We start from the raw sequence: 57671 nt of genomic DNA on the forward strand, positions 1-57671 counted from the left end.
CATCCTTCCAGGCGAGGCCGAAGCCTCACAGGTGAGGTGTCAACCAAACCCTGAGCAGACCCCCCCGCCACCAACCTCCGACAATCGACGACAGCCACTTGCCCCGCCGCGCGCACCGGTCAGCAACCGCACATATCGAGTACAACACTGCGAGCACGACACGGTAAGGTGCGGATCATGACATCGCCGGAGGCCAGCAGACGATAGCCGCCCAGCCACGAGCTGGGCGGCGGAGCGACGGGTGCCGGGTTCACTCCCGGGCTGGGCTGACCGGCGGACCTTCACCGCGGGTGCCATGTGGTTGAGCTGTGCCCTAAGCAGGTCCTCGAGCACGTTCAGGGTGCGGTTCTCACCGGCTTGAGCACGCACGACAGGTAGTCAATCGGGCCACTGCGCGCGAGCGACTGGGCCGACGGCAAGCCTGCGCACGACGGCCAAGTCGTGGTGAAGTGTGACGCCGCCGGGTTGGGCGACCGTTCGTAGACGGGTCCGGGGAAGCGCACTCGCTGCCGTGGTGCCGCTGCGCCAAACGTGTCCGGTCACAGCAATACTGCTGGCAAAGCAACCTTGGCAACGCCGCATCCGGACAAGCCCTGCCCGCCATGGCGGCGCGAATGGCTAAGCAGTGCCCGGAGAAATCCGCCTGTCACCACGGCACCTGGGGCAAGCAAGCTCGGCGAACACCGTGCGTGGGCGAGGCCTGCCCGCCACCCGGAACGGTTGGCATGCAGCGCCCGGCAGCACAGTGGCCCGACAAAGGCTGCCGCAAAGCATCCAAAGCCGCGGCGAAGGCCCTGTCCGCAGCACGCGAAGCCGCGGCGAAGCTTCGTCCCGACGCTGCCAGGCACGCGAAGCCCACTCGCGGCACGCCAGCCCCGCTCCGCCGAACGAACCGTCCTCATCCCTCCGGCGTTCCTGACGCCGACAGTCATTCGGAGTCGATTCGTTTTGCCTCCCGTACTTTTCCTCCTCGCCGGCGCGGTCTTCGCGCAAGGCACCTCCGAGTTCGTCCTCTCCGGGCTGCTGCCCCAGATCGCCGCGGGCACCGGTGTCTCCCTTGGCACCGCTGGGTTGCTCACGTCCCTCTTCGCGGCCGGGATGGTCATCGGCGCGCCAGTTCTCGCGATGCTCGGCAGCAAACTCCCCCGCAAGCTGGCGCTCCTCGCGTTCCTCTGCCTCTTCAGCGGCGTACACGTCGTCGGCGCCCTCACCACCAACTTTCCGCTCCTGCTCGTCACCCGGGCCCTCGCGGCGTTCGCCAACGCCGGGTTTCTCGCCGTAGCCCTCGCGGCGCTGCCCTCGCTCGTCCCGGCCGAAGCGGTTGGGCGGGCGACGTCTGTGTTGCTGTCCGGGGTGACGCTCGCGTGCATCGTCGGCGTTCCGGCCGGGACTATGCTCGGCCAGTACGCCGGGTGGCAGGCTGCGTTCTGGGCCATCGCGGCGATCACCGCGGCAGCGGCGACCGCATTGACCACAATCTCGCTCGACGATCCGCCGGCGACGAGCCCGGTGTATCGCGAGTGGCGAGCCCTGGCCCGGCGGCGGGTCGTGGTCATCGTGGGCAAAGGGGTTCTCGTCAACGGCGGGACGTTCGCGGCCTTCACTTACCTCGGCACGATGACCGCACCAACCGGCTGGGTGCCGGTCGTGCTGGCGATGTTCGGCGTGGGGTCGTTCGTCGGCGTCACGATCGCAGGCAAGGTGGGCCCGAAGATCCTCAAAACCGGCACCGCTGTGCTGACCATCGTGTGGGTGGCGGCGTTCTTCGCGGCGCAGAGCCTTCCGGGGCTGCTTGCCGCAGCGTTGGTCACCGGGGCGACCGCGTTCGGCGTCGGGTCCGCGTTGATCGCAGCGATCGTCACCACCGCCAGCACTGACGCGCCGCGGGTGGCCGGGGCGATCGCGACCACGGCGTTCAATCTCGGTGCGGTGATCGGGCCCGCGGTGGCAGGGGCCGTCGTCGTGGACGCGGCGCACGCGCGGGCGGCGTTCTGGGTGAGTGCGGCCTTCACCGCCGCGGCGATGCTCGGAAGGGCGAAGAAGTAGTAAAAAGGCGGCCCGGGCGAAAACCCGGGCCGCCGCAACAAAGACAAGCTCAGCGCAGCGTGTCCCAGCCCGCGTAGCGAGCCTCGGTGCCCAGCTCCTCTTCGATGCGGATCAGCTGGTTGTACTTCGCCGTCCGGTCCGATCGAGACAGCGAACCGGTCTTGATCTGGCCGCAGCCGGTCGCGACCGCGAGGTCGGCGATGGTGGTGTCCTCGGTTTCGCCCGAACGGTGCGACATGACCGCCGAGTAGCCCGCCTTGTGCGCGGTGTCGACCGCGGCCAGCGTCTCGGTCAGGGTGCCGATCTGGTTGACCTTGATGAGGATCGAGTTCGCGATGCCGCGCTTGATCCCGTCGCGCAGGATCTCGACATTGGTGCAGAACAGGTCGTCGCCGACCAGCTGCACGCGATCGCCGATGCCGTCGGTCAGCTGTTTCCAGCCGGCGTAGTCGTCCTGGGCCAGACCGTCCTCGATCGACACGATCGGGAAGCGTTCGGTCAGTTCGGTCAGGTACGCGACGTGCTCCTCGACGCTGCGCTTGCGGCCCTCGCCGGTGTAGTCGTAGACGCCGTCGCGGTAGAACTCCGACGCCGCCGGGTCCAGCAGCAGCGCGATGTCCTTGCCCGGCTCGTACCCGGTCTGCTCGATCGCGCGGACCACGAACTCGAGCGCCTCGTCGGCCGAGCCCAGCTGCGGCGCAAAGCCACCCTCGTCTCCGACATTCGTGTTGTGTCCCGCTTCGTGCAACGATTTCCGCAGCGTGTGGAACACCTCCGAGCCCATCCGCACGGCCTCGGCGAACGTCGACGCGCCCACCGGGCCGATCATGAACTCCTGGAAGTCGATCGGGTTGTCCGCGTGCGCGCCGCCGTTGACGATGTTCATCATCGGCATCGGCAGCAGGTGCGCGTAGACCCCGCCGACGTAGCGGTACAGCGGCAGCGTGTTCGCCGCGGCAGCCGCCTTCGCCACCGCCAGCGAGACCCCGAGCGTCGCGTTCGCGCCCAGCCGGGCCTTGTTCCCGGTGCCGTCGAGGGCGATCAGCGCGCGGTCGACGTCCGCCTGCGCCTCGGCCTCCATGCCGACCACGGCGTCGGCGATCTCGCCGTTCACCGCGTCGACCGCCTTGCGCACGCCCTTGCCGTGGAACCGCTTCGCGTCGCCGTCCCGCAGCTCGACCGCCTCGCGCGTGCCGGTGGAGGCCCCGGACGGCACCGCCGCCCGTCCCGCCGACCCGTCCGCCAGCACCACGTCGACCTCGACCGTCGGGTTGCCCCGGCTGTCGAGCACCTCACGGCCCCGGACCCGGACGATGCCTGTCATAACGCTCCTCGGAGGTTCGAGCCGAAGCACTCAGCGCACGCTCCGTGAAGCGCCCCGGCAGCAACGCGGCACCACGGCGAGCCGCACGTCACACCGGAGGCTAGCAGAACTCTTCTGAATCGATCCGGCCCGACCGGAAGATTCCATTGAGGACAGTCCGAAAGCCTTTTCCCGGCAAAGGGAACGAACCGGATTCCCTCCGCCGGACAACTTCACGCGCCGGACAACCCGCGTTCATCGCCGGGCCGCGCGGCGCGCATAGCTTCGGCTCCGCCTGGGAGCCGGAGGAGGCCGCCGTCATGTCCAACCCCGTCAGCCGTCGAGGAGCTTTGGGCCTCATGGGCGCAAGCGCTGCCGTACCACTGCTCGGCACTGGTACGGCCGCTCCGCTCGCGCCAGCGCCGGGCGGCGGCGCGACACCGGTGCAGGGTTTGCATCTCACGTTCGGCCGCGATCCCGCCCGGCAGATGGTGGTTTCGTGGCTCACCGACGGCCCGGTCCGCCGTCCCCGCGTCCTCTACGGCACGCTCGACGACGGCTTCGGCTCGTACGCGCCCGCCGTCACCCGCACCTACCTCGACGGCGCTTCCAACCGCACGGTCTGGGTGCACCACGCCGAGATCAACCGGCTCTCCCCGGACACCGAATACCTCTACGTCGCCCAGCACGACGGCGCGACGCCGGACGCGGGCACGTTCCGCACCGCACCCAGCGGCCGTTCCGCGTTCACGTTCACCAGCTTCGGCGACCAGTCGGCGCCGCAGGTCACCTGGGATCTCAAGGGAGCGCCCGCGCTCGACTTCTTCTCCACCCCGGCCACCAAGGACATCGTCACCGGCATCGAGACCGTCGCGCCGCTGTTCCACCTGCTCAACGGCGACCTCTGCTACGCCAACCTCGACGTCGACCGCGTGCGCACCTGGAACAACTTCTTCACCAACAACACCCGCTCGGCACGGTACCGGCCGTGGATGCCCGCCGCCGGCAACCACGAGATCGAGAAGAAGAACGGCGCGATCGGGATGGACGCCTACCAGGCCTACTTCCAGCTGCCCTCCACCGAAACCGACCCGGAGCTCGCCGGACTCTGGTACGGGTTCACCGTCGGCGCGGTCCGGGTGCTCGTGCTGCAGAACGACGACAACTGCTTGCAGGACGGCGGCGACGTCTACGTCAACGGCTACTCCGGCGGACGGCAGCTCGCCTGGCTGGAGAAGGAACTCGCCGCGGCGCGGGCGTCGCGCGACGTGGACTGGATCGTCGTCGCGATGCACCAGGTCATGGTCAGCACGTCCGACGCGAACGGTGCCGACCTGGGCCTGCGCGAGAAGTACGGCCCGCTGTTCGACCGCTACGGCGTGGACCTGGTGCTCTGCGGGCACGAGCACGACTACGAGCGCTCCCTCGCCGTGCACGGCGTCGTCGCGGAAAGCGAGACGCTCACGCCGAACCCGGTGTCCGACGCGACCGACAACATCGACGCCACGCACGGCACCGTGCACATGATCCTCGGCGGAGGCGGCGTTTCCGGGACCACCAACGGCAGTTTCTTCAAAGACGGCACCGGAAAGGTGCTGACCGCCGTCGCGGACCAGCGGGATCCGGCCACCGGCAAGCGCAAACCGACCTACGTGCGCGAAAAAGCGGTGTGGAGCGCGGTGCGCGACCTCGACCATCCATACGGGTTCGCCGCGTTCACGGTGGATCCTGGACGCCGTCCGGGCGGCACGACGACCATGCACGTGACCTACTACAACGTGAACAAACCGACCGGCGAGCTGTCTGTGTTCGAGCGGTTTTCGCTGCACCGCAAGCGCGCCGACGGCTGACGTCAACCCCTCCTCCGGCCTGGTCCGGACCACCCCTCAATCCCGGCGAAACGATCCTTGGCGTCGCTACGCTTGCCGTGGACCCGGCGGCCGCAACGGACTCCTCTCCCATCGTCCGTCCTTTGTGGACCCTGGGCCGCGAGGAGCGCCCATGGACCACGCCGTCACCCCCTTCGTGCTGGACCCGGCCGCGCCGGACGTGCACGGCGAGGGCGCCCGGCTTCGCGCCCGCGGACCGCTGACCGTGGTCGAACTGCCGGGCGGCGTGCTCGCCTGGTCGGTCACCAGCCTGCCGCTGCTGCGCGCCCTGCTCGCCGACCCGCGGGTGTCGAAGGACGCGCGGCGGCACTGGCCCGCCTACCGCGACGGCGCGATCTCCGCCGACTGGTCGCTGCACATCTGGGTTTCCGTGCAGAACATGTTCACCGCCTACGGAGACGAGCACCGGCGGCTGCGGTCGCTGGTGTCCAAGGCTTTCTCGCCCGGCCGCATCGCCGCGCTGCGCCCGGTGGTCCAGGAGATCGCCGACGGCCTGCTCGCCGAACTCGACGCCGGGCCGGCCGAAACCGACCTGCGCGAACAGTACTGCTACCGGCTGCCGATCGAGGTGATCTGCCGGCTGGTCGGGGTCCCCGAGCAAACGCGGCCGGGCCTGCGCACCGCGGTGGCCGGGATGTTCGCGACGTCGGCGACCGCGGAAGAGGCGACCGCGAATGTCGAGCTGCTGTACGGGATTCTCGCCGACCTCGTCGACCAGCGGCGCGCCGAACCCGGCGACGACCTCGCCACCGCGCTGATCGCCGCTCGAGACTGCGACGGTTCCCGGTTGAGCGAAGCGGAACTGGTGGACACGCTGATCCTGGTGATCACCGCCGGGCACGAGACGACGGTGAACCTGCTCGACCAGGCCGTGACCGCGCTGCTCACGCATCCCGCGCAGCTGCGGCAGGTCCTCGACGGAACGCGCACCTGGCCGGACGTGGTGGACGAGACGTTGCGCTGGCAGTCCCCGATCTCGCACCTGCCGTTGCGGTTCGCGCGCGAGGACATCGAGGTCGCGGGCACGACCATCCGCGCGGGCGACCCGATCCTCCCGTCCTTCGGCCCGGCCGGACGCGACGAGCACCGCCACGGTCCGGACGCGAACGAATTCGACTTGTCCCGCAAGGACAAATCAGCGCTCGCGTTCGGCTACGGCGTGCACTACTGCCTCGGCGCGCAGCTCGCCCGGATGGAGGCGGAGTACGGGCTGCCCGCGTTGTTCGAGCGGTTCCCGGAGTTGGCGCTGGCCGTGGCCGAGGAGGAGCTGAAACCGGTGCCGTCGTTCATCACCAACGGGCATGTGACGCTGCCGGTGCGGTTGCGGAGCCGGACCGGATGACCGGCCGGAGCCCGCGCGCTAGGCACCCCAGTCGGCGAGCACCTTCTCCGTGTCCGCGCCCGGGACCGGCGGCGAGGACGGCGTCTCCGGCGTGCTGCGCGAAAACCGCGGCGCCGGCGCGGGCTGCACGATCCCGTCCAGCTCGATCAGGCCGGACCGCGCCGCGATGTGCGGATGCCGGGGAGCCTCGTCGGGCGCGAGGACGGGCGTGACGCACGCGTCGGTGCCGTCGAAGACCTCGGCCCATTCGTCGCGGGTCCGGGTCAGGAACACGCGGGTGAACGCGGCGCGCAGCGCCGGCCAGCCGGCGCGGTCCAGCTGCGCCGGGAGGTCTTCGCCGGCGAGCCCGAGGCCGTCCAGGAGAGCCGCGTAGAACTGCGGCTCCAGGGAGCCGACAGCGACGTAACGGCCGTCCGCGCAGACGTAGGTGTCGTAGAAGGGCGCGCCGCCGTCCAGGAGGTTCGTGCCGCGTTCGTCGGACCAGGAACCCATGCCGCGCAAGGCCCACATCATCTGGGAGAGCACGTTCGCGCCGTCGACCATCGCCGCGTCCACGACCTGGCCGCGTCCGGTCCGGCCGCGTTCCCACAACGCCGCGAGCACGCCCGCGACCAGGAACATCGAGCCGCCGCCGAAGTCGCCGACCAGGTTGAGCGGCGGCACCGGACGTTCGCCGGCGCGGCCGATCGCGTGCAGGACCCCGGTGAGGCCGAGGTAGTTGATGTCGTGCCCGGCGCGCTGGGCGAGCGGGCCGTCCTGGCCCCAGCCGGTCATCCGGCCGTAGACCAGGCTGGGGTTGGCCGCGAAGCAGTCGTCCGGGCCGACGCCGAGCCGTTCGGTGACGCCCGGGCGCAGTCCTTCGATCAGCACGTCCGCTTTCGCCGCGAGCCGCAGGACCAGCTCGCGGCCTTCGGCGGTCTTGAGGTCCGCGGCGACCGAGCGGCGGCCGCGCAGCAACGGGTCCGGTTTGCCGCCGGTGAGGTCGAGCGATCCGGAAGGCCGTTCCACGCGGACGACGTCCGCGCCCAGGTCGGCGAGCACCATGCACGCGTGCGGCCCCGGGCCGATCCCGGCCAGCTCGACGACTTTCAGCCCGCTCAACGGTCCCGCCACACGTCCTCCTCGGCTCCGGCGCCCCTGCGGCGGCGACCCTACCGGCCAGTCGCCCGCGGTTCCGCGCGTGTGGGGTAACCCACCCGTGGCCCGACCCGGGCAGAACCGGCGCCTCGCCTCACCCGAACCGGGGACTGGCGTCTCGTCACCCGGTCGGCCGGGTACCCGGCTGGTATCCATGTGTCACGAATAGATCAAGGAGGATTTCGATGAGCTTTTTCGACCAGGCGAAGGACAAGATCCAGGAATTCGCGGGCAACAACCCGGACAAAATCGGCCAGGGCATCGACAAGGCCGCCGAATTCGCCGACGAGAAAACCGGCGGCCAGCACGGCGACCAGATCCGCCAGGGCGCGGACAAGCTGAAGGAAAACTTCGGCGGCGGCCACCAGGGCGGCCAGGAACAGGGCGGACAGCAGCAGGGCGGCTTCGGCCAAGGCGACCAGGGCGGCCAGGGCGGCTTCGAGCAGGGCGGCCAGCAGGGCGGTTTCCAGCAGGGCGGCCAAGGCGGCTTCGAACAGGGCGGCCAGGGCGGCGGCTTCCAGCAGGGCGGCCAAGGCGGCTTCGAGCAGGGCGGCCAGCAGGGCGGCTTCCAGGAAGGCGGCCAGGGCGGCGGCTTCGAACAGGGCGGCCAGCGGGGCGGCTACGGCGAGGGCGGCCAGGGCGGCTTCCAGGAAGGCGGCCAGCAGGGCGGCTTCGGCCAGGGCGAGCAGCGCGGCGGTTACGAGCAGGGCGGCCAGCAGGGCTTCGAGCAGGGCGGCCAGCAAGGCGGCTACGAGCAGCAGGGCGGCTACGACCAGGGCGGCCAGCAGGGCGAGTGGGGCAACCAGTAATACCGACGGTGGTTTTGGCCTGAGGTCTCGCGATTCGCCCGCTTCGGGAAGCCGCGCGAAGGTGCCGTGGCAACCGAGGTGCGGACTGCGAACCGGCCACGGCCAAGTGAATTGGGCACGACGGAGCCTCCGGAACCGGCGCGGCACACGAGTTGCGCGAGTCGCGAGGCTCGGCAACCAACCGCGGCGGCAAGCCACTCGAGTCGGACACCTACCGCGGCAGCAAGCCGTCCGAGGTGAGGGCACTGCCGCGGCAAGCAATCCGAGCCGCGGAGCCACTACCGCGGCAGGCAAACCGAGTCGGGCACTCACCGCGGCGGCAGGCGTCCCAGCCGGGCACCCACCGCCGCGGCAAGCAACCCGAGTCGGGGACCCACCGCCGCGGCAAGCAGTCCGAGTCGGGAACCCACTGCGGCGGCAGGCAGTCCGAGTCGGGAACCCACTGCGGCGGCAGGCAATCCGAGTCGGGAACCCACTGCCGCGGCAGGCAATCCGAGTCGGGAACCCACTGCCGCGGCAGGCAATCCGAGTCGGGCACTCACCGCGGCGGCAGGTGCCCCAGCCGGACACCCACCGCCGCGGCAGGCAATGCGAGTCGGCCCGCCGCTGCGGCCGCACACCGCCCGAGTCGGCAGCAACGTGCAGCAGCAAGCCGCCCGAGTCGGACCCCGGCAACACGCTGCCGCTCAGGGCTCGGCGAACCGAGCGAGACGGGAGTCGCGAGGATCGGCCGAGACGAGCCAAACGTGAGTCGGTCACCGCGGTCAGGCGCGGTGACCGACTCACGCCTCGGGCGGGCCGAGCGAACTGGCTTCCACGAGCGCCCGTACGAAACGGTGGCGGCGGGTAATCCGCGTAATCCCCCGGACGTGGCCAGGATTCATTCGGTCGCTTAGCCAACCAGGCACACCGAGTGACCCGGGGCGGCATTTTCCACGCAGTTTCCGACGTGTTCACCTTGAGCGCGCGAAAATGCCGCCCCGGTTTCCCTCAGCCCGCGAAGCGCCGAATTTCTTTCCCGACTCCGCGCGCTTCCCCGCCTGCTCAGCCGGGTTTGCGCGCCGAGATCAGCACGTGTTCCTCCGGCTCCGCACCCGGCTTGCCGGGCTCGAACCGCTCCGTCCGGGTTCCGGTCACCTCGAGCCCGGCCGCGCGCACCCGGTCGACCAGGGCGTCCGTCGGGAAGCTGGTCACCCGGATCGCGTGGCCGAGGAACTCGATCGGCAGGTCCTCGATGTCGGCGGGCACGGTCACCAGCGCGAACCTCCCGCCCGGCGCCAGCCAGCCCGCGATGCGGCGCAGGACTCGCTCCGTCTCGGCCCGCGACAGCTGCACGAACGAGAAGAACGCGCAGACCGCGTCCCAGGACCCCGGCGACGTCTCCCATTCCCGCACGTCAACCTGCACGAACTCGGCGCCGGGCACCTGTTCGCGGGCGATCCGCACCATCTCCGCGGACACGTCGATCCCGGTCACCCGATGTCCGGCAGCGGCGAGCTTCTCCGCGGCGGGACGACCGGTGCCGCTGCCGACGTCCAGCACTCGCGCGGACGGCGGGAGCGCGTCGATCAACTCCCGCAGCGCCGCTTCCACCACCGGCCGGTGGCCGAACGCCTCCTCGTACTTGACACCGATCGCGTCGAACAGCTCCGCCGCGGTGGTCAGTTCCTCGGACATCCGGTCTCCCCTCGCCGTCGAGGGCATCCAGGCTAGCCGCCCCGGGAAGGCAGTTCGACGACGCCGAATCCCGCCAGCACGGCGACCGCCGCGGCGGCCGCGAGGATCGCCCAGCTGACCGGATGGCCGAGGTTGAGCGTCCACGCCAGCCCGGCCCGCCGGTGCACGAGGACCGCCGGGTCGCCGCGGTTGGCGTAGACCATGCCGGCGAGGTGCCAGTACCGGTCGTCGTCTCGCTGCACGCGGCCGGAGTCCTTTTCGCCGGCAGGCAGCCGGTGCCCGGCGTCGCCGGCTCGGAACGCGAAAGCCACCCACGCGACCACGGCGGCGGCGAGCGGGAGGTAGCTGACGACGGTGGCGCCCGTCGTCGCCGGGACGATCTCCCACACCTCCAGCGACGCCACCAGCAAGCTCGCCGCCGCGCAGCCGGCGGTGCCGAACAGCAGCCGCAGCACACCGGCGAGGTAGGCGCGGTATCGGGCGGCCGAGGCGGCCGGCTGCTCCGCGTCGAGTTCCGGCCGGGCGCGCGGAAGGGCGAGGCCGAGCAGGCCGACGAGCACGATGATCAGCAGCTGCGCGGTGACGGTCGCGAACGCGCGGGCGACCGTCGTCGCGCTGCGCCGGGCGGAGTCGACGATCATTCCGTTCGGGGTCGGCAACGTCGCGGGCAGGTCGCCGTACCGCCACGCCCCGATCACCGCGGTGATCGCGAACAGCACCGCCGCCGGAGCCAGAAGAATCCACTGTGGACGGACGGGGTCGGTGCGCAGCGACGTGTCGGTCGTGACTGCCTGGCTGGTGCCGGAGTACCAGTCGCCGTCTCGTTTGGCGGCGGCGACCGCGCGGTGTGCTCGCAGCCGAGTCCGCTGCAGACCACGGCGAGAATCGGCGCCGCGAACGCCGCGGCCGAGCCCCAGCGCAGCGCGGCCGACGCGAAGGCGACCGACACGAACGCGAGCGCACCGGCCGCCAGGACCCCGCGCGCGTAACGCTGGTGCGCGCGGACGATCGCCGGTTCCGCCGTGCGCGCCGCCGGGACCCGGACGCCGAACGGAAGCGTCGGCCGGGCCAGTGCGGGCGCCGCCCAGAACGCGGCGGCCAGCAGCGCGACCAGGGCGAGATCCAGATAGACCGACGACGTCACGGCGCGGCCTTCGCGCGGAAGGACTCCACCACCGCGGCGCAGCGGACGGTCACCTCGTCCGCGTCCAGTCCGAGCGCGACCGCTTCGGCGAGGAGGGTGCGGAGGCGTTCTTGCCATTCGTCGGCGTACCCGGGCTCGGCGGGGCCGGACCGCGCGTCGCGGCGGACCACCGCGCCGCTTTTGCGGGTGATCCGGATCAGGCCCTGCGCGCGAAGCAGGTCGTAGGCCTTGTTCACGGTGTGGAAGTTGACGCCGAGATCGGCGCCGAGCTGCCGGGTGGACGGCAGCGAATCGCCCTCGGCGAGGTCGCCGTCGGCGATCGCCTCCACGACCCGGTCGCGGATCTGCAGGTAGATCGGTGTCTCGCGGTCGAGATCCACAGTCAGCAGCACTCGTCCAGGATATCTGCTATACAACTAATAGAACAGATAACTCAGGGGGTGACGGCGATGGCGAAGGCCGAGATCGTCCGCGACCGGCTCCGGGTGCGGTTCGCCTGGTGGGAGCGGCTCGCGGTGTGGCGGGCGGAGATCACGGTTCCACTGGCGCGGATCCGGACCGCGGAGACAGTCGACGACCCGCTGGCCCGCACGCGCGGCGGCCGGGCGGGCATCCTGGTCAGCGGGGTGTGCAAGGTCGGGATCTGGGGGCTGGGCACCGGAACGCGCCAGCTGGTGTCGGTGCGCCGCTCGAAGCCCGCGCTGCGGATCGTCCTCGACGGCGGGAAGGTCGGCGAACTGCTGCTCAGCCTGCCGGACGCGGCCGGGCTGGCCGAGGCGATCGAGGCGCGCGCATGAGCATCGTCGTCGAGAACCTGGCCAAGCGGTTCGGCGCGACGCCCGCCGTCGACGATCTGACGTTCTCCGCCGCCCCCGGGGAGATCACCGGGCTCCTCGGCCCGAACGGGTCCGGGAAGACCACCACGATGCGGATGCTCCTCGGCCTGGTCCGGCCGGACGCCGGGACCGCGACGATCGACGGCCGCCAGTACGCCGACCTGCCGCGTCCGGCGGCCGCCGTCGGCGCGGTGCTCGACGGGGCCGAGCCGCACCCAGCCTGCTCCGCGCGCGAACACCTCCGCGTCTACGCAGCGATTGCGCGGCTGCCGCGCCGACGGGTCGAAGAACTCTTGGAGCAGCTGGACATGACCGCCTTCGCCGACCGGCCGTCACGCGGCTACTCCACCGGCATGCGGCGGCGGCTCAGCCTCGCGACCGCGTTGCTCGGCGACCCGCGGGCGCTGGTGCTCGACGAGCCCGGCAACGGACTCGATCCGCAAGGCACGGTGTGGCTGCGCGACGTGCTGACCGGATTCGCCGCGAACGGCGGCACCGTGCTGATCTCCAGCCACGCGCTGAGCGAGCTGGAGCAGATCGCCGATCGGGTCGTGGTCCTCCGGGACGGCCGCCTCGTCGCCGCCGGCACCCTCGCCGAACTGTCCGCGACGGCCGCGCCCGTCGCGCTCGTCCGCTCCCCCGACGCCGGGGAACTCGCCGGCGTGCTGGGCGGAACCGCCGACCGGATCGCGCCGGATCTCCTGCGCGTCACCGGCCTCCGCACCGCCGAGATCGCGGACCGGGCCGCCGCGGCGGGCCTGCGCGTCCACGAGCTGATCCCGGAAAAACCCGGCCTGGAACAGGTTTTCCTCGCCCTCGCCTCCGGAGCGCGCCGATGATCGCCGCGGAGCTTCGCCGCCTGCGCGCCACCCGGCTGTGGCTGTGGGCGCTCGGCGCCGCGGCGGTGTGCGGCGGCGGCCTGGTCGCGCTGATCGGCTTGATCGGCCCGCAGCACGTCCAGCCGCCGATGCCCGGCCTCGACACCGCCGCCGGGGTGCGGAACGTGCTCGGCATGGCGACGGTGACCGTCCTGTTCCCGGCCGCTTTCGGCACCGTCGCGATGACGTCGGAATACCGGCACCGCACGATCGCCGTCACGTTCCTGTTCGCCCCGCGCCGCTGGCGGATCCTCGTCGCGAAACTCGCGGCGTTCGCCATCGGCGGCCTCTGCTACGGCCTCGTCACCGCGGCCGCCGCCGGGCTCGCGCTCTACGGAAGCGCCGCCGTCCACGGAGTGGCCGTCGGGCTCGCACCCGCGACAGTCGCCGAACTGCTGCTCCGGATGGCCGCCGCGATGACGATCTACACCGTGCTGGGCGTCGGAATCGGTGCGCTGCTGCGGAATCAGGTCGCCGCGCTGGCTGTCGTGATCGGATATCTGTACGTGGTCGAGCTCGCGCTTCTCGCCATCCCCGGCGTCAACGCGATCTATCCCTGGCTTCCCGGCGGAGCCACCGCGGCGCTCACCGAATTCGGCTACCTCACCGACGCGCTCGCCCAGCAGACCGGCCACCCGAGCGGACCGCTGCTGCCCGCCGCGGGCGGTGCGCTCGTCCTTCTCGGCTACGCACTCCTCGCGTGCGGACTGGCGGTCGCGTTCCCGCTTCGCCGGGACGTCACGTGAAAGCTTCATAGGCAGCCGCGGCGACCACCAGGTCTTCCCAAGCCATCCCGACGCTCTTGAACAGCCGCGGACCCGGCGGCACCGCGAAGCCGCGCGCCAACGCCGCGAGCGAGATCAGCTCGTCCGCGGCGAGGGCACCGGATTCCATTGCCAGCACTACGTCCCCGGCCTCGCGGGTTGCCGCGCCGATTCCTTCGACGACCACTGTGGACCGTCCAATCAGGACATCGTCGACTTCCCGCGCCTCCGGTTCGTGCGAGCCGACGGCGATCACCGTGGCGTGCTCGGGCACCTTCGCGCCGTCGAACACCGGGGTCCGCGACGAGGTGCAGCAGGCGACCAGATCGGCCGAGGACACGTCGTCCGGCGTGCCTGCCCGGGCGAACGGGTACTGCGCGGCGAAAGCTTCCGTCCGCTCCGGGTTCCGGCCGACCACTGCCACCTCCCGCACCAGCCGCACGGCGCGGAGAGCTTCGATGTGGCTCCGCGCCTGCGGACCCGTGCCGAACACCACCAGGCGTTCCGCGTCCGGCACGGCCAGCAGGTCCGCGGCCACCGCGGAGACCGCCGCGGTGCGCACCGAGGTGAGGGCGACGCCGTCCAGGAGGGCCATCGGGGTGAGCGTCGGGCCGTCCATCAGCAGGTAGTGGCCTTGGATCCGCGGCAGGCCCCGGGCCGGGTTGCCGGGCGCGACGGACGCGACCTTGACCCCGGCGTAGCGGTCCCAGAACGCGGGCATGAGCAGGAACTGCCCGGCGGGCACGGGCACGACGGACCGCGGCGGGTCCCGGTCGGGGTCGAGCCCGCCCGCCAACGCGGCGCGGACGGCGTCGACGGCCTGCTGCGCGGTCGGCCGGGCGTCCAGGAGCACTCGCACCCCCGGAGCATCGCACACGACCCCGACAGAACCGCTGAGCCGCAGGTCACAACGCCTTAGATACAAGGTGGGACGCATGCTAGCGTCTTAGCCGTGAACGCGTTGAAACCCGCGGCCGACCGCGCCTACGAGCTGACCAAGGAACTGGTGCTCACCGGCGAGCTGCCCGGCGGGCACCTGTTCAGCGAGGGCGAGATCGCCGAGCGCCTCGGGGTGAGCCGGACCCCGGTGCGCGAGGCCTTCCTGCGGCTGCAGGTCGAGGGATTGCTCAACCTGATCCCGAAGCGCGGCGCGATCGTCGTGCCGATCACCCCGGGCGAAGCCGAGGACGTACTCGAAGCCCGCGAAGCTGTCGAAAGCGCGGCAGTACAGCGCTTGGGCCGTCGTCCGGAGCTGATTCCGGCGGCGCTCGAGCAGCTGCGCGCGGTACTCGACACCCAGCGGCAGCACGCGGAAGCGGGCGACGTGCCCGCGTTCGCCGAAGCCGACGAGCTGTTCCACCGGACGATCGTCGCGGCCGGCGGCAACGCGCTGCTGCTCAGCTTCTACACCACGCTCGCCGACCGGCAGCGCCGGATGAACGTCCACGCGCTCGGGCCGATCCCGGCTCGGCTGCCGCAGGTCGTCCGGGAGCACGAAGAACTGTTGAACATCATCGCGGAGGCCGAGACGAAGGCCGACGCCTTCGCCCCGGCCCTGCGAGCACACCTGGATTCGGTGCACCGTCGATGACCACTACCGCTGACCGCACTCCCGTGCCCGGAACGCCCGGCACCTCCGCTCGCCCGGCCTGGTTCCCGGCCGCCGCGGCGGTGTTCGCGTGCGGCTGGGGCGGCAACCAGTTCACCCCGCTGCTCGTGATGTACCACGCCGCGGGATACTCCGCCTTCACCGTCGACGCCCTGCTCGGCGCGTACGTCGTCGGCCTCGTGCCCGGGCTGCTGCTGTCCGGCGGACTGTCCAATCGGTACGGTCGCCGCCCGGTGATGTGCACCGGCGCCGCGGTGTCGCTGCTGGCGAGCGCGCTGCTGGCGCTCGGCCCGCTCGGCGTCGGGTGGATCGCCGCCGGCCGCTTCCTCTCCGGCATCGCGGTCGCGGTCGCGATGGCCGTGGGTTCGACCTGGATCAAGGAACTCGCCGACGCCGACCCGCACGCCTCGGCCGACACCGGCACCCGGCGCGCCGCGCTGTGCCTCACGCTCGGGCTCGGCATCGGCCCGGGCGTGGCCGGAGTGCTCGCGCAATGGGGGCCGTGGCCGATGGTCCTCCCCTACCTGGTCCACATCGGACTCGCGCTGGTCTCGCTGGCCGCGGTCGCGCGCAGCCCGGAAACGCTGGCCGTCCGGACCGGTTCGGTCCGCGCCGCGCTGCCCGCCACCGCGCGGCATCCGCGGTTCCGCCGCGTGATCCTGCCCGCCGCACCGTGGATCTTCGGCTCGTGCGGCGTGGCCTACGCGATCCTGCCGCAGCTCGTCGAGCACCGGACCGGGTCGTGGGCGCTGGCCTACTCCACCTTGCTCACCGTCTGCGCGATCGGCGCGGGCGTCGGGATCCAGCCGATCGCCAAGCGGGTCGACCGCGCCACCAGCGCGCGGGCCGTGCTCACCGGGATGACCGTGCTCTGCGCCGGCCTCGTCTTGAGCGTCTTCGCCGCGGCCGGGGAATCGCCGTGGCTCGCGCTCGGCGCGGCGGTCGTGCTGGGCGCCGCTTACGGCATCGTCGTGGTGTCCGGACTGCTCGAATTGCAACGCCTCGCCCGGCCGGACGAAATCGCGGAACTGACCGGCGTGTACTACGCGCTGGCGTATATCGGATTCCTCTTGCCGTCGCTTTTGGCAGCCCTGAACGGAGTAGCGAGCTACCCGGCGCTGCTCTCCTGCGTCGCTCTGGTCGCCGTCGCGGGAACCCTTGTGGTGACCCGGCACTCGCGCCGGCACCTGCCCGCGGACTGACGCCCGATTCCGGCAAACGGGACCGAATGCGCGAGCGCGCGGAAATTCGGTCCCGTTTGCCGGATTTGTTTCCCACTATTGTCGCTTGTGGAGCGCGAAGGAGTCGGAAAGAGTTCTGGGGCCGGGAAATCGAGCGCGGCACGAATGCGCCCGATTTCGTCGGGGCCGGTAACTCACGAACCCTTCTAGCAGGAAGTGGGAACTGCACATGGGGCGTTCCTCGCGATCCGTTCGCGCCCTGGTCATGGCTGCGACCGGCAGCCTGGTGCTGGCCGGGGCGACCCAGCCGGCGCGGGCTGCCGCACCAGCAGCCGCGGCCGACGCCGCGCCGCAATCGGTGATCGTGGTCCTCGCGGACCAGCTGCCCAGCGCGCCGCCCACCAAGGCGGCCTCGGACACCCGCCGCGCCAAGGCCACCCAAGAACAGGACTCGGTGCTGGCCAAGCTCACCGGCGCGGCGCCGGCCAAGGTCAAGCACTTCGCACTGGGCAACGCGTTTTCCGCCACCGTCACGCCCGCGCAGGCCGCGCAGCTCGCGCACGACCCGGCGGTCGCGCAGGTGCTGCCGGACAGCAAAGTGACGCTGCCGGACGCCAAACCGGGCGCCGCGGCCGCGGCGCCCAAAGCCGGCGGGCCGTCCGCGCAGTCCGCGCCGAACGCGACCTGCCCGTCCGACCCGGCGAAACCGCTGCTGGAGCCCGAAGCGCTGACCTCGATCCGGGCGTACAGCACCAACGGCGGCAAGAGCGCGTCCGACCTGGCCAACGGGGCCGGCGTGAAGGTCGCGTTCCTCGCCGACAACATGGACCCGAACTACGCCGACTTCATCCGTCCCGACGGCAGCCACGTGTTCTCGGACTACCAGGACTTCTCCGGCGACGGCCCGAACACCACCGACGCCGGCGCCGAGGCCTTCGGCGACGCCTCCTCGATCGCCGCGCAGGGCGTCGTGGTGCACGACCTGTCGAAGTTCGTCAACGAGAAGCACCCGCTCCCGGCGGGCTGCAACATCGTCGTCAAGGGCGTCGCCCCGGGCGCGAGCCTGGTCGGGCTGAACGTCTTCGGCAAGACCGCCACGAACTCCGCGGTGCTGCAGGCGATCGACTACGCGGTGACCGTCGACCACGTCGACGTGATCAACGAGTCGCTCGGCCTCAACCAGTACCCGGATTCCAGCTCCCGCAACCTGTTCCAGGTCTTCAACGACCAGGCCGTGGCCGCGGGCGTCACGGTAACCGCCTCCAGCGGCGACGCGGGCACCACGTCCACGATCGGCAGCCCGGCCACCGACCCGCTGGTGATCTCCACCGGCGCGACGACCGACAACCGGCTGTACGCGCAGACCGGCTACGCGGCTTTCGGCTTCTCCAACGGGAAATGGGTGAGCGACAACATCTCCGCGCTGTCCTCGTCCGGCATCACGCAGAACGGCCGCACCATCGATCTCGTCGCGCCCGGCGAGGGCAACTGGGCCGACTGCGCGCCGGCGTACTCGGAATGCCGCAACTTCAACACCGTCCCGCAGCCGACCGACCTCGAATCGTTCGGCGGCACCAGCGAATCCGCCCCGCTCACCGCGGGAGTCGCCGCGCTGGTGATCCAGAGCTACCGCGATTCCCACCACGGCGCGTCGCCGACGCCCGCGCAGGTGAAGCAGATCATCACCAGCACCGCACGCGACCTCAACCTCCCGGCCGACGAGCAGGGCGCTGGCCTTCTCGACGCCCGCGCGGCGGTCGAAGCCGCACTTACCGCTCCGGGTTCGACCGGGGCTCCGGCGGGAGTTTCGTCGAACATCTCGCTCTCGGCGGACCAGCTGACGCTGGAAGGCGCGCCGGGCAGCACGCAGCAGGCTTCGGTGAACGTCACCAACTCGGGCACCAAGCCGCTGACGGTCAGCACCGGCACCCGGACGTTCGTCCCGATGGGCACGCAGGCGCAGACCACCGCGTTCGATTCGGCGAAGCTGCCGACTTTCCCGTATTTCAACGGTACGAACTGGGCATACAAGAAGGTCGCCTTCTCCGTGCCGAACGGCGCGCAGCGGCTGCTGGCGCGGATGGCCTGGCAGGGCAGCCCGAAGACGGTCAACGGCCAGTCCGTCACCCCGGTGGTGCGGCTGACGCTGCTCGCGCCGGACGGCACGTTCGTCGCCAACAGCCGTCCGCAGGGCGGGGCCGCGACGGCGAACTACGCCAACGTGGACGTCACGCGCCCGGCCGCGGGCACCTGGACCGCGGTGCTGTACTCGGCGTCCGGACCGGCCGGCTACACCGGTGACGTCCAGCTGGCGACCACCGCGCAGCGGGCCGTCCCGTACGGCCAGGTGTCGCCGCAGATCCTGGAGCTCAAGCCGGGCCAGACGAAGCCGGTGCACGTCTCGCTGCAGACCCCGGCCAGCGGCGGCGACGCGGACTACTCGATCACCTTCGGCAGCTCCGACGGCCACCAGACCACCGTGTCGGCCGTGCTGCGCGCGCTGATCCCGACCAAGAACGGCCCGGGCGCGTTCAGCGGCACGATCACCGGCGGCAACGCCCGCGCGGTGTCGCCCGCGCAGACGTTCTCTTACGAATTCGACGTGCCGCGCGGCAAGCGGGACCTCGACGTCGCGGTGAAACTGCAGGATCCGGGCACGCTGCTCGACGGCGTCCTGGTCGACCCGAACGGCGAACTCGCCGACGTGAACAGCAACGCCTACCTCGATTCGGCCACCACGCTGAAGCAGGGCACCGCGTTGCAGCTCGTCGACGCGAACCCGCTGCCGGGCCGCTGGCACCTGGTGCTCGTCGTGCAGAACCCGGTGACGGGCAAGCAGCTCGACCAGCCGTTCACCGGCACCGTCGGCTTCGACCAGGTCTCGGCCAGCGCGCTCGCGCTGCCGCGGTCCGCGTCGCTTCCCGCGGGCAAGGCGGTGACCGTGCCGGTGACGGTGCGCAACACCGGGATCGAGCCGATCGCGATCGGCGTCGACGCGCGCACGAACGCCCGGCAAACGCTGCAGCCGCAGCCGATCCAGGGTTCGACCGAGGTCGACCTGCCGGAGCTGAACGCGAACGCGCCGGTGTACTCGATTCCGCCGGAGACGAGCAAGTTCACCGTCGCGACGTCCTCGACCGTGCCCGCGCAGGCGGAGATCCAGGGCTCGGCGGCGGGCATCGACGTGCTCGGCGACCTGAAGTCCGCGCAGAACGGGAGCACGGTGTCGGTCGCGACGATCGGCGAGAAGACCGGGTATGTCACCAAGGGAGTCTGGTTCGCCGACGTGCAGGAGATCGGCCCGTTCGGTCCGGAAGGCGCGCCCGCCGGGCATTCCAGCTACACGGCGTCGATCGAGACGGCGGGCTTCGACGGTTCGGTGACGTCGTCGACCGGCGACCCGTACGGCCAGTCGGTGGACCCGAACGGCACCGGCGGCACGCCGCAGCTGGTCAAGCCGGGCGAGACCGCGACCGTCCTGGTGACGATCACGCCGTCCGGCGACCGCGGACGGCAGGTGAGCGGGCACTTGAACATCGTGACCGTGCCTTCGCTGCCGACCGGCGTGACCGGCCTGCCGCAGGTCGGAACCGGTGAGGTGCTGGCGACCCTGCCGTACAGCTACCGCATCGGCTGACACGTTCGGCGAGGGCCTCTTCGGGTTTCCGCCGAAGAGGCCCTCGCTCAGTCGACCGGGCACACCGCGCATTCGCACTGCCCGGCCCCGCGCTGAGGACCCTGCCGGTTTTCCTTTCCCGTTTCGTTATCCCCGCGCGGTGAAACAACTCGCCATTCTGTGGACAACTGTTTCGACGCACCGGCCCTGACCAGGCAAAACGAAACCGTTAAAGTTTATCGTTGAACATCGTCGAACGTTCAGCGAGCACGATTCCCAGACCGCCGCCGCGGCTAGCCTTGGTCGGCTGTTTCTTCTCCGCTTCAGTTTGGAGGAATCGTGCTCCCTCGTTCCCCGTGGGCGAGACCAGCCGCCGCGGCAGCTGGTCTCGTCCTCACCGCCGCCCTGGCGATACCGGGTTCGGCTGCCGCGCAGGAGTCGCGGACGCCCTTGGCGCCCACCGGCTCCGCCCCGGCCTCGGCGCCGCCGACACCGACCGGGAAATCCCGATCGCGCTGTCGCTGCGGCCGCATGACGAAGCCGGGCTCGACCAGTTCGTCGCCTCGGTCAGCGATCCGCGTTCTCCGGACTACCGGCACTTCCTGTCCAGCGCGGACTACACGGCCCGCTTCGCCCCACTTCAGTCCGATGTGGACACTGCGAAGGCGTATCTGGAGAAGCAGGGCCTGCGAGTCGCCGGCGTTTCGGCCAACCGGCAGGTGATCGACGCGGTCGGAACCGTCGGACAGGTCGAGGCGGCGTTCGGCACCCGGCTCGGCGACTACTCCGACTCGGCCGGAGCGCATTTCTACGCCAGGGAATCCGCGCCGAGCGTGCCGTCCTCGCTCGCCGGGATCGTGCGCACGGTGGCTGGTCTGACGAACCGGCCCGTCGCGCACCGGCTCCGGCCGGCCCCGGCGGCCCGGGCGGCGGTTACACCCCCGAGCAGTTCCGCACCGCCTACAGCATGAAGCAGCTTTCCGGTTCCTACGACGGTTCCGGGCAGACGGTCGGGCTGATCGAGTTCGACTCGTTCAAGCAGTCCGACATCGACGCCTGGACGAACTACTTCAAGCAGCCCGCGGTCAAACCGCGCGTGGTGCCGGTGGACGGCGGGGTTTCCCAGCCGGGCAGCGGGCAGCTCGAGGTGACGCTGGACATCCAGGCGGTCGCGGCCACCGCGCCGGGAGCCGCCCAGATCGTCTACGAGGCGCCCAACAACGACAAAGCCTGGGTCGACGAGATGGCCGAAATCGCGAGCGACAACGCGATCACCGTCCTGTCCGGTTCGTGGCTGCTCGGCGAGAAGTGCGAATCCGACCCGATCGCGGCGTCGCACGACTCCTACACCCAGATGGTCGCCCAAGGCATCACCCTGCTGTCGGCCTCCGGGGACTGGGGAGCCACCGGCTGCGGGTACAACGGCGACAACTCCACCGTGCAGGCCGACTATCCGGCCAGCGACCCGCTGTTCACCGGGGTCGGCGGCACGCAGCTGCGGACGAGCGACAGCGCGGGCAGCTACCAGTCGGAGTCGTGCTGGAACCAGGGCGGCACCGGCAACACGCGCTCCGGCGGCGGGTACTCGGCGGTCTACAGCAAGCCGGAATGGCAGCCGGGCAGCAGCAAGTACCGTTCGGTGCCCGACGTCGCGCTCGACGCCGACTACGGGGCCGGCGCGCTCTCGGTGTACATGAACGGCGGCTGGCAGGACGTCGGCGGAACCAGCCTCTCGTCCCCGCTGTGGGCGGGCTACTTGGCGATGGTCAATCAGAAGGCGAAAAGCTCGGGCAAGAGCAACCTCGGCGCCATCAACCCGACGGTGTACTCGATCGCGCAGTCCGCGCAGTACTCCTCGGCCTTCCACGACGTCGTCTCCGGCAACAACGGCACCTACGACGCGGGCACCGGCTACGACCTGTGCACCGGCTGGGGTTCCATGCAGGGCGACAACCTCGCCGACCCGCTGATCAACGGCACGACGCCGCCCGCGGACAACGACTTCTCCCTCGCCGCGGACCCGGCGTCGGTCAGCGTGGACCCGGGCAAGTCGGTGACCGCCAAGATCGCCACCAAGGTCGTCAAGGGCAGCGCGCAGAGCGTCGCGCTTTCGGCGAGCGGGCTTCCGTCCGGGGTCACCGCGACGTTCGACCCGTCGTCAGTGACCGCGGGCGGCACGTCCACTCTCACTCTGGCGGCGGCGTCCTCGGCCTCACCAGGACAGGCGACCGTGACGGTGACCGGAAAAACCTCGGACGCCACGCACACGACCCCGGTCACGCTGACCGTCAACGGCTCCGGCCAGGGCGATTTCTCCCTCAGCGTCAACCCGGCTTCGGCGACCGTCAACGCCGGGCAATCCGCCACCGCCACCGTCTCGACGGCCGCGGTGAACGGCACCGCGCCGTCGGCGGCCCCGAGCGTGATCAACGGGCAGCCGACCACTGTCGCCAAGTATCCGTTCATCATTTCCGAGCACCGCACCGGCGGCGTCCGTCCGCAGGAGCAGTCCTGCACCGGCAGCGTGGTCGCCAAACGGGCCGTGCTGATCGCGGCGCACTGCAAGTTCGCCGACGGCGACCCGAAGTACCTGATCTACGGCCGGGACGACCTGAACGACACCAGCAAGGGCACCCGCGTCGAGATCGCCGAATTCCGGATCCACCCGGACTACAGTCCGCAAAGCGACCAGGGCTGGCGCAACGGCAACGACGTGGCGATCATCTTCACCAAGACCGACATCCCGGTCCCGGCGGGCATGACTTACCCGAAGATCGCGTCGTCGGCCGACGATCTGCCGCTGGGCGCCCAGGGCACGGCGATCGGCTACGGCAAGACCGACGCCAACGACGCCGGCAAGAACACCCAGCTGCGCGAGGTCGTGCTGCCCACAGTGGACGGTTCGAAGTGCAGCAGCATCGATTCTTCGGCGTTCAAGCCGGAGTACATGTTCTGCGACGGCTACGGCGACGGCAGCAAGGGCCTGTGCCAAGGCGACTCGGGCGGCCCGTATTACTACCACGGCAAGATCTACGGCGTCTTCTCCTGGCTGCGCACCGACTGCGCGTCCTACAACGCGCACGGCAAGCTGTGGGGTTCGATGGGCGACTGGGCCAACCAGCAGATCGGCGGGGCGCCTCCGGGCGGGGACATCGCCTTGTCCGCGAGCGGATTGCCCGCCGGGGCGAGCGCGACCTTCGATCCGGCGTCGGTCAACGCGGGCGGTTCGGCGAAGCTGACCATCGCCACCAGCGCCTCGACCGCGCCGGGCACCTACCAGGTGACGATCACCGGCAAGAGCGCGACGGCGAGCCACGACACCACGTTCACGCTCACCGTCCAGGGCGGCTCGTCCGGTCCGGTCACCGTGACCGACCCGGGCTTCCAGTTCGTGCCGCACGGCACCCCGGTGCGCCTGGAGATGCACGCCTCCGGCGGCACCGGCAGCTACGCCTGGAGCGCCGACGGCCTGCCCGCCGGGCTGACCATCGACCGCGCCACCGGCGTGATCTCCGGAAACCCGCAGACCACCTCCGGACTGCGGAATTCGACGATCACCGCCACCGACACCGCCGGCACGACCGGCAAGGTGCAGGTCTCCTGGTTCGTCTACTGACCGGGTGAGGGAGGGCCGGCCGGCGGTTCCCGGGCGCGCGGGAACCGCCGGTCAAGCCCATTCCCAGGCCAGGCCCGCGATGCCCGGCCGGACGTCGGTCAGCACCAGGTGCGCGGTCCGGGAAGCGCCGATCCACAGCGGCGGACCGGGACGGCGCGGCGCCTGCAAGCTGTTCTGCCGGAACGGGACGCAGGTGGCCGGCGGGGCCCCGGCGAACTCCGCCTGCAGCAGGTACTGCCGCACCGGGCGGGTGAACCGGTGGTGGTAGAAGGTCAGCTCCGGTCCCGGCGGATAGACCGCGGTGTACTCGAGCACGCTGCGCTCGCCCGCCGCGAGCCGCTGGTCCAGCAGCAGCTCGCAGACCGTCGCCCCGGCTTCCGGATCGACCCGGACCCGGCCGGGACGGCAGTACCGCACCTCGGCGGGCAGCGCCGGAGCCGACTGCTCGGCCCACAGGAACACCACGCACCGGTCCACCCGGTCGGCGGTGGCCTCCACGACCAGCCGGGTGCGCACCTCGGTCAGCGTCCGGTGTTCGTCCACCCGCAGGTGCTCGTGCACGTCGAGGCGGCGCAGCAGGTTGTCCGGCGGCAGGTCGAGCTCCGCCAGCAGCGGACGATGCGCCGGCCACAGCCGCGTGCGGTCGATGGCCTCCGGTTCCGCCGCCGCTCCCCTGCCCCGCGGCCGGGGCGGGCCGAGCAGCGAAACCAGCGATTCCGGCGGCAGGCCGAGCACCGCTTCCAGGGCCCGGACCGCGCGCAGCGATTCGGCCCGTTCCGGACGGCTGCGGCCGTGGCGCCAGTAGCTCAGCGCCGCCCGGCTGACCCGCACCCCCTGTCCGGCGAGCCGCCGCCGGACCTGTTCGAGGCTCAGCCCCCGGGTGTTCAGCGCGTGGTCGAGCACCTGCGCGAACGTGCCGTGCCGCAGGAGGCTGCGCAACTGCCGGTCGGCCGGCAGCACCGGAGCGATCTCGGTCATCGCCGCTCCCTTCGGGCGATCTTCGCTCCACTATCTGCCGCGGCGCCGTCCCTGTCCACCGACCTCGGAAGGGTTTACGCGGACTCCGCCGACGGCTCCCGCCGGTCTTCCCCGGGACCGGCGGGGACCGGGCTCGTCGCGGCGGCGTGGCAGGCGCCGAAGCCCTCCGCGCGCAGCACGATCTGTCCATTGTGGACGCGGATCGCCGTCTCGGTCGCGTCGCTCACCGCGGAAACTCCCGCCGCGGCGGCCACCGCACCGGTCTCGTCCACGAGCACGCGGACGTCCGGCCACGCCGATTCCGGGCACGACCGGTTCAGCAGGCCGCGCAGGTCCGCCAGCACCAGATTCGTCAACGGCGCCAACTCGCCCGGCTGACCCGTCACCACGACCAGCGTGACGTCCTCGGCCGCCCGCAAGGCTTCCTCCACCGCGGACAGCCGGTGCAGGCCGAGCACCGCGACCACTCCGTCGCCGTCGATGCGCACCGGCCGCGCGCGCAGGGCGTCGAAAACTTCCGGCGGAGACCAGGGTTCCCCGGCCGCCCGCGCTTGCGGCACGATCGGCGGCTCCGGCCAGGTGTCGCTTAATCCTAGAGAGGGCAACGCTTCGCACGCGCGCACGACGTTGAACGGCTCCCCGAAACCGGGTGCCGCCGCGGCGAGCTGACTCGCGCCGTGCAGCATCGTCAACGCCCCCTCGGCCACCCGCACCAGCCGTCCAGACGATGGCGAAAGCCGTTCCAGCGCCAGGCCGAGCACGATCGCGTCGAACCGCAGCAGCTGCGCGTAGGGCCGGTGGGTGAGTTCGTCGGCGAGGATCTCCGGCAGCAGGTCGACGCCGAGCCGCGCGTCCGGGTCGGTGGCCAGCGGCAGCCGGGCGACCCAGGCGCGAGCGAACGCGCCCAGCGCTTCCGCGGACGTCAGGCCGGGATCCGGCTCGGGCGGCTGGGCGGCGAACCGCTCCGCTTCGGCGGCGAGGACGGCGAAGTAGAGCGCGCGTTTGCCGGGGAAGTTGGAGTAGACCGCGCCCCGGGTCAGCTCGGCGCGTTCGGCGATGACGTCGATCTTGGCGTCGCGGAACCCGCGCTCGGTGAACTCCTCGCGCGCGGCGGCGAGCACCTTCGCCCGGTTGCGCTCCTGCGTCTGCGCCCTGGTGAGCCGCGCCATCGTGAGTCCTCCCGGTCCGCCTTCCTTGCCAAGATATCCCCATCATTCATATGATGAGATCATCTGAAATGACCATCTGGAGGTCTTCCGTGTCCCCCGTCCCCGAACTCGACCTGACCGATCCGGCCGTCACGAGCGACCCGTTCGCCGCCTACGGAGCCGCCCGCGAGCAGGGCCCGCTGGCCCGGCTGACCGGCCCCGGCTTCCCGCCGATGTGGGTGCTGACGCGGCACGCCGAAGCCCGCGCGATGCTGACCGACCCGCGGTTCGCCTTGAGCGAGGCGAGTTACCAGCGGCCGGATGTCCCCGAGCACTGCCGGCCTTACCTGCGGACCATGCAGGAGATGGAAGGAGCCGAACACGCCCGGCTGCGCCGTCTCGCCACGCCGGCGTTCGCCGCCCGGCGCGCGCTGGACTTCCGTCCGGAGATCGAGAAAATCGTCGCCCGCTACCTCGACGCGCTGCCCGCGGAAGACCCGGTCGACCTGCTGGCCGAGTTCGCCCGGCCGCTGCCGATGGAGGTCATCTGCGCGCTCGTCGGCGTGCCGGAGGCCGAACGGCCGCGCTGGCACCAGTACGGCGCGGCGGTCGTCCAGGTGTCCGGCGACGAATTCGCCACCGCCGTGCCCGGAATCATCGACAGCTCGCGGTCGCTGGTCGCGCATCCGGACAGCGCGCTGCTGGCACATCTGACGAGTGCGGGCTTGTCCGAAACGGAAGCCGTCGCGCTCGTCTGGCAGCTCGTGCTGGCCGGGCAGACTCCGGCGAATTTCCTCGCCAATTCCGTGGAGACCCTGCTGTCGCACCCGGGTCAGCTCGAAGTGCTGCGCGCGGAACCGGAACTGTGGCCGGGCGCGGTCGAGGAATTGACGCGCTGCGGTTCGCAGCTGCTGACGATTCCCCGCCGGGCGACCGAAGACCTCGAGTTGCACGGCGTGCGGATCCGCGCGGGCGAGCCGGTGACCGCGTCGATCGCCGCGGCGAACCGGGACCCGCGCGTCTTCGCCGATCCGGACCGCTTCGACGTCCGCCGCTCGGCGGGCGCGCACCTCGGTTTCGCGCACGGGCCGCATTTCTGCCTCGGCGCGTCGTTCGCGAGGGTGCAGGCGGAGGTGGCGCTGACCGCGCTGCTGGAGAGGTTCCCCGGACTGCGGGTGCTCGAGGCGAAGCGGGTGCCCGATCCCGGGACGTGGCGGCTCGCCGGGCTGACGGTCGCGCGGTGAGGCCCTCGATCGGGTGAGGTCCCGGCGGCGCGGCCCGCGTCCGGCTACCGTTTCGCCAGGTCAGCACGACACCCCCGGGAGGCACCCGATGTCCACGCCCATTCCGCCCGTCCTCGGCTTCGCGGTCATCGACCCGCGGCGCGCGTGGCCGCTCGTGCTCACGCGCGGGATCCTGGGCGTCCTGTTCGGCGTGCTGGCGCTGGTGTGGCCGGGGATCACCGTGCTGGCGCTGGCTTTCCTGTTCGGGATCTACGTGCTGATCGACGCGGTCGGCGCGCTCCTGCAGGCGTTCCGGCCGGGCGACGGCGCGCACCGGATCGCGTACGCGCTGCTCGGCGTGCTGGGCCTGATCGCCGGGATCATGACGCTCGTGTGGCCCGGGGTGACCGTGCTGGTGCTGGCGACGCTGGTCGGGGCGTGGGCGGTGGTCACCGGGATCATGGAAATCGCCGCCGCGATCCGGCTGCGCAAGCAGATCACCGGCGAGGCGTTCCTGATCGTCGCCGGCGCGCTTTCGGTGGTCGCCGGGGTGCTGGTGCTGTTCCACCCGATCGCGGGCGCGTACGGCGTCGCGCTGCTGATCGGGATTTACGCGGTCGTTTACGGGGTAACCCTGGTGGTCCTGTCGTTCCGGCTGCGTTCGCTGGCGAAGTCCGCCGACCCAGCGGAGCAGCCCAACTAGCGGGACAATCGGCAGCGACCGGTTTCGCGACGGAAGGACCGCCCGATGGTGCAGCAGTACCCCGGCAATTACGGGGAGGACACCCGGCCAGGCATCGACGCCGCCAGGTTGTGGGCAGGCGGAGTGGCCACCGCGATCGTGGCGGCGCTCGTCGCGGTGGTGGGCCTGCTGATCGCGCGAGGCATCTTCGATGTGCCGGTACTCGCCCCGAAGGGCGACGGCCTGTGGGGCAAGGCGAGCACGCCGACGTACGCCGTCTCGGCCGCGGCAGTCGCGTTGCTGGCGACCGGGCTGATGCACCTGCTGAGCGTGGCGACCCCCGCGCCGGGGCAGTTCTTCGGCTGGATCATGGTGCTGGTGACGGCCATCGCCGTGGTCCTTCCGCTCACCCTGACGGTGGGGATGGAAGCGAAAATCGCGACGGCGGCGATCAACCTGGTGATCGGGTTGGTGATCGCTTCGCTGGTGAGCAGCATGGCGGCGAGCGCGCGGACGTTGCACCGGAGGAAGCGGAGCAGCCGGTCGGACCAGCAGCCGCCTCCGCCTACGCGGCAGTGGCCGGAGGGGCCGACTACTTATTACGACCGCTGAGTCGTTCCGGGATCTCGCGAACCATCCGGACGGCGGATCGGATTCCACCCCGATTGCCGCTTTCTTCCGCCGGCCGAAGGCCGATCATGGAGGAATGGCCGGCCCCGGCCCGAACGACCGGGACGATTCCCGCACAGAGGCGGCATGATCGGCAGCACAAGCCGTCGTCCTGAGCGCACGAAAAAGCGGCACCGCCGGATCGACGGTGCCGCTTCGAAAAGAACCCTCAGCCCTTCAGCAGCTGCCGAGCCATCACCAGCCGCTGGATCTGGTTCGTGCCTTCGTAGATCTGGGTGATCTTGGCATCGCGCATCATGCGCTCCAGCGGGAAGTCCCGTGTGTACCCGTAGCCGCCCAGCAGCTGAACGGCATCCGTGGTCACCCTCATCGCCACGTCCGAAGCATGGCACTTGGCCGCCGCGCCGAAGAACGACAGGTCGTCGTCGCCTCGTTCCGACTTGGCGGCGGCGGTGTACACCATCTGCCGCGCCGTTTCGACGGCCATCGCCATGTCCGCCAGCATGAACTGGATTCCCTGGAAATCCGCGATGTGCTTGCCGAACTGCTTGCGCTCCTTGACATACCCCAGCGCGTGGTCCAGCGCGCCCTGCGCGATGCCGACCGCCTGCGCGGCGATGGTCACGCGCGTGTGGTCGAGCGTCCGCAGGGCGATCTTCAAGCCCTGGCCCGGCTCGCCGACCATGCGGTCGCCGGGGATGCGGACCTGGTCGAACAGCAGTTCCCGCGTCGGCGAGCCCTTGACGCCCAGTTTCTTTTCCTTGGCTCCGAAGGAGAATCCCGGGTCGGACTTCTCGACCACGAAGGCGCTCACGTTGGCCCCGCGGCGGCCGTCCGGGTCGGTGACCGCCAGCACCGTGTAGTACTCGGAGAATCCGGCGTTGGTGATCCACGACTTCTGTCCATTCAGGATCCAGTCGTCGCCGGAAGGGGTGGCGCGGCACCGCATCGAGGCGGTGTCCGAGCCCGCGTCGCGTTCGGACAGTCCATACGAGAATCCGGCTTCGCCCGACGCCAGCGGGGGCAGGTATTTCGCCTTGACGTCCTCGTTCGCGGCCAGGATCAGCGGCAGGCTGCCGAGTTTGTTCACCGCGGGAATCAGCGAGGACGACGCGCACACGCGGGCCACTTCCTCGATCACGATGCAGGTGGCCAGCGCGTCGGCGCCGGCGCCGCCGTACTGCTCCGGCACGTGCGGGGCGTGGAAATCGGACGCGACCAGCGCGTCGTAGGACGCCTTGGGAAATTCTTCGCGCTCGTCGGCTTCCGCGGCGTGCGGGGCGATCTGCTCCTCGGCGACCGCGCGCACGGCCTCGCGGATCGCTTCGTGGTCTTCGTTGATCTTGAACAGGTCGAAGCTCATCGGGATCTCCTCGCGGAACTCAGTAGGTGTAGAAGCCGCGACCGGTCTTGCGGCCGAGCAGGCCGGCGTCGACCATGCGGGCCAGCAGCGGCGGCGGCGCGTACAGCGGCTCCTTGAACTCCTCGTACAGCGATTCCGCGACCGCCTTCGTGGTGTCCAAGCCGATCAGGTCGGCCAACGCGAGCGGACCCTGCGGGTGCGCGGCGCCGCGCACCAGGCCCTCGTCGATCGCTTCCTTCGTCGCGAAGCCGGACTCCAGCATGCGCACGGCGGCGAGGATGAACGGGATCAGCAGCGCGTTCACCACGAACCCGGCGCGGTCCTGGCAGAGGATCGCGTGCTTGCCCAGGGTCTCCTCGGCGAACTTCCGCGCGCGGCCGGTGGTCTCGTCGCCGGTGAGCAGGCTCGGCACCAGTTCGACCAGCGGCAGCACCGGGACCGGGTTGAAGAAGTGGATGCCGAGCACCTGCGCCGGCCGCTCGGTCGCGGTGCCCAGCTTCATGATCGGGATCGACGACGTGTTGGAGGCCAGCACCGCGTCCGGCGCGGCGACGATCTTGTCCAGTTTCCCGAACAGCTCCGCCTTGACCGCCTCGTTCTCCACGATCGCTTCGACGACGAGCGTGCGGTCGGCCAGGTCGTCGAGGTTCTCGGTGATCCGGATCCGCTCCAGCACGTCGGCCGCGGACGCGATCTTCCCCTTGCGCTCGGCCCGGCCCAGCGACGCCTCCAGCCGCGCCCGGCCCGCGTCGGCGGCCGCCCGGCTCGATTCGACCGCCACGACGTCCAGCCCGGCCCGGGCGCACACCTCGGCGATCCCCGCCCCCATCTGGCCGCAGCCGACCACGCCGACGAGCTCCACGTGCCTCACCCATCCCTCCGGTACTTGGTTTCATCATCACGGTACTCAGTACCGGCCAGTAGGCGAGAGCCGGGTGGCCCACGTCACCCTGCTCGCCGCCGGCCGGGCACGATTAGGCTGGCCGGAGCGTGCGTGCGAAAGGTGGCCCGATGCCCGAGAAACCGGCCAAGCAACGGCTGACCGAGGCCGCGTTCGCGCTGTTCGAAGAGCGCGGCTACGACCAGACGACGGTCGACGACATCACCGACCGCGCCGGGGTCGGGCGCAGCACGTTCTTCCGCGCGTTCCGGTCCAAAGAGGACGTGATCTTCCCGGACCACGAGGTGCTGCTGAGCGCGATCGAGGCGCGGCTGTCCGGCTCCGACCCGCGCACGGCGATCGTCGCGGTCACCGAAGCCGCGCGGCTGGTGCTGCGGCATTACGTCGCGGAGGGCGACCTGGCACTGGCGCGGTACCGGCTCACCCGCAGTGTTCCGGCCTTGCGAGCGCGGGAAATCGCGGGCACGCGGCAGTATCAACGGCTGTTCCAGGAATTCGTCCACCGCTGGATGGGCGGCGGCGAAGAAACCGCCCTGCGCGCCGAACTGATGGCGGCGGCCGTGGTGACCGCGCACAACCACGTGCTTCGCCGATGGCTGCGCGGACAGACGACAGATCCGGAAGCCGCCTTCGACGCCGCGATGGCGGACACGGTGGCGCTGTTCGGCAACACCGGCGAGACGGAGACGACGGTCGTCGCTTTCCGTACTGGCAAAGACCTTTCCGCGGTCCTGCCTGGGCTGCGCAAATTGCTCGGCGACGAGGGCACGCTCAGCTGAACGGCTGCCACGCCTCGTCGAACCGCACCCCGGCCCCGTGCCAGCCCTCGTCGCTCATCGGGCGTTCCGGGGTCCGACTCATCGGGCACCGGGAAGGTTCACGACATTAACGCAAGGGCAGTCACAGCGCGGCCGGCGCTCAGTCCGAAGTGGACCCGACGGCGCTCCCGCGACGGCCGGCCCGGCGCGGGAACCACGGCACGATCGGCGAAACGCGCCGCTGGTAGTCCGCGTACTCCGGGTAGCGGCCGAGGGTGATGCTCTCGGTGAAGACCGTCGAGCCGACGAACAGCGCCGTCAGCAGGACCGCCCCGGCGATCGTCCAGCTGACCGCGCCCGCCGCCGAGACGCCGAACAGGAACACCAGCCACCACTGCGCTTGTTCGAAGAAGAAGTTGGGGTGGCGGGAAAACCGGAAGAGCCCGGTCTGCGCGAACCGCGGGTCGGGAGTGCGCCCGGCGGCCGTCTCGCGCTTCTTCCACTGGTGGAAGTTCCATTGCTGCTGGTCCGCAATCGTTTCGCCGGCCAGGCAGGCCAGGAACGCGACGGCCAGCACGACGTCGGCGCCGCCCAGCGGTGCCGGATGGTCCAGCGCGGTCCACGCGGGAAGCGTGATCAGCAGCAGGAGCGCGTTCTGATAGAGCGTGATGAAGAACAGGCTGAACAGCTGGAACTGCCATGGGGCCATCCGGCCGCGCAGCACCGCCCAGCGGTAGTCTTCGCCGCCCGGCGCGTAACCGCCCTTGCGGCCGTAGTTGAACGTCAGCCGCGCGCCCCACAGGAAGACCAGCGCGAACAGCAGGTCCAGCCGCGCGTCCGCGAACCCCGCGTGCCCGGCGAAGATCCCGGTGTAGACCACCGGGACGACCGACCAGATCCGGTCCACCCAGGAGTACTCCCTGGTGAGCACCGACAGCAGCCAGCAGCCGGCGCAGACGCCCGCGAACACCCAGAGACACACCTGGAACGCGTTCATGCCCGCGACTGTACTGCGGAAATCGCCGGGGCGACGCCCTACAATCCGCCGATGGGCACCACGACGGCGAACCTGCCGCTGCGCGAGCGCAAGATCGACGTCTTCTTCGCGGCGATCTTCTCCGTCTTCGCCGTGACGTCGCTGATCAGCGACCTGCTGCCGACGATCGGCGTCGACTTCTCGCGGCCGACCGGCAACTTCTTCGTCGACTCCAACTACTGGTACGCCCACGACGCCGACCCGCTGTTCATGCACCCGCCGGACTGGATGCGCATCGTCACCGGGCTCTCCGCGTTCGGCTACCTCCCGTTCTACGTCGTGCTCGTGTGGTGCCTCCTCCGCGGCCGCAACGGGATCCAGCTGTTCGCGGTGATCTACGCGACGATGATCGCCACCCTCACCGGGATCGTCGTGTTCGGCGTCGAGTTCTTCGGCGACCCGGCCACCCGCACCGGCAACCCGGGCAAATTCCTCGCGTTCAACCTCCCCTACGTGCTGATTCCGTTGCTGCTCCTGGTGCGGATGCGCCGGCCGCTGCCGTTCGCCCGGCGCTTCTGACCACTGTGGACGTTCCGGGCTCAGCTCTCCTGGACGACGGAAAGAATGTTGCCGGCCGGATCGCGGAACCACGCGATCAGCGGGCCGCCGAGCCGGAAGACGCCCTTTTCGTCGACGCCGTCGAACGGTTCGAAGGAAACCCCGGCCGCGCCGAGATCCGCGACGGCCTGGTCGATGTCGTCCACGGGGAAGTTGAGGACGGTGTACTCGGCCGGGACGTGCTTGTCCCCCTTCGGATAGACGAGCACTTCGCGTCCTTCGGTGAGCCGCAGGCGCAGCATCCCCCAGTTTTCGGTGACCTCGATGCCGAGCGTCTCGGCGTAGAACTGCCGCGCGGCCGGGATGTCGTCCACGGAGAAACCGCTGAATGCCTTGCTGGTATCGAACATTTCTGCCTCCTGAAGACGCTGGAAAACGGTCAGGGCTGCTTCGGGCGGTACGGCACCGAGCTTCCGCACGGCTATGCTCCTTCTTCAGCTGACCTGTGCACGGGGGACGTCGGAGCCGGAGTCCGCGAGGCGACACCGGCGGCGAAAAATTTCGAAGGGGGCCGTCGTGCGGTACCTGATCATGATCCACAGCAACCCGCGGTTCCGGGCGCTCTGGGAGGAGCTGCCGGACGAGAAAAAGGCCGAGTTCGGCCGGAGCCACCTCGCGCTCGACCGGGCGCTGCGGGAGTCCGGCGAACTGGTGCACAGCGACGGGCTGGCCGATCCCGCCGAGGCCAAGTGCGTCACCGTGCGGGGCGGGAAACCGCTGGCCAGCGACGGACCGTTCGCCGAGGTCAAGGAGCATCTGGTCGGCTTCTACCTGGTCGACTGCGAGAGCATGGAACGGGCGCTGGACATCGCCGCCCGGGTGCCGGACGCGGCCTACGGCAAGGTCGAGGTGCGGCCGGTCCGCAACGTGAAGGAGCTGGATCTCTGACTTCCCCGCCCGGCTTCGAACAGCTCCTGCGCGACCTCGCGCCGCAGGTGCTGACCGCCGTCTGCCGCCGGTTCGGGGACTTCACGCTCTGCGAGGACGCGGTGCAGGAAGCACTGCTGTCCGCCGCGCTGAAATGGCCCGAGCAGGGTCTGCCGGACAACCCGAAGAGCTGGCTGGTCACCGCGGCCGCGCGTCGGCGCATTGACATCGAGCGCAGCGAATCCGCCCGTCGGCAGCGGGAGAACACGGCGGCCGCGCTGGCGGTGCCGCAGCCCGAACTGGTGCCGGCCGACGACGACACGCTGACTCTGCTGATGCTGTGCTGTCACCCCGAACTCAGCGAGGCGTCGCAGATCGCGCTGACGCTGCGCGCGGTCGGCGGCCTCACCACGGCGGAGATCGGCCGGGCGCTGCTGGTTCCGGAGAAAACCGTGAGCCAGCGGATCAACCGGGCGAAGAAACGGCTTGCCGGGGCCCGGTTCCGGATGCCGCCGCCGGACGAACGGGCCGAGCGGATGGCTGCGGTGCGCCAGGTCCTGTACCTCGTCTTCACCGAGGGGCACACCGCCAGTTCCGGAACCGCCGTCAACCGGGTCGAGCTGACCGCCGAAGCCATCCGGCTGACCCGGCAGCTGCACGCGCGGGTCCCCGGCGACGGCGAGGTCGCCGGGCTGCTGGCGCTCATGCTGCTCACCGACGCCCGGCGGCCCGCGCGGACCCGGCCGGACGGCACCGCCGTGCCGCTCGCCGAGCAGGATCGCACCCGCTGGGACGGCGCGGCGATCGCCGAGGGGCTCGACCTGCTCGGGAAAACGCTGGTCAGCGCCCCGCTCGGGCCGTATCAGCTCGAGGCCGCCATCGCCGCGGTGCACGACGGGGCAGCCCGCGCCGAGGACACCGACTGGCCGCAGCTGCTGGCCCTCTACGACCTGCTGCTCGCCATCGCGCCGAGTCCGGTCGCCGCGCTGAACCGGATCGTGCCGGTCGCCATGGTCCGCGGGGCCCGCGAAGGTTTGCGGCAGCTGGACGAGATCGCCGGGCTGAACGAGCACCATCGCGTCGACGTCGTCCGCGCGCATCTGCTCGATCTGGCGGGCGAACCCGAGCAAGCCCGGGTCTATTACCGTTCCGCGGCACGGAAAACGCTCAGCGTCCCAGAGCGAAAGTACCTGGAATCCCGTGCCGCGCAGAGAAATTCGCCTTAGCCGGCGGCTCGCGCGAGCGCGACCGGCCGCAGTGCGTCGGGGTTCGGCAACCGCATCGGCACGGTGTCCGCGTGGTACTCGAAGTGCCACCATTCGTTGTCGTAGCGGCGATACAGCCGGTACGCCCGCCCGTGGCGTTCCAGCCACGCCGCGCCCTCGACCGGCCGCACGTCCAGCGCGGTGCCCCGGACGTGCGCCGATTCGTGCGGCGGCAGCACTCGCCGCCGAGCCGCGGCGACGGAGCCGGTCCGGCGCACTTCTTCGGCGAACAACCGGTGCTGGCGGGCGGCGTCGCGATGGCCGGAGGTGAGTCCGATGAGCTGGCGGTCCCGCCAGAACGCCTCGGTGCGGGCCGCGGTGAAGGCCGCGCGGGCCGGTTCGCTGAGGCCGGTGAGGTCCTCGGCCGGGTATCGCATCGCGAGCGCCCACTGGCAGGCCAGGTACCGGCCGCGGCCGGGCAAACGCAGGGAGGCTGCCGGGAGCAACGCCACCGCGAGAAGGCGGGTGACGGCCGCGAAGACCCGGGACCGGCGAAGCGACTCGATCATGGGCTCCACTTTCGGGCCCCAGTGTGCGCGCACTGCGCACGGAGTTTGACAGCTCTGTAACAGTTCCCCACGGCAGCGCTGTTACCGAACGATGACACGGCACGCACCGCGCGGGGATCCCGGCCAGGCAGGCTGGAGCGCGGTTGTCCGCTGTGGACTGTCCGGGCGGCCGGGCGGGCGGACTGCGATAGTGGGAGACATGCCGAGGGTGCTGCTGATCGAAGACGACCAGGCCGTGCGCGATGGCCTGCGGCTGGCCCTGACGTATCAGGGCCACACGGTCGACGCGGTGGAGACCGGCGAGGAGGGCCTCGCCCGGCTCGCCGGGGACGCGGCCGACGTCGTGGTCCTCGACCTGATGCTGCCCGGGATGGACGGCTTCGAGGTGTGCCGCCGCATCCGGGCGGCCGGCGACCTGCCGATCATCATGCTCACCGCGCGCAACGACGACATCGACGTGGTGGCCGGGCTCGAAGCCGGAGCCGACGACTACGTGGTGAAACCCGCGCAGGCCCGGGTGCTGGAGGCGCGCATCCGCGCGGTGCTGCGCCGCACCGGCGGCGAGCCGCGCAATCCGAACGCGAAACCGGGTCCGGAGCGGCACGGCGGCCTGACGATCGACCGCGAGGGTCTCGTGGTCAGCAAGCACGGCACGGTGATCGGGCTCGCGCCGACCGAACTGCGGCTGCTGCTGGAGCTGTCCTCGTCGCCCGGCCGCGTGCTCAGCCGCCAGCAGCTGCTCGAATCCGTGTGGGACCAGGGTTATCTCGGCGATTCGCGGCTCGTCGACGCGTGCGTGCAGCGGCTGCGCGCGAAAATCGAGGACGACCCCGCGAAACCGGTGTACGTCCAGACGCTGCGCGGGTTCGGCTATCGCTTCGGGCCGCTGTGACCGGCTGGCGGCTGCGCGGGCTGCGCACCCGGCTGCTCGTGGCGTTCGCGCTGCTGAGCGTGTTCACCGCGCTGGCCGTCGCCGGGATCGGCTACGTGCAGGCCCGGAACGGGATCCTGCAGCGCACCCAGGACAACGCCGCCGTCGAGATGACCACCCAGCTCAAGCAGCTGTACCCGCTCCCCCGGCGACCGGTGGACCCGCACACGTTGCAGGCGGCCGCCGACCGGCTGAACGACCGGAAGACCTCCGCGCTGGTGACCAGCGGCGGCCACAGCGCGGGCGACCTGCCCGCCTCGGTGATCACGCCGGAGCTGCGGGAGGTGGTGCGCTCCGGCCGGGTCGCGTGGCAGCGGGTCGACGTCGGCGGCGTGACCCAGCTCCTGCTGGGCGCGCCGTTGCTGGTCTCGACCGGCGACCGGCGGAATCCGACGGTCCCGTCCGGCATCGAGGTCTACGAGCTGCGCAATCTCGACGCGGAAATCGACGCGGTGAACCGGCTGGCCAGGGACGCGTGGCTTGCCGGCGGCGCCGCGCTGGTGGTGGCGTTGATCCTCGCCGTGCTGGCCGCCGGCAGCGTGCTGCGGCCGGTCGGCGAGCTGCAGCGGGCCGCTCGCCGCCTCGGCGCGGGCGACCTCGACGCCCGGATCGCCGTCCGCGGCAGCGACGAACTGGCCAGCGTCGCCGAGACGTTCAACTCGACCGCCGAGTCGCTGCAACGCCACGTCGGCGAACTGCGCCGGATGGAAGCCGACGCACGACGATTCGTCGCCGACGTGTCGCACGAACTGCGCACGCCGCTGGCCGCGATGACCGCGGTGACCGACATGCTCGACGCCGAAGCGAAGCGGCTGCCGGACGCGGCGGGCGAGGCGGTGCGGCTGGTCAGCCAGGAAACGCACAACCTGGCGCGGCTGGTGAACGACCTGATCGAGGTCACCCGGTTCGATTCCGGCACCGCGTCGCTCGAAGCGGACGACGTCGACGTGGCCGAGGCGGTCCGGGCGACGCTGCGGGCGCGGGGCTTCGCGGTGGAAACCGATCTGCCGGACGGGATCCGGGCGCGGGTCGATCCGCGCCGGCTGGACGTGATCGTGGCCAATCTGGTGGGGAACGCGCTGCGGCACGGCGCGGAACCGGTGACGGTGCGGCTGCGGGGCGACCGGGCGGGGATCGCCCTCGCCGTCGAGGACTCCGGCCCGGGCCTGGACGAGGAGGTGCTTCCGCACGTGTTTTCCCGGTTCTACAAGGCGGATACCGCGCGCAGCCGGTCCGAAGGAAGCGGGCTCGGTCTCGCGATCGCCTGGGAAAACGCTCGGTTGCACCGCGGGGAACTGACCGCGGGGAACCGGCCCGAAGGCGGTGCGGTGTTCACGTTGTGGCTGCCCCGGGAGGTGCGACGGTGAAACGGTTGCTGGCGCTGCTCGCGGTGCTGGTGCTGGCGAGCGGCTGCGGGGTGCGGCCCAGCGGCGTGATCGTCGGGGAGAACGCGCCCAGCGGTCCGGCGAACGGGAACGTCGAGAACGCGGCGACGGTGTATTTCGTGCTGAACGGCAAGATCGAGCCGGTGGTGCGCACTGGCGTCGGCGACGGGGCGGCGGACCAGGTCCGCGCGCTGGAGCAAGGCCCGGACGAGGACGAACGCGCCAGCGGGTACACGACGGAGCTTCCGCCGTCGTTCGAGCCGATCGCCGTCGGGACGGGCGAGGCGGCCATCGGCGTCAACGTCCGGGAACTGTCGCCGAACGCGATCGCGCAGCTCGTCTGCACGGTGGTCGCGGCGGGCGGCGGGGCGTCCGGAACGGTCACGCTGTCCGGCGGAGGCCAGAAGCTGCCGCCGCGAGCCTGCGGCGGCTGACTCACCCGCGCGGTTTCATCGCGGACGCGAACGCCACCGCCACCACGCACAACGCGAGCGGCAGCAGGAACGCGACGTTCAACGGCACCCAGTGCGCCAGCCCGCCGATGATCGCCGGACCGGCGAGCAGCCCGACGTATCCGAGGCCGACCACCCGCGCCATCAGCGCCCCCGACGCCCGCTTGTCGAGGTTGCCCGCCGCGGTGAACAGCTGCGGGACGCCCCCGGAAAGCCCGAGCCCGAACAGCGCCCAGCCGCACAGCGACAACGGCACCCACGGCGCGAGCGACGCGATCGCCAGCCCCAGCGCGGCCAACCCGCTCCCGTACCGGACCACGGCGACCGGACCGGCCAGCGCGGCGACCCGGTCGGTCGCGAACCGGCCGACTGTCATGGCCACCGCGAACGAACCGTAGGCCAGGGCGGCGGTGCTTTCCGACGTGCCCAGCCCGTCCCGGAGGTAGAGCGCGGCCCAGTCGTTCGCGACGCCCTCGGACAGCATCAGCGCGAAGGCCAGCAGCCCCAGCAGCCACACGACGCGCCGCGGGGTGCGGACCGGTTTGGCTTCCTCGGCGGTTTCTTCGGCGGTCTCCTCCGACGAGTCCAGCAGATACCGGCGGACCACCAGCGAAACCACGATGCAGAGGACACCGGTGCCGCTGAGCGAGACGAGCGTCGGCACGCCCGCGCCCAGCACCGCCGCGCCGACGACCGCCGCGATCGCCCCGCCGATCGACCACATCGCGTGGAAGGCCGCCATGATCGGCCGCGGATAGGCGCGCTCGACGACCACCGCGTGCGCGTTCATCGCGACGTCGAGGGAGCCGTTGAAGAACCCGAACGCGGCGAGCGCGAGCCCGAGCGTCCACCAGTTCGCGGCGACCCCCGGCAGCACCACCGCGACCCCGACGAGCACTCCCGCGACGGACACGACGCGCGGATGCCCGAACCGGTCCGCGAGCGGCCCGGTGACCTGCATCCCGATCAACGCCGATCCGCCGAAGACGAGCAGCAGCGCCCCGAGCGCGGTGTGCGAGACGCCGGTCGCGCGCTCGATCACCGGGATGTGCACCACCCACATGCCGACCGCGAACCCGCACAGGGCGAACACGGTCCAGGTGGCGACGCGGGCCGCGCGGGGCAGCACCGGGGGCGGGGAAAGCTCGGTCATCGGGCTCGGCTCCTCTTCGGGGGTCGGGTCCAGGCGGGAACACGGACGCGGGCGGGGCTGGGGCATGATGGGCGCGTGGATGCCGACCCGATCGCCGCCCCGTGAGCGAGGGCTATCTGAAGGGCAGAATCCGCCGGGACGACATCGTTTCGGCGGCCGCCGCGGTGTACGGCGAGGCGGGCTACCACGCGTCGTCGCTGCGGGAAATAGCCAAACGAGCGGGCATCACCCACGCCGGCTTGCTGTACCACTTCCCGACGAAGGAAGCCCTGCTCGCCGCGGTCCTGGAACGCCGCGACGCCGAGGACGCCGTCCGCGAACGACTGACCGCCCCGCCCGGGTTGGAAGTCCTGCGCCGCTTCATCGCGCTGGCCGAGTACAACACCCGCCACCGGGGCATCGTCGACCTGTACTCGCGCCTCGCCGCCGAAGCGGTCTCGCCGGACCACCCCGCGCACGCCTACTTCGCCCGCCACTACCGCGAGGCCCGCGACAGCATCGCCCAGTCGTTCCACGCGCTCGCCGAAACCGGCGAACTCCGCCCCGGCATAGACCCGGACTTGGCGGCGCTCACCTTCATCGCACTGATGGACGGCCTCCAGGTCCAGTGGCTCACCACCCCCACGCAAGTAGATGTAGTCGGCTCCCTCCGCCTCTCTGTGCAAACTCTCCTGACCGTCCCCCTGTTCCCGGAATAGGCGAAATCCGAAGATCTAACCCAATCGGCCGCCACACCCTCGAACCGCAGCCGCCGCACTCAACGATCCAGGCACCCAGCCCTGGCCCTGCACCCCGATACGAAGCCTCCCTGCGGTCTTGGGGTGCTTGTCAAGGCACGCTTTCCCGCCTTGACAAGCACCCCAAGACCGTCAGCACACTCGGGCTTCGGGGTGCGCCACGCCACTCACCACAGCAATGTCGCCCGCCAGGGCGACGAGCCGCCCCTCACAACGTCCGCGAAAACGGATCCCACCCCACCGGCAACAACTCCCCCGCCTCCACCCGGCTGTCCACCTCAACCCCGGCCCCGCGCTCCATCGACTCCTCAACCGCCACCATCACGTCCACCACGTGAAAGGCCAACTCCCCCGAAGCCCTCTCCGGCACCCCGCCCCGAACCGCGCGAGCCAACTCGAGAACCCCAGTCCCGCGTGAAGCCCCATGCCCCACCGCAGCCACTTCCTCCTCCCCCGCACCCCCGGCCAAATGCAACACAGTAGATCCGTCAAACCGATTGGGATCCGGCAAAACCGCGGTCCCCAACCCCCCGGAAACCTCCACAAACCCGGTACGCCGCACCGCAGAATCGAACGAAAACAACACCTGCGCACTCCCGCCGCGCGCAAACTCCACCAACGCCCCGACCGTAGTAGGCACGGTAACCGGAAACTCCGTCCCCGCCCGAGGCCCGGACCCGATGACCCGAGTCGCCCGCCCCCGCCCGCCGGCCCCGGTCACCTTCCGCACCGGCCCGAACACCCGCACCAACTGCGTCAGGTAATACGGCCCGATGTCCAGCAACGGCCCGCCGCCCGCCTGGAACAAAAACTCCGGCGCGGGATGCCACCCCTCCGGCCCGGGCGTCTGAAACAACGCCAACGCCGTGACCGGCTCCCCGATCCGCCCGGCCTCGAGCGCGCGAAACGCCGTCTGGTGCCCGGCGCCGAGAAGGGTGTCCGGCGCCCCGGCCACCCGCACCCCCTTCTCCCGCGCCCGGTCGAGAAGCTTCCGCACAGTCTGCCGATCCAGCCCGATCGGCTTCTCCGTCCAAACGTGCTTCCCCGCCTCCACCGCCGCGAGACTGATCTCGACGTGCACCGCGGGCACCGTCAGATTCACGACGATCTCGACGTCCGGCAATGCCAGCAAATCCGCGACCGAACCGCTCCGGGGAACGCCGTACTTCGCCGCCTGCGCCCGGGCCCGCTCGACGTCGAGATCGGCGACCGCCTCGACCCGAAGATCCGGAAACGCGGTCAAATTCTCCAAATACGCATCGCTGATGAACCCGGCCCCGACGACCCCGACACCGACGGTCACGCGCCCACCCCGGCGAGATAAGCGAAACTCTCCGCGATCCCGCCGAAAACGTCCTCGTGCTGATCGAATTCCACGACCCGCAACGCCCCCGGCACCGCCGCGAGCACGTCCCCCATCGGCACCCGCCCTTGCCCGGCAGGCACCTGCCCGGTGGCGTCCACCGCAAGCGATCCGTCTTTCACGTGAATCGCGCACACCCGCTCACCCAGCCGGCGCAGCAACGCGGGCGCGTCCTCGCCGCCCGCAGTCGCCCAGTAAGCGTCAACCTCCAGCACAATCGCCGGAGAGAGCCGCTCCGCGAAAGCCTCCAGCGCGCTGCGCCCGGAAATCCGCGATTCCAGCTCCCACCAATGATTGTGGTACCCGACCCGGATCCCGTACCCGGCAGCCACCTCCGCCGCGGCATTGAGCGCCGACGCGGTATCGGCGACATCCGCCAAGCTTCCCCATCGCGCCGCCGGAACCAGCGGCTCGATCACCACCCCGATCCCCAGCTCCCGGGCCGCGGCGAACACCGCCTCCTGGTCCTTGCCGACCAGCGCGGCATGCGCGGTGGGCGCGCTCAACCCGTGTGCCGCCAGCCCGGCACGAAGCGCCTCGGCATTCTCCACGACGCCGTACGGCTCCACCTGGCGGAACCCGATCGCGGCCAGCCGCCGCAAGGTCTCGTCCGGATCGGCCGCGAACGCGTCGCGCACCGAGTACAGCTGCACCGAAGGTCCACCCATGCCAGCTCCCAGCGGTAGAGGGCTTTGGCCAATTTCTACCACCTGGTCAGAATTGACACCAGGACAGAACCGGACGGAAAACCCGCCGGAAGGATCAGCCGAGATCCTTGTGCCAGATCAGAAAATCGCACGGGGTGGCCAGCAGCGGAGCCAGCTCCGGATGCGGCCCGTCGATGGTCGAGGTCTCCACCACCCGGTACCCGAGCCGGGTGTACCACTGCGCGAGGAACTCCTTCGCCGGATGCGTCCACTCGCGCGGGACCAGCAGTTCGAGCTGCATCCGCGTACAGTCCTGGGCCCGGCAGTGCTCCTCCGCGAACCGGACCAGCTCCCGCCCGATCCCCGCGCCGCGCACCTCCGGCGCGGCGGCGAGCAAACCGAACTCCCCGAGATCCTCGGCCAGCCGCTGGATCCGGACCGAACCCGCCACCGCACCGTCGAGCCGGGCGACCGCGATCTCGCCCGAACGGACCAGTCCGGCCATTTCCCCCGCATTGGTCCGATCGGCCGAACCGGCCCACAATCCCGCCTCGGCCTTCGCGTAGACGGTGTTCACCAGATCGGTCAGCGCGGCCACCAACGCGGTGTCTTCAGCGGCGGACGGCGGCAGGAAAGCGATCTCCGGGGTCACCTGTCCAGACTAACCACGGTCAGCTGGCGGCCGAACCGGAAACCGCGGGCCGCGCCTCGCCGAAACCGCCGTAGCGGCCCGCTTTCGCGCGCTTGCGCACCTCGTCGAAGTGCCGGTGCACCGCGTGCGCGGCCGCTTCCGCGTCGCCGCTGACGAGCGCGTCCACGATCGCTTGGTGCCGTTTCGCGGTGGCCGTGCCCGACGACACCGGCCCGCCCATTTCGGCCTCCGCGGCCCGGTAGACGTCCCAGAACAAGCCGGTCAGCTCGCGCGCCAGGTCGAAGCCCGCCTCGGCGCAGATGAGGTCGTGGAATTCGCGGTCGGCTGCCGCCGCGTCCGGCCCCTTGCGGCGCATCCGCGCCACGCACGCCTGCAGCTGACCGATCAGCTCCGGCCGGTGGTCGCGGGCGACCCGGCTGGTCAGCTCCGTTTCGATCATCTCGCGGACCTCGAGCAGGTCGCGCAACCGCCCGGCGTCGGAGCTGCCGCGGCTGCGCGTGCGGAAGAGCAGCCAGGTCTGCAGCGCCTCGGAACCCGCCGAGCCGACGAACGTGCCGTAGCCGTGCCGGACCTCGACGATGCCGAGCGCCTGCAGCGCCTTGACCGCCTCCCGGACCGAATTCCGGCTGACCCCGAGATCCTCGGCGAGGCTCAGCTCGGTCGGCATCGGCGCGCCGCTCGGCAGCTGCCGGTCGACGATCAGGTCGATGATCTGCTTGGTGATCTCTTCACTGCGTTGCGGGCGCGCCACTCGTGTCTCCCGGATGTCTTTCTTGCACTGGCACGTCGCCATCGGAGGACATCCTACGTCATGACCGGCTCGCGCCGCCGCACCGCGCGGGCCGGAACGCGCCCCTTGACCGGGCGCGGAACGGGACTTAGGGTTCCGGCCAAGTCATAGGACGTCCCACGTCCTACTTCTCGATGCTTTCTGGGTGGAACACCGCATCAAGTCAGGAGACGCCATGTCCCGAACCGCCATGGGGACTTCGTTCAACCGGCGCGCACTGCTGCGCTACGCCGGGCTCGCCGGGGCCGCGGCCGCGGTTTCGTCGACGCTCGCCGCGTGCGGCGGTCCCGCGTCGACCAACAAGACCGGCGCTTCGTCCGGCTCCGTCACCGCGGTGATCGGGTACGGCAACAACCAGACCTGGGACCCGCTGCAAACCGCGTCGGCGTTCGCGATGGCGGCCATCCTGCACAGCTACGAATCGCTCGTCGAGGGCGACCCGATCACCCGGGAGCCGTTCCCCGGCCTGGCCAAGGCGCTGCCGGCCGATCTCAAGAGCACCACCATGCGCTTCGAACTGCGCGACGGCGCGAAGTGGCACGACGGACAGCCGGTGACCGCGGACGACGTCGTGTTCACCTACGCCCGCGTGCTCGATCCGAAAGAGAACGTGCTCATCCACAGCTTCTTCTCGCAGTGGCTGGAGTCGGTCACCAAGGTCGACGCGAAGACCGTGGAGTTCAAGCTGAAGTTCGCGTTCCCGTACGCGCTGCAGCGGATCCAGATCTGCAAGATCGTGCCCAAGCACGTGTTCGAGAACAACTGGAAGGCCGCGGCGGCGGGCAAGGTCGTCGGCTCCGGGCCGTACAAGATCACCGAACAGGCCCCGCTGTCGCACACCTCGTTCGAGAAGTTCGCCGACTACAACGGCCCGCGCCCGGCCGCGTACGACAAGATGCTGTGGAAGTCCATTGTGGATTCCGCACCGCGAGTGGCGGCGATCTCCGGGGCCAAGCCGGACGCGCAGATCGCGGAGAACATCCCGCCCGCCAACGCCGAGCAGCTGCGCAAAGCCGGCCGCACGGTCGAATTCGCCGACGGCGGCAACAACCTGTTCCTGCTCTTCAACACCAAGCACCCGCCGTTCGCCGACAAGCGCGTCCGGCAGGCCCTGCATTACGCGATCGACAAGAAGAAGATGATCGAGATCGGCCTGCGCGGCACCGGTACCGCGGGCACGTCGTTCATCAACCCGAAGCTGCCCGGCTCGCAGCCCGCGGCGCAGAGTTTCGAGTACAACCCGGAAAAGGCGAAGCAGCTGCTTTCCGAAGCCGGCGTCAGCGGCCTGAAGATCTCGCTGTCCACCACGAACACTTCGCTCGTGCTCGACTGCGTCAAGGTGATCAAAGAGGGCTGGGACGCGATCGGCGTGCAGACCACTTTGGACTCCCAGGACACCAAGGCGCTGTTCTCCAAACTGGACAACGGCGACGACTTCCAGGCCGTGGCCACCACGAACAACCCGCTGCAGTTCGGCAACGACCCGGACCTGCTGGTCCGCTATTACTACGACGCGCAATCGGTGCTCATGACGAGGTACGCGCGCTGGAGCGGCCCGGACACCGACGCGTTGCTGGCACTCCAGGACAAGGCCGCCGCGGAAACCGACGAGGCCAAGCGCAGCGGCTTGTACCAACAGCTGCTCGACCAGATCTCCGAGCAGGCGGTGATCTACCCGATCGTCTTCACGCAGATGGGCACCGCCTGGGACCCGAAGGCGATCAGCGGCGTGCGTGCCCAGGGCTACCCGGGCATCTACCTCAACCAGGCCAAACCGGTCTGACAGCTCGTGAGTAGCAATGCCGGTTCTAACCGGCACTGCCACTCACGACCCCACCATGCCCTTTCGCCCAACAGGTCTGACAGGAGGTCCGGCAAGTGACAGTCGTCGTGCGGATGCTGGCCGGCCGCATCCTCGCCCTGATCCCGCTGCTGCTCGGCGTGATCCTGTTCGTGTTCATCGTGATGCGGTTCTCGCCGGTCGACCCGGCGATGGCCGCGTTCAACGGCGCCAACGCCACCGCCGGCCAGCTCCAGCAGTTCCGGGAGCAGAACGGCCTGCTCGACCCGTTGCCGCTGCAGTACGTGCATTTCGTGTGGCATCTGCTGCAGGGCGATTTCGGCACGAGCGTGATCACGAAGGAGCCGGTGGGCCAGACCATCGCCACCGCGCTCCCGCTCACCGTGCAGCTGACCCTGCTCGGCCTGGCGCTCGCGCTCGTCGTCTCGGTCGTGCTCGGCGTGACCTCGGCGTTGTTCCGCGGCCGCTGGCCGGACCACCTGATCCGGTTCGTGACGCTCGCCGGCGTCGCCGCGCCGGCGTTCTGGATCGCGCTGCTGCTGGTGCAGTGGCTGGCGGTCGGCAAGGGCCTGTTCCCGACCAGCGGCTACGTCAGCCCGGCGGATTCGTTCTCCGGCTGGCTGAACTCGCTGACGCTGCCCGCGATCGCGCTGGCCGCGCCGGTCGCCGCGCAGCTGACCCGGGTGATCCGGACGTCGATGGTCGAGGAACTGGACAAGGACTACGTGCGCACCGCGCGCGGCGGCGGGCTGCCGCCGGTCGTGGTGGTCGGGCGGAACGTGCTGCGCAACGCGCTGGTCAACCCGCTGACCGTGCTCGGCCTGCGGGTCGGCTACCTGCTCGGCGGCGCGGTGGTGATCGAGACGATGTTCGCGCTGCCCGGCATGGGCCAGAACATGATCCAGGCCGTGCAGGACGGCGACACCGCCAAGGTGCAGGGCTTCGTGATCACCATCGCGGCCGGATTCGTGCTGGTGAACCTCGTCGTCGACGTGCTCTATCTCGTCGCCAACCCCCGTCTGCGGAGCCGCTCGTGATGCGCCCGGCCCTCCGCCCGAACCTGACCGCCCGGCTCTCCCGGCCCGGCGTCCGGTTCCGGCGGCTTCCCCTGTCCTCGTGGATCGCATTGGCCGTGCTGGTCGTGCTCGGGCTCGTCGCGATCCTCGGCACCGCCGTGGCCACGCACAACCCGGACCTGCTCAGCACCGACACCGGCGGGCCCAGCGCGGCGCACTGGTTCGGCACCGACCAGTCCGGCCGCGACATCTTCTCCCGGCTGGTCGCGGGCACCCGCTGGTCGCTCGCGATCGGCCTCGGCGCGACGCTGCTCGCCCTGGTGGCGGGTGTCGTCGTCGGGGCGTTCGCGGCGACGTCCGGCCGCCGGGTCGACGGCGTGGTCATGCGGGTGCTCGACGTCCTGATGGCCTTCCCCGGCATCGCGCTGGCCGCGGTGCTGGTGGCGGTGTTCGGCCGCGGCATCCTCGTGCTGATCCTCGCCATCGGCTTCCTCAACATGGCTCCGGTGGCGCGGGTGGTGCGCGCGAACGTCCTCGCGCAGTACGGCGAGGACTACGTGGCGGCCGAACGGGTGATCGGCGCGAAACGGCTGTTCATCCTCGCCCGGCACGTCGCGGTCAACTGCGCCGCGCCGATCCTCGTGTACTGCACGGTGACCGTCGCGGACGCGATCGTCTTCGAGGCTTCGCTGTCGTTCATCGGCGCCGGGATCCAGCCGCCCGATCCGTCGTGGGGTTCGGTGCTGTCGGACGGCAAGGACCTCGTGCTGACCGGAGGCTGGTGGGCGACGCTGTTCCCCGGCCTGCTGATCTTGATCACCGTGCTGGCGTTGAACATTCTCTCCGAAGGGATCTCCGACGCTTGGGCCGCGCCGTCGGCTCGCACCGCGAAGGCGGCCGAAGCGGCGCAGCGGATCGAACTGGCCCCGGAGACCACCGCCCCGGTGCTGCCGCTGCGCGGCCTGCGCGAGGCCGGGCAGCGGCTGGCGGCGAAGGCACGGGACCTCTCCGGCCGGGACACCGTGCTGTCCGTGGAGAATCTCGCGATTTCGTTCCCGGACCGGCACAACGGCGTGAACGTGGTCGACGGAGTGTCCTTTTCGGTCCGTTCCGGGGAAGTGCTGGGGCTGATCGGCGAGTCGGGGTGCGGGAAATCGCTGACCGCGCTGTCGATCATGGGCCTGCAGCCGGACGCCGCGCGGCTCCGCGGGGAGATCCGGTTCGCGGGCGACGACCTGCTCGCCATGAAGCCGAGCGTCCGCCGCCGGCATCTCGGGCACGACCTGGCGATGATCTACCAGGACGCGCTGAGCTCGCTGAACCCGGCGATGACGATCCGCGCACAGCTCAAGCAGTTCACCCGGCGCGGCGGCACGCGCACGCCGGAGGAGCTGCTGGAACTGGTCAACCTCGACCCGGGCCGGACGCTGCGGGCGTATCCGCACGAACTGTCCGGCGGACAGCGGCAGCGCGTGCTGATCGCGATGGCGCTGTCGCGCAGCCCGAAGCTGATCGTCGCGGACGAACCGACGACGGCGCTCGACGTGACCGTGCAGGCGCAGATCATGGCGCTTTTGCTGCGGCTGCAGGAGGAACTGGGCTTCGCGCTGATCCTGGTCTCGCACGACCTCGCGCTGGTCTCCGACATCGCCGACCGGGTGGTGGTGATGTACGGCGGACAGGTCGCGGAAACCGGTGCGACCGCGGCGGTCGTCGGCGCGCCGCAGCACCACTACACCCGGGGCCTGCTCAGCGCGGTGCTGTCGCTGGAGGAGAACGAAGCGACGCTCACGCAGATCAAGGGCGTCGTGCCCGCACCGGCGGACTTCCCGGCCGGCTGCCGGTTCGCGAGCCGCTGTCCGGCCGCGCGCGGGCATTGTTTCGAGGTCGCGCCTGAACCGGCGGGCGACGGGCATCTCGTCGCTTGCCACTACCCCGCGGAGAGCCCGGTCGCGGTCCTGACGGAAGGAGCGCAGGCGTGAGTCTCGTCGAAGTAGACGGCGTGCACGTCGTGCACAAGATCCGCGGCTCGGGCCTTTTTGGACACGACAAGGTGTACGCGCTGACCGACGCCACCTTGTCCATCGAGAAGGGCGAAACTGTCGGCGTGGTCGGCGAATCCGGCTGCGGAAAGTCCACTTTGGCCAAGGTGCTGGTCGGGTTGCAGAAGCCGACTTCGGGCACGGTTCAGTACGCGGGCCAGCCGCTGTCCGCGCTGCGTCCGGCCGAGCTGGGCCGCACCGTCGGGATGATCTTCCAGGACCCGTCGACCGCGCTGAACCGGCGGCTTCCGGTCGCGAAGATCCTGCGCGACCCGCTCGACGTGCACCAGATCGGCACCGCCGCCGAGCGCGCCGGTCGGGTCCGGGAGCTGATGAACCTCGTCGGCCTGCCGTCCAGTGTGGCCGACGCACTGCCGTCGCAGCTTTCCGGCGGGCAGCGGCAGCGCGTGGCGATCGCCCGCGCGCTCGCCCTGCGCCCGGCGCTGCTGGTGGCCGACGAACCGACGTCCGCGCTGGACGTTTCGGTGCGCGCGCAGATCCTGAACCTGTTGCTGGACCTGCGCGAACAGCTCGAACTGGCGATGGTGTTCGTCTCGCACGACATCCAGACCGTGCGCCGGATGAGCGACCGCATCGTGACGATGTACCTCGGCCGGATCGTCGAACAGGCTCCGGCCGCCGAACTGCCGCACGACGCGCGCCATCCGTACACGCGGGCGCTGTTCTCGGCGACGCCGAGCCTGCTGCACCCGGTGGAACCGATCGTCCTCAGCGGACCCGTGCCGTCGGCCACCGCGCCGCCGCCCGGCTGCCCGTTCCACACCCGCTGCCCGAAAGCCACCGACGAATGCTCCCTGGCCTTGCCACCGCAGTCCGGGCCGGACGAGCACACCTATCGCTGCATCCACCCAGAAACCGGAGTGACTGCCTCATGACTGCGCCCACGTTCGCCGGCATCATCCCGCCGCTGTGCACGCCGTTCCACGACGACTTCACCGTGGACACCGCGTCGCTGCGGCGGCACATCGAATTCCAGCTCGACGCCGGCGTGCACGGGATCTTCGTGCTCGGCTCGTCCAGCGAGGTCGCCTTCCTTCCCGACGACCAGCGCCGGATCACCGTCGAAACCGCGGTCGACCAGGTCGCCGGCCGCGTCCCGGTGCTCGCCGGCTGCATCGACATGACGACCCTGCGCGTCGCGGAGCACGTGAAGACCGCCGAGGCCGCCGGAGCGGACGCCATCGTGGTGACCGCGCCGTACTACACGCGCACGCACGTCGCGGAGATCGACCGGCATTTCCGCCTGCTGCACGAACGGACGTCGCTGCCGATTTTCGCCTACGACATCCCGATGGCGGTGCACACGAAACTCGACCGCGAGCTGGTGCTGAACCTGGCCGAGGACGGCGTTTTGGCCGGGCTCAAGGATTCCAGCGGCGACGAAGCCGGATTCCGGACGGTGCTGCAGCAGCGGCGCGAACGCGGGCTTGCGCGCTTCGCCGTGTTCACCGGTTCCGAACTGCTCGTGGACGCCGCGCTCGCCCAAGGCGCGGACGGTGCGGTGCCGGGGCTCGGCAACGTCGACCCGGTCGGCTACGTGCTGATCTACGACCACTTCCGCGGCGGCAACCCGCAGGCGGCGCGGCGCGAACAGGAACGGCTGCTGACGCTGTTCAGCATCACCGACGTCGCGCCGCCGAGCCGGATGGGCCGCGGGTCGGCCGCGCTCGGCGCGTTCAAGGCGTCGATGAAAATGCGCGGTTTCATCGACAACGCGGTGATGGCGCCGCCGCAACTCCCCCTCAACGACGACGAACTGCTGCAGATCAAGGGAAAACTAGCGGAAGCGGGTCTCCTCTGATGGATCGGCTGTACTACGGCGGGGATTACAACCCCGAGCATTGGTCGCCCGACGTGTGGGCGGAAGACGTGAAACTGATGGCCGAGGCCTCGGTTTCGATGGTGACGGTCGGGATTTTCTCCTGGGCGCAGATCGAACCGCGGCCGGGCGAATTCGATTTCGTCTGGTTCGACCCGGTCCTGGACAACCTCGCCGCCGGGGGCGTCCGGGCCTGCCTGGCCACCATGACGGCCTCGCCGCCGCCGTGGCTTTCCCACCGGTACCCGGAAATCCTTCCGGTGCGCGCGGACGGCACCCGGCTGTCCGCCGGGGCGCGGCAGCAGTTCTGCCCGTCCAGCCCGGTGTTCCGCGAGCACGCCGCCCGGCTGGTCGAGCAGGTCGCCACCCGGTACGCCGGGCACCCGGCACTGGAAATGTGGCATATCGGCAACGAATTCGGCTGCCACATCCGCGCCTGCTATTGCGACGAGTCCGCAAGAGACTTCCGGCGCTGGCTGATCGAACGCTACGGCAGCATCGCGGCGTTGAACGAAGCCTGGAGCACGACGTTCTGGTCGCAGCGATATTCCGACTTCGCCGAGGTGCAGCCGCCACGCGTGGCCCCGACCTTCCCGAACCCGGCGCACCAGCTGGACTACCACCGGTTCTCGTCCGACGCGTCGCTCGGCTGCTACCTCACCGAGCGCGAGGTGCTGGCCCGGATCACCCCGGACGTACCAGTGACCACGAACTTCGTCGGCCTGGTGCAGAAATCGCTGGACTGGAACAAGTGGGCGCCGCACGAGGACGTCGTGAGTCTCGACTCCTACCCCGACCCGTACGATCCGCGCGGGCATCTGGAAGCGGCCTTCGCCTACGACCTCGTCCGGTCCCTCAAGGACGGCCAGCCGTGGCTGTTGCTGGAGCAGGCGCCGAGCGCGGTGAACTGGCGCACCCGCAACAGCCCGAAGCCGCCCGGGACGATGCGGCTGGGCAGCTGGCAGGCCGTCGCGCGCGGCGCGGACGCGGTGTTGTTCTTCCAGTGGCGGCAAACTCCGGGCGGGGCCGAGAAGTTCCACTCCGCGATGGTGCCGCACGGCGGTCCGGACACCCGCACCTTCCGCGAGGTGCGCGATCTGGGCCAGGAGCTGGCGTCGCTGCCGCAGCTGGCGGACAGCCGGGTGAAGGCCGACGTCGCGATCCTGCACGACTGGAACAGCTGGTGGGCGCTGGAGCTGAACTCGCATCCGTCGGACGACCTCAGCCAGCTCGACGCGCACCTCGCGCACTACGCGCCGCTGTTCGACGCGAACGTCACCTGCGACGTCGTGCACCCGTCGCGCGACCTGTCCGGCTACCGGCTCGTCGTGGCGCCCAATCTGTACCTGATGGACAGTGCGGTCGCGGCCAACCTTCGCTCCTACGTGGAACGCGGCGGACATCTGGTGGTGTCGTTCTTCTCCGGCATCGCCGACGAGAACGACCGGGTATACCCCGGCGGCTACCCAGCGCCCCTGCGGGACCTTCTCGGCTTGCGCGTCGACGAGTTCTGGCCGCTTCCGGAAGGCGGTTCCACCACCCTCGACCTCGACGGTGCCTCGGTGCGCGCGACCATCTGGTCCGAATGGATCGAGGCCGAGGGCGCGGACATCGTGGCCGCTTTCGCCGAAGGCCCGCTGGCCGGCCGTCCCGCGATCACGCGGCACGAGTTCGGCTCCGGCGTCGCGTGGTACCTCGGCACCCGGCCGGACGCGGACGTGATGCGCGAGCTGTTCGACCGGATCACCGCCGACGCCGGGGTTTCGCCGGTGCTTCCCGGATTGCCGGACGGCGTCCAGGCGGTCGTCCGGCACGGTTCCGACGATTATCTGTTCCTGCTCAATCACAACGCCGAAACCGTCACGGTTTCCCTGCCTTCGCCCGGTACCGATTTGCTCGCCGATCCCGCTCAGCCATCGCCGGAAGTGGAACTGGCCGCGCACGGCGTGGCCGTCCTTTCCGGACAGTTCGGAACGGAGCCCAGATGAGATCCGCCCTTCGCGTGGTGCTGGCGTTCGTGCTGCTGGCTTTCCTCGCTCCCGTGGGCGCGGCCCAGGCCGCGCCGCAGTTCGACCAGATGGCTCTTTTCAACCCGCATCAGGAAACCGGCTACGCGTGCTTCCGCATCCCGGCCATCGTCCGCAGCACGCACGGCACGCTGCTGGCCTTCGCCGAGGGCCGCAAGGACAACTGCGGCGACACCGGCGACATCGACCTCGTGCTCAAGCGGTCGACCGACGGCGGCGCCACCTGGTCGCCGCTGCAGGTGGTGAACCGCGGCGGCGGTGACACGCACGGCAATCCCGTGCCCATTGTGGACACCAAGACCGGTCGGATCGTCCTGATCACCACGTACAACAAGGGCCGCACCGACGACAAGGGCTGCGACGTGCCGTGCCCGCGCACACCGCATTCGCAGTACAGCACCGACGACGGCCGCACGTGGTCCACGCCGGTCGACATCAGCGCGCAGGCGAAGCTGCCCGCGTGGGATTCCTGGTACGCCTCCGGTCCGGTGCACGGCATTCAGCTTCAGCACGGCAGGCACGCCGGCCGGCTCGTCTTCGGAGTGAACGCCGAACGCAGCGACGGCACCCACTCCGTCGAAAACTACGCCGGCCTGATCTACAGCGACGACGGTGGTTCCTCCTGGCATGTCGGCGCGGTCGACAACTACCTGCACCCAGTGGGCGGCACCTTCACCCAGAAGCCGTCGGAAGTCAGCGCCGTCGAGCTGCCGGACGGCACCATCTACGCCGGCGGCCGCGAGCAGAGCGGCACCGACATCGGCAACCGCGACTACGCGTTGAGCCGGGACGGCGGAGAGACGTTCTCCCAGCGCTTCACCACGATTCCCGACCTCGTCACGCCGATGGTGCAGGGTTCGCTGCTGCGCCTGGACCGCCCCGGCGGCAAGCGGATCCTGTTCGCCTCCCCCGCCGACACCGACCGGCGGCGCTGGATGACCATCCGTTCGTCCTATGACGACGGTCGCACCTGGGAAAACGCCGACCAGGGCACCCGGATCACCACGGACTGGTCCGGCTACTCCGACCTGGTCCAGCTCAGCGGCCCGGAAGACAAGAACGCGAAGATCGGCCTGATGTACGAGGGCGGCGCGGTGGACGCCCGCGACGAGATCCGCTTCGCCCGTTTCGACGAGAACTACCTCGGCTGGAAGCGTTCCCCGGGAGTGTCCACTCCGGACCTCGCAGGCGGACAGCCCGCCCGGATCCTCGGTGCCGCCAGCTCGGTCCCCGGGAAATTCGGCAAGGCCCTGCAACTGAAGAACGCCTTCGTGCGCGTCCCGTACTCGCCGGCGCAACTGGTCGGCTCCGGTGACTTCACCTTCTCCACCTGGGTCGACTACGGTGCTTCGAAGGATCCGCAAGCCCTCCTGTGGCTGGGCGGCATGGGCTCGACCGCGCCGCAGCTGTGGCTGCGCGCCGAACCCTCGGCGCACCGGCTGATCGCGATGATGACCACCGCGGCCGGAAGCACCTCGGTCAGCACGCGATCCGCGTACGACGATCAGCAATGGCACCACGTCGTGCTCCAGCGCTCGGGCGGCCAGCTCCGCATCCTGGTCGACGGCGCGCTGGCGGCTTCCGGTCCGGACTCCCCCGGTTCGGTCACCCAGACTGTCTCGTTTCAGCTGTGGCTGGGCGAACGCCTGGACGGCGCGCAGCACCTTTCCGGTGCGCTGGACGACACGCGGCTCTACCGCCGCGCACTGTCCACTGTGGAGCTGAACACCGTCCGCGCCGGGAAACCCGTCTCCGGAGCGGTCCTGCACCTCCCCTTCGACCGGTGATTCCGAAGCCGGGCGGTTCCTTTGGGAGCCGCCCGGCTTCAGCCGTGCAGGGCCAGATACGGCGCGATCCCGACCAGCACCGCGACGAGAGCGGCCTTGAGCGTCTTCGCCGGCAAGGCGTGCGCGATCCGCCAGCCGATCAACACGCCCGCCAGCTCCGGAATCCCGACGATCGCCGCCAGCGGCCAGTCGACCGCGCCGTGCAGGACGTACCCGAGCGTGCCGACGCTGGCGATCACCACCGACTGGACCTGCGCCGCGGCGAGCGCCCCGAGCACCGGCATCCCGGCGACCACCAGCAACGGCACCGCCAGCATCGGCCCGCCGACCCCGACGAGTCCCGCCACGACCGCGACCCCGGTTCCGATCGCCCCGGCGACCGGCAGCCCGACCGGCCGCTCCCGTCCCTTCAACCCGACGAACACCGCCACCACGAGCGCGAACCCGCCGAGCACGATCCCGAAGGCCTTGGTGGACACCGCGGAGTTCAGCAGCACGCCCAGCGGCGTGCCGACGGTCGCGGCCGCGGCGAGAACTCCCGCCACCCGCCGCGTTTCCGGTTCCCGCAACTGTCCGGAATGGACGAACGCGGCACTGCCCAGGATCCCGGTGGCCACGTGCGTGACGATCGCCGTCCCGGCCACCTGCGCCGGGCTGAGCGACGTGAAGACGAACAACCCGACCGTCGCGAGCACCCCGCCCGGCCCGACGGCGGTGATGCCGATCCCGGCGAGCAGCCCGGTGACGACGAGCGCGGCGATCACCTGCGCCACCGCCGGAAGCCGGTTCCTCCCAGCGGAATGCGCCAGAATGCGCGGCTGGCCAATCGAATCACTCCCATCTTGGTGCACCCCGGCCCGGACCCGTCGTCGTGAGTGCTGATGCCGGTTCTAACCGGCATCAGCACTCACGACGCGCCTCGCTCACCCGGGGCCGCGATGCAGGGTCGCCCGGAGCGTGAGCCGGTCCGCGCGGATGTGCAGCCACTCCGCGTCCACCGGCCGCCCGTCCGGCAACCGGGTCAACCGGTCCAGCGCGAAAACCGCCGTCCCCGGGGCGACGTCCAGCAGCGCCGCCGTATCCGGCCCGGCCGACACCGCGTGCACCTCGACCTCCGCCCGCCCCAGCCGGATCCCGTTGGTCTCCTCCAGCAGCGCGAACAGATCCCGGTGCGCCAGATCCTTCCCCAGCAACGGAATCCCCAGATCCGCCACCAGATAGGTCGAGTCCAGAGACAACGGCGCCCCGCCCAGCCGCCGGACGCGCTCCAGGTGCACGACCTCTTCCCCCGCCGCCAGCCCGAGGCGTTCCGCCACCGACGGCGGCGCGGCGACCGGCTCGGCGGTGCGCACCTCGTTCACGACCTCGCCGTGGCCTTCGAGCGCCTCCGCCAGCCCGGTCAGCCGATCGAGCCCGTGCCCGTATTTCGGGCGCACGACGAGCGTCCCGACTCCCTGCCGGCGTTCGACGAGCCCTTCGTCCCGCAGCAAGCCGAGCGCTTCCCGCACGACGTTGCGCGACGCGCCGAACCACTCGCCCAACGCGCGCTCGCTCGGCAGCAGCTCGCCGACCTCGCCCGCGACGATCCGCTGCCGCAGGCCGTCGGCCACCTGCCGGGCCCGTTCCGCCCTCCGCTGCGTAGTCACCACGACGGCGACGCTACCGGGATTTTGATTACGCCGAGGTTACGCCACCCACATTGACCTGCGGAAACGCCGTGAGCAGCGGCAATGCACGGCACCCTCGCCCATTCCGCCACCGCGACCTGCCGCACCAGCCGCGCCGACCGTCCCGACGAGGCCGGGAACGGTCAGCGCGTCGTCCGAGCTGCCCCACGCCGCGTTTCGGCGGCCACGGGCGGCACCGTTCAGCAGATGCTCCCCAGGCTCGACGTCCAGCCCCACCACATCCCGTACTCGGCGAGGTTCCCGGCGTCGTTCAGGTGCACGTTGTCCGACAGCCACGGGCTCGGGTTCGGCAGATTCGCCGATCCCGCGGGCGGGATGTACTGCCGCAGATCGACGAGCGCCGTCCCCTTGGCGACCGCCGTCTGGTAGATCGCCGAGCCGTACTGCGCCCAGGTGTACTTCTGCGTCTGCCCGCCCCACGGGTTGGGCGTCCACTTCAGCTCGGCGTAGATCGACAGCAGGATGTCCACCCCGGGCCGCGCCGCGCGGATGTTGTCGATGAGCTTGCCGAGGTTCGCCTTGAACACCGCCGGGTCGACCTGCGCGATCAGCTCGTTGCCGCCGAGGTCGACCAGGACCAGGTCGGGCTGGCGTTGCGTGAGGTCGGCGAGCGCGCCGGCCGTGTCGGGCCAGCGGCCGCCGGGGAGGTAGTCGGTGGCCATCGCGCCGTTGTGCGCGTAGTTCTTGGTCGTGGTGTTCCACTCGGCGTGGAGGTCGTTGGCGATTTTCGTGGTCCAGCCGTACGTGGTCGGCGCGTAAGTGTCCGTAGTGGACTGGTAGCCGGTGGTGCCGTAGCCGGTGTCGGCCGAGGTGCCGAAGATCGCCACCTGCTATTTCTTCGTGCACCAGGTGCTGGTCTGCCCGGCGTCGGCGGCGACGGCGGGGGACATCGCGATGCCGAGGCCGACGAGGGTCAGCAACGCCGCGACACGGGATCTTCGCATGGGGACCGGGCCTTTCCGGGGAGAGACGATCTGCGGATGTGTCGCCGCCGCGGCCCCGCTCGTTACCGGAGTGCGCGAACCGAAACCGGGATGCGGGCGACGTCACGGTTCTGGCAGTCTCGGGGAGGTGAAGATCCTGTTCGCGACCGCGCCCGGGCACGGGCTCACGCTCCCGCTGATCCCGGTGGTCTGGGCCGCCCGGGCCGCCGGGCACGACGTGCTGCTGGCCACCACCGCCGAGATCGCCGAGGTGTCCGCGCGGGCCGGGCTGCCGGTCGCCGACGTCTTCCCCGGCCGCGACATCTGGACCGACCTGCTGGCTGCCGTCAAGGGCGGGGCCCCGGATCCGGACGAACCGGAGGAATACCGGATCGCGCGGCAGTACCCGGGCCCGTTCGGGCTCTTCACCGCCGCCATGACCGAGGGCACGATCGAGGCGGGCCGGGCGTTCGGCGCGGACCTCGTCGTCTATCCGTCCGATCACGGGGCCGGCGGGCTCGCCGCGGTCGCGCTCGGCGTGCCCGCGCTCGAGGTCGGCAACCGGATCTCGTGGTCGGCCCGCGACCGCTCGTGGCGCACCGAGCACGACGACTTCTTCGGCGGCGAACTCGTGACGCTGATGCGCGAGAAGCTCGGCCTCGGCGACGCGCC

General features: G+C 70.6%; 53 protein-coding genes (1 of these 53 running past the window's edge). 31 read left to right on the plus strand and 22 right to left on the minus strand.

What is annotated here, in order from left to right; all coding sequences use genetic code 11:
- The first annotated feature begins 948 nt into the window (after positions 1–948).
- Positions 949–2046 (plus strand): MFS transporter, encoded by a 1098-nt coding sequence (locus L942_RS09710; protein WP_037357779.1) that lies wholly within the window; start codon positions 949–951, stop codon positions 2044–2046.
- A 49-nt stretch (positions 2047–2095) separates the two neighbouring features.
- On the opposite strand, the gene eno is transcribed toward L942_RS09710, so the two are convergent.
- Positions 2096–3370: a phosphopyruvate hydratase gene (eno, locus tag L942_RS09715; RefSeq protein ID WP_037357782.1), complete on the minus strand. Its 1275-nt coding sequence runs from the start codon at positions 3368–3370 to the stop codon at positions 2096–2098.
- Between the two features lie 338 nt (positions 3371–3708).
- Between eno and L942_RS09720 the strand changes: the two genes are divergently transcribed.
- A complete protein-coding gene (locus L942_RS09720; RefSeq protein WP_235079009.1) occupies positions 3709–5199 on the plus strand; it encodes a purple acid phosphatase family protein in 1491 nt (496 codons plus the stop codon).
- A gap of 151 nt (positions 5200–5350) precedes the next feature.
- Complete coding sequence (locus tag L942_RS09725) at positions 5351–6580, plus strand: cytochrome P450 family protein (RefSeq protein WP_200862763.1); 1230 nt, start codon at positions 5351–5353, stop codon at positions 6578–6580.
- A gap of 18 nt (positions 6581–6598) precedes the next feature.
- Here the strand turns inward: L942_RS09725 and L942_RS09730 are convergent, their stop codons facing one another.
- The gene (locus L942_RS09730) at positions 6599–7693 is read right to left on the minus strand and encodes a CaiB/BaiF CoA transferase family protein (RefSeq protein WP_037357789.1); all 1095 of its coding nucleotides are present in this window, start codon (positions 7691–7693) and stop codon (positions 6599–6601) included.
- Positions 7694–7902: 209 nt separating this feature from the next.
- Between L942_RS09730 and L942_RS41945 the strand changes: the two genes are divergently transcribed.
- A complete protein-coding gene (locus L942_RS41945) occupies positions 7903–8526 on the plus strand; it encodes an antitoxin (protein ID WP_051165843.1) in 624 nt (207 codons plus the stop codon).
- Positions 8527–9570: 1044 nt separating this feature from the next.
- On the opposite strand, the gene L942_RS09740 is transcribed toward L942_RS41945, so the two are convergent.
- Genes L942_RS09740 through L942_RS09750 form a run of 4 tightly spaced genes read right to left on the minus strand, consistent with a single transcriptional unit; the run spans position 9571 to position 11739 of the window.
- Positions 9571–10203 (minus strand): class I SAM-dependent DNA methyltransferase, encoded by a 633-nt coding sequence (locus L942_RS09740; RefSeq protein WP_037357792.1) that lies wholly within the window; start codon positions 10201–10203, stop codon positions 9571–9573.
- A gap of 32 nt (positions 10204–10235) precedes the next feature.
- Positions 10236–10922 carry a DUF5808 domain-containing protein gene (locus L942_RS45300; protein ID WP_235079010.1) on the minus strand — a complete coding sequence of 229 codons (687 nt, stop codon included), beginning with the start codon at positions 10920–10922 and terminating at the stop codon, positions 10236–10238.
- The gene (locus L942_RS45305; RefSeq protein ID WP_235079011.1) at positions 10898–11347 is read right to left on the minus strand and encodes a hypothetical protein; all 450 of its coding nucleotides are present in this window, start codon (positions 11345–11347) and stop codon (positions 10898–10900) included. The genes L942_RS45300 and L942_RS45305 overlap by 25 nt, the downstream gene beginning before the upstream one ends.
- Positions 11344–11739, minus strand: coding sequence for a GntR family transcriptional regulator (locus L942_RS09750; RefSeq protein ID WP_037357795.1), 396 nt, complete (start codon positions 11737–11739; stop codon positions 11344–11346). The genes L942_RS45305 and L942_RS09750 overlap by 4 nt, the downstream gene beginning before the upstream one ends.
- A 57-nt stretch (positions 11740–11796) precedes the next feature.
- Between L942_RS09750 and L942_RS09755 the strand changes: the two genes are divergently transcribed.
- Genes L942_RS09755 through L942_RS09765 form a run of 3 tightly spaced genes read left to right on the plus strand, consistent with a single transcriptional unit; the run spans position 11797 to position 13807 of the window.
- Positions 11797–12144, plus strand: coding sequence for a hypothetical protein (locus tag L942_RS09755; RefSeq protein ID WP_037357798.1), 348 nt, complete (start codon positions 11797–11799; stop codon positions 12142–12144).
- The gene (locus L942_RS09760) at positions 12141–13022 is read left to right on the plus strand and encodes an ABC transporter ATP-binding protein (RefSeq protein ID WP_037357801.1); all 882 of its coding nucleotides are present in this window, start codon (positions 12141–12143) and stop codon (positions 13020–13022) included. The genes L942_RS09755 and L942_RS09760 overlap by 4 nt, the downstream gene beginning before the upstream one ends.
- Positions 13019–13807 carry an ABC transporter permease gene (locus tag L942_RS09765; protein ID WP_037357804.1) on the plus strand — a complete coding sequence of 263 codons (789 nt, stop codon included), beginning with the start codon at positions 13019–13021 and terminating at the stop codon, positions 13805–13807. The genes L942_RS09760 and L942_RS09765 overlap by 4 nt, the downstream gene beginning before the upstream one ends.
- Here the strand turns inward: L942_RS09765 and L942_RS09770 are convergent.
- Positions 13800–14684 carry an ornithine cyclodeaminase family protein gene (locus L942_RS09770; protein WP_235079012.1) on the minus strand — a complete coding sequence of 295 codons (885 nt, stop codon included), beginning with the start codon at positions 14682–14684 and terminating at the stop codon, positions 13800–13802. The genes L942_RS09765 and L942_RS09770 overlap by 8 nt on opposite strands.
- Positions 14685–14777: 93 nt before the next feature.
- Here L942_RS09770 and L942_RS09775 point away from each other — a divergent pair, with 93 nt between their 5' ends.
- From L942_RS09775 to L942_RS41955, 5 genes are all read left to right on the plus strand, one after another.
- A complete protein-coding gene (locus L942_RS09775) occupies positions 14778–15416 on the plus strand; it encodes a GntR family transcriptional regulator (protein ID WP_051165844.1) in 639 nt (212 codons plus the stop codon).
- On the plus strand, positions 15413–16636 hold the full coding sequence (locus tag L942_RS09780) for an MFS transporter (RefSeq protein ID WP_037357807.1): 1224 nt from the start codon (positions 15413–15415) through the stop codon (positions 16634–16636). Before L942_RS09775 ends, L942_RS09780 begins: the two co-directional genes overlap by 4 nt.
- A gap of 244 nt (positions 16637–16880) precedes the next feature.
- On the plus strand, positions 16881–20252 hold the full coding sequence (locus tag L942_RS09785) for a S8 family serine peptidase (protein WP_235079013.1): 3372 nt from the start codon (positions 16881–16883) through the stop codon (positions 20250–20252).
- A 335-nt stretch (positions 20253–20587) separates the two neighbouring features.
- Positions 20588–21202: a protease pro-enzyme activation domain-containing protein gene (locus L942_RS41950; RefSeq protein ID WP_051165845.1), complete on the plus strand. Its 615-nt coding sequence runs from the start codon at positions 20588–20590 to the stop codon at positions 21200–21202.
- Entirely contained in the window at positions 21199–23847 is a 2649-nt protein-coding gene (locus tag L942_RS41955) for a trypsin-like serine protease (protein WP_051165846.1), read from the plus strand. The genes L942_RS41950 and L942_RS41955 overlap by 4 nt, the downstream gene beginning before the upstream one ends.
- Positions 23848–23898: 51 nt before the next feature.
- Here the strand turns inward: L942_RS41955 and L942_RS09800 are convergent, their stop codons facing one another.
- Together L942_RS09800 and L942_RS09805 are read right to left on the minus strand one after the other, a co-directional pair.
- Complete coding sequence (locus L942_RS09800; RefSeq protein WP_037357810.1) at positions 23899–24825, minus strand: transcriptional regulator; 927 nt, start codon at positions 24823–24825, stop codon at positions 23899–23901.
- Positions 24826–24899: 74 nt separating this feature from the next.
- Positions 24900–25994, minus strand: coding sequence for a TetR/AcrR family transcriptional regulator (locus tag L942_RS09805; RefSeq protein ID WP_037357812.1), 1095 nt, complete (start codon positions 25992–25994; stop codon positions 24900–24902).
- Positions 25995–26083: 89 nt separating this feature from the next.
- On the opposite strand from L942_RS09805, the gene L942_RS09810 reads away from it, so the two are divergent.
- From L942_RS09810 to L942_RS09820, 3 genes are all read left to right on the plus strand, one after another.
- Positions 26084–27217: a cytochrome P450 gene (locus L942_RS09810; protein WP_037357814.1), complete on the plus strand. Its 1134-nt coding sequence runs from the start codon at positions 26084–26086 to the stop codon at positions 27215–27217.
- Between the two features lie 88 nt (positions 27218–27305).
- Positions 27306–27899, plus strand: a complete 594-nt coding sequence (locus L942_RS09815) for an HdeD family acid-resistance protein (protein WP_037357815.1) — start codon at positions 27306–27308, stop codon at positions 27897–27899.
- A 45-nt stretch (positions 27900–27944) separates the two neighbouring features.
- The gene (locus L942_RS09820; RefSeq protein WP_037357817.1) at positions 27945–28490 is read left to right on the plus strand and encodes a DUF6069 family protein; all 546 of its coding nucleotides are present in this window, start codon (positions 27945–27947) and stop codon (positions 28488–28490) included.
- Positions 28491–28716: 226 nt separating this feature from the next.
- On the opposite strand, the gene L942_RS09825 is transcribed toward L942_RS09820, so the two are convergent.
- Positions 28717–29871, minus strand: a complete 1155-nt coding sequence (locus tag L942_RS09825) for an acyl-CoA dehydrogenase family protein (protein ID WP_037357819.1) — start codon at positions 29869–29871, stop codon at positions 28717–28719.
- Positions 29872–29890: 19 nt separating this feature from the next.
- Positions 29891–30742, minus strand: coding sequence for a 3-hydroxybutyryl-CoA dehydrogenase (locus L942_RS09830; protein WP_081655013.1), 852 nt, complete (start codon positions 30740–30742; stop codon positions 29891–29893).
- Between the two features lie 140 nt (positions 30743–30882).
- On the opposite strand from L942_RS09830, the gene L942_RS09835 reads away from it, so the two are divergent.
- On the plus strand, positions 30883–31551 hold the full coding sequence (locus tag L942_RS09835) for a TetR/AcrR family transcriptional regulator (RefSeq protein ID WP_037357823.1): 669 nt from the start codon (positions 30883–30885) through the stop codon (positions 31549–31551).
- A gap of 139 nt (positions 31552–31690) precedes the next feature.
- Here the strand turns inward: L942_RS09835 and L942_RS09840 are convergent, their stop codons facing one another.
- Positions 31691–32527, minus strand: a complete 837-nt coding sequence (locus L942_RS09840) for a DUF1295 domain-containing protein (RefSeq protein ID WP_037357826.1) — start codon at positions 32525–32527, stop codon at positions 31691–31693.
- A gap of 51 nt (positions 32528–32578) precedes the next feature.
- Between L942_RS09840 and L942_RS09845 the strand changes: the two genes are divergently transcribed.
- The gene (locus tag L942_RS09845; protein ID WP_037357829.1) at positions 32579–33085 is read left to right on the plus strand and encodes an EXPERA domain-containing protein; all 507 of its coding nucleotides are present in this window, start codon (positions 32579–32581) and stop codon (positions 33083–33085) included.
- 20 nt (positions 33086–33105) lie between these two features.
- Here L942_RS09845 and L942_RS09850 read toward each other — a convergent pair whose 3' ends face one another.
- Positions 33106–33474 carry a VOC family protein gene (locus L942_RS09850; protein ID WP_037357832.1) on the minus strand — a complete coding sequence of 123 codons (369 nt, stop codon included), beginning with the start codon at positions 33472–33474 and terminating at the stop codon, positions 33106–33108.
- Between the two features lie 166 nt (positions 33475–33640).
- Here L942_RS09850 and L942_RS09855 point away from each other — a divergent pair, with 166 nt between their 5' ends.
- Entirely contained in the window at positions 33641–34012 is a 372-nt protein-coding gene (locus L942_RS09855; protein ID WP_037357834.1) for a YciI family protein, read from the plus strand.
- Positions 34009–35217, plus strand: coding sequence for an RNA polymerase sigma factor (locus L942_RS09860; protein ID WP_037357972.1), 1209 nt, complete (start codon positions 34009–34011; stop codon positions 35215–35217). The genes L942_RS09855 and L942_RS09860 overlap by 4 nt, the downstream gene beginning before the upstream one ends.
- Here L942_RS09860 and L942_RS09865 read toward each other — a convergent pair.
- Positions 35214–35765: a D-alanyl-D-alanine carboxypeptidase family protein gene (locus L942_RS09865; protein WP_037357837.1), complete on the minus strand. Its 552-nt coding sequence runs from the start codon at positions 35763–35765 to the stop codon at positions 35214–35216. The genes L942_RS09860 and L942_RS09865 overlap by 4 nt on opposite strands.
- A gap of 199 nt (positions 35766–35964) precedes the next feature.
- Between L942_RS09865 and L942_RS09870 the strand changes: the two genes are divergently transcribed.
- Genes L942_RS09870 through L942_RS09880 form a run of 3 tightly spaced genes read left to right on the plus strand, consistent with a single transcriptional unit; the run spans position 35965 to position 38515 of the window.
- Positions 35965–36657, plus strand: coding sequence for a response regulator transcription factor (locus L942_RS09870; protein WP_051165847.1), 693 nt, complete (start codon positions 35965–35967; stop codon positions 36655–36657).
- Positions 36654–38063, plus strand: a complete 1410-nt coding sequence (locus L942_RS09875) for a sensor histidine kinase (RefSeq protein ID WP_037357840.1) — start codon at positions 36654–36656, stop codon at positions 38061–38063. The genes L942_RS09870 and L942_RS09875 overlap by 4 nt, the downstream gene beginning before the upstream one ends.
- A complete protein-coding gene (locus tag L942_RS09880; RefSeq protein WP_037357843.1) occupies positions 38060–38515 on the plus strand; it encodes a hypothetical protein in 456 nt (151 codons plus the stop codon). Before L942_RS09875 ends, L942_RS09880 begins: the two co-directional genes overlap by 4 nt.
- A gap of 1 nt (position 38516) precedes the next feature.
- Here the strand turns inward: L942_RS09880 and L942_RS09885 are convergent, their stop codons facing one another.
- Complete coding sequence (locus tag L942_RS09885; RefSeq protein ID WP_037357846.1) at positions 38517–39686, minus strand: MFS transporter; 1170 nt, start codon at positions 39684–39686, stop codon at positions 38517–38519.
- Between the two features lie 101 nt (positions 39687–39787).
- Between L942_RS09885 and L942_RS09890 the strand changes: the two genes are divergently transcribed.
- The gene (locus L942_RS09890; protein WP_037357849.1) at positions 39788–40384 is read left to right on the plus strand and encodes a TetR/AcrR family transcriptional regulator; all 597 of its coding nucleotides are present in this window, start codon (positions 39788–39790) and stop codon (positions 40382–40384) included.
- 247 nt (positions 40385–40631) lie between these two features.
- Here L942_RS09890 and L942_RS09895 read toward each other — a convergent pair whose 3' ends face one another.
- From L942_RS09895 to L942_RS09910, 4 genes are all read right to left on the minus strand, one after another.
- Positions 40632–41726: a Gfo/Idh/MocA family protein gene (locus tag L942_RS09895; protein ID WP_037357852.1), complete on the minus strand. Its 1095-nt coding sequence runs from the start codon at positions 41724–41726 to the stop codon at positions 40632–40634.
- Positions 41723–42454: a sugar phosphate isomerase/epimerase family protein gene (locus tag L942_RS09900; protein ID WP_037357856.1), complete on the minus strand. Its 732-nt coding sequence runs from the start codon at positions 42452–42454 to the stop codon at positions 41723–41725. The genes L942_RS09895 and L942_RS09900 overlap by 4 nt, the downstream gene beginning before the upstream one ends.
- A 94-nt stretch (positions 42455–42548) precedes the next feature.
- Positions 42549–43085, minus strand: a complete 537-nt coding sequence (locus L942_RS09905) for a GNAT family N-acetyltransferase (protein ID WP_051165849.1) — start codon at positions 43083–43085, stop codon at positions 42549–42551.
- Between the two features lie 19 nt (positions 43086–43104).
- A complete protein-coding gene (locus L942_RS09910) occupies positions 43105–43836 on the minus strand; it encodes a FadR/GntR family transcriptional regulator (RefSeq protein ID WP_037357859.1) in 732 nt (243 codons plus the stop codon).
- Positions 43837–44050: 214 nt separating this feature from the next.
- Here L942_RS09910 and L942_RS09915 point away from each other — a divergent pair, with 214 nt between their 5' ends.
- The 7 genes from L942_RS09915 (at position 44051) to L942_RS09945 (ending at position 54388) form a co-directional block, all read left to right on the plus strand.
- Entirely contained in the window at positions 44051–45658 is a 1608-nt protein-coding gene (locus tag L942_RS09915) for an ABC transporter substrate-binding protein (RefSeq protein ID WP_037357861.1), read from the plus strand.
- A gap of 95 nt (positions 45659–45753) precedes the next feature.
- Positions 45754–46713 carry an ABC transporter permease gene (locus L942_RS09920; RefSeq protein WP_037357863.1) on the plus strand — a complete coding sequence of 320 codons (960 nt, stop codon included), beginning with the start codon at positions 45754–45756 and terminating at the stop codon, positions 46711–46713.
- Positions 46713–48674 (plus strand): dipeptide/oligopeptide/nickel ABC transporter permease/ATP-binding protein, encoded by a 1962-nt coding sequence (locus tag L942_RS09925; protein ID WP_037357865.1) that lies wholly within the window; start codon positions 46713–46715, stop codon positions 48672–48674. Before L942_RS09920 ends, L942_RS09925 begins: the two co-directional genes overlap by 1 nt.
- Complete coding sequence (locus L942_RS09930) at positions 48671–49630, plus strand: oligopeptide/dipeptide ABC transporter ATP-binding protein (RefSeq protein WP_037357867.1); 960 nt, start codon at positions 48671–48673, stop codon at positions 49628–49630. The genes L942_RS09925 and L942_RS09930 overlap by 4 nt, the downstream gene beginning before the upstream one ends.
- Positions 49627–50556, plus strand: a complete 930-nt coding sequence (locus L942_RS09935) for a dihydrodipicolinate synthase family protein (protein WP_037357869.1) — start codon at positions 49627–49629, stop codon at positions 50554–50556. The genes L942_RS09930 and L942_RS09935 overlap by 4 nt, the downstream gene beginning before the upstream one ends.
- Positions 50556–52562, plus strand: coding sequence for a beta-galactosidase (locus tag L942_RS09940; RefSeq protein ID WP_037357871.1), 2007 nt, complete (start codon positions 50556–50558; stop codon positions 52560–52562). The genes L942_RS09935 and L942_RS09940 overlap by 1 nt, the downstream gene beginning before the upstream one ends.
- Positions 52559–54388: a sialidase family protein gene (locus tag L942_RS09945; RefSeq protein ID WP_037357873.1), complete on the plus strand. Its 1830-nt coding sequence runs from the start codon at positions 52559–52561 to the stop codon at positions 54386–54388. Before L942_RS09940 ends, L942_RS09945 begins: the two co-directional genes overlap by 4 nt.
- Before the next feature lie 38 nt (positions 54389–54426).
- On the opposite strand, the gene L942_RS09950 is transcribed toward L942_RS09945, so the two are convergent.
- The 3 genes from L942_RS09950 to L942_RS09960 form a co-directional block, all read right to left on the minus strand.
- On the minus strand, positions 54427–55161 hold the full coding sequence (locus L942_RS09950) for a sulfite exporter TauE/SafE family protein (protein WP_037357875.1): 735 nt from the start codon (positions 55159–55161) through the stop codon (positions 54427–54429).
- 150 nt (positions 55162–55311) lie between these two features.
- Positions 55312–56037: a GntR family transcriptional regulator gene (locus tag L942_RS09955; RefSeq protein WP_037357877.1), complete on the minus strand. Its 726-nt coding sequence runs from the start codon at positions 56035–56037 to the stop codon at positions 55312–55314.
- Positions 56038–56255: 218 nt separating this feature from the next.
- On the minus strand, positions 56256–56903 hold the full coding sequence (locus L942_RS09960; protein WP_200862764.1) for an SGNH/GDSL hydrolase family protein: 648 nt from the start codon (positions 56901–56903) through the stop codon (positions 56256–56258).
- Positions 56904–57147: 244 nt separating this feature from the next.
- Here L942_RS09960 and L942_RS09965 point away from each other — a divergent pair, with 244 nt between their 5' ends.
- Positions 57148–57671, plus strand: the beginning of a protein-coding gene (locus tag L942_RS09965; RefSeq protein WP_200862765.1) for a nucleotide disphospho-sugar-binding domain-containing protein. Its footprint extends 673 nt past the window's final position; 524 of the gene's 1197 nt are visible here — the first part of the coding sequence; its start codon is at positions 57148–57150; its stop codon lies off the right edge, out of view.

It is taken from the genome of Amycolatopsis orientalis DSM 43388 (genome assembly GCF_000411975.1).
Classification (GTDB): domain Bacteria; phylum Actinomycetota; class Actinomycetes; order Mycobacteriales; family Pseudonocardiaceae; genus Amycolatopsis; species Amycolatopsis orientalis_D.

Excerpts from the sequence above, each read along its gene's own strand:
- eno (WP_037357782.1), bottom strand. The coding sequence starts at position 3,370 with ATGACAGGCATCGTCCGGGTCCGGGGCCGTGAGGTGCTCGACAGCCGG.
- L942_RS41955 (WP_051165846.1), top strand. The coding sequence starts at position 21,199 with ATGAAGCAGCTTTCCGGTTCCTACGACGGTTCCGGGCAGACGGTCGGG.
- L942_RS09940 (WP_037357871.1), top strand. The coding sequence starts at position 50,556 with ATGGATCGGCTGTACTACGGCGGGGATTACAACCCCGAGCATTGGTCG.
- L942_RS09800 (WP_037357810.1), bottom strand. The coding sequence starts at position 24,825 with ATGACCGAGATCGCTCCGGTGCTGCCGGCCGACCGGCAGTTGCGCAGC.
- L942_RS09850 (WP_037357832.1), bottom strand. The coding sequence starts at position 33,474 with ATGTTCGATACCAGCAAGGCATTCAGCGGTTTCTCCGTGGACGACATC.
- L942_RS09835 (WP_037357823.1), top strand. The coding sequence starts at position 30,883 with ATGCCCGAGAAACCGGCCAAGCAACGGCTGACCGAGGCCGCGTTCGCG.
- L942_RS09805 (WP_037357812.1), bottom strand. The coding sequence starts at position 25,994 with ATGGCGCGGCTCACCAGGGCGCAGACGCAGGAGCGCAACCGGGCGAAG.
- L942_RS41945 (WP_051165843.1), top strand. The coding sequence starts at position 7,903 with ATGAGCTTTTTCGACCAGGCGAAGGACAAGATCCAGGAATTCGCGGGC.
- L942_RS09870 (WP_051165847.1), top strand. The coding sequence starts at position 35,965 with ATGCCGAGGGTGCTGCTGATCGAAGACGACCAGGCCGTGCGCGATGGC.
- L942_RS09740 (WP_037357792.1), bottom strand. The coding sequence starts at position 10,203 with ATGTCCGAGGAACTGACCACCGCGGCGGAGCTGTTCGACGCGATCGGT.
- L942_RS09760 (WP_037357801.1), top strand. The coding sequence starts at position 12,141 with ATGAGCATCGTCGTCGAGAACCTGGCCAAGCGGTTCGGCGCGACGCCC.
- L942_RS09865 (WP_037357837.1), bottom strand. The coding sequence starts at position 35,765 with ATGATCGAGTCGCTTCGCCGGTCCCGGGTCTTCGCGGCCGTCACCCGC.
- L942_RS09780 (WP_037357807.1), top strand. The coding sequence starts at position 15,413 with ATGACCACTACCGCTGACCGCACTCCCGTGCCCGGAACGCCCGGCACC.
- L942_RS09840 (WP_037357826.1), bottom strand. The coding sequence starts at position 32,527 with ATGAACGCGTTCCAGGTGTGTCTCTGGGTGTTCGCGGGCGTCTGCGCC.
- L942_RS09825 (WP_037357819.1), bottom strand. The coding sequence starts at position 29,871 with ATGAGCTTCGACCTGTTCAAGATCAACGAAGACCACGAAGCGATCCGC.
- L942_RS09900 (WP_037357856.1), bottom strand. The coding sequence starts at position 42,454 with ATGGGTGGACCTTCGGTGCAGCTGTACTCGGTGCGCGACGCGTTCGCG.
- L942_RS09755 (WP_037357798.1), top strand. The coding sequence starts at position 11,797 with ATGGCGAAGGCCGAGATCGTCCGCGACCGGCTCCGGGTGCGGTTCGCC.
- L942_RS09885 (WP_037357846.1), bottom strand. The coding sequence starts at position 39,686 with ATGACCGAGCTTTCCCCGCCCCCGGTGCTGCCCCGCGCGGCCCGCGTC.
- L942_RS09925 (WP_037357865.1), top strand. The coding sequence starts at position 46,713 with ATGCGCCCGGCCCTCCGCCCGAACCTGACCGCCCGGCTCTCCCGGCCC.
- L942_RS09915 (WP_037357861.1), top strand. The coding sequence starts at position 44,051 with ATGTCCCGAACCGCCATGGGGACTTCGTTCAACCGGCGCGCACTGCTG.
- L942_RS09725 (WP_200862763.1), top strand. The coding sequence starts at position 5,351 with ATGGACCACGCCGTCACCCCCTTCGTGCTGGACCCGGCCGCGCCGGAC.
- L942_RS09720 (WP_235079009.1), top strand. The coding sequence starts at position 3,709 with ATGGGCGCAAGCGCTGCCGTACCACTGCTCGGCACTGGTACGGCCGCT.
- L942_RS09765 (WP_037357804.1), top strand. The coding sequence starts at position 13,019 with ATGATCGCCGCGGAGCTTCGCCGCCTGCGCGCCACCCGGCTGTGGCTG.
- L942_RS09845 (WP_037357829.1), top strand. The coding sequence starts at position 32,579 with ATGGGCACCACGACGGCGAACCTGCCGCTGCGCGAGCGCAAGATCGAC.
- L942_RS09935 (WP_037357869.1), top strand. The coding sequence starts at position 49,627 with ATGACTGCGCCCACGTTCGCCGGCATCATCCCGCCGCTGTGCACGCCG.
- L942_RS09945 (WP_037357873.1), top strand. The coding sequence starts at position 52,559 with ATGAGATCCGCCCTTCGCGTGGTGCTGGCGTTCGTGCTGCTGGCTTTC.
- L942_RS09815 (WP_037357815.1), top strand. The coding sequence starts at position 27,306 with ATGTCCACGCCCATTCCGCCCGTCCTCGGCTTCGCGGTCATCGACCCG.
- L942_RS09820 (WP_037357817.1), top strand. The coding sequence starts at position 27,945 with ATGGTGCAGCAGTACCCCGGCAATTACGGGGAGGACACCCGGCCAGGC.
- L942_RS09785 (WP_235079013.1), top strand. The coding sequence starts at position 16,881 with ATGGCTGCGACCGGCAGCCTGGTGCTGGCCGGGGCGACCCAGCCGGCG.